The 57,153-nt window shown below is 72.2% G+C and carries 49 protein-coding genes, 1 other RNA gene and 5 pseudogenes (1 of these 55 cut by a window edge); 21 read left to right on the forward strand and 34 right to left on the reverse strand.

Annotated elements, in window-relative coordinates; translation table 11 throughout:
* The 4 genes and pseudogenes from ACFW6P_RS01095 to ACFW6P_RS01110 form a co-directional block, all read left to right on the forward strand.
* Positions 1-97: the end of a glycosyltransferase family 4 protein gene (locus tag ACFW6P_RS01095; protein ID WP_386353825.1), read on the forward strand. 1,418 nt of this gene lie to the left of the window's left edge; only the last 97 of its 1,515 coding nucleotides appear in the window; its start codon lies off the left edge, out of view; its stop codon occupies positions 95-97.
* Positions 91-840 carry a methyltransferase domain-containing protein gene (locus ACFW6P_RS01100; protein WP_386353827.1) on the forward strand — a complete coding sequence of 250 codons (750 nt, stop codon included), beginning with the start codon at positions 91-93 and terminating at the stop codon, positions 838-840. Before ACFW6P_RS01095 ends, ACFW6P_RS01100 begins: the two co-directional genes overlap by 7 nt.
* Positions 837-1,907: a prenyltransferase gene (locus ACFW6P_RS01105; protein WP_386353829.1), complete on the forward strand. Its 1,071-nt coding sequence runs from the start codon at positions 837-839 to the stop codon at positions 1,905-1,907. Before ACFW6P_RS01100 ends, ACFW6P_RS01105 begins: the two co-directional genes overlap by 4 nt.
* A gap of 31 nt (positions 1,908-1,938) precedes the next feature.
* Positions 1,939-2,258, forward strand: a pseudogene (locus ACFW6P_RS01110) (amino acid ABC transporter substrate-binding protein); the annotation flags it as partial.
* A gap of 31 nt (positions 2,259-2,289) precedes the next feature.
* On the opposite strand, the gene ACFW6P_RS01115 reads toward ACFW6P_RS01110, so the two are convergent.
* The 6 genes from ACFW6P_RS01115 to ACFW6P_RS01140 form a co-directional block, all read right to left on the reverse strand.
* Entirely contained in the window at positions 2,290-2,577 is a 288-nt protein-coding gene (locus ACFW6P_RS01115) for a hypothetical protein (RefSeq protein ID WP_386422529.1), read from the reverse strand.
* A 109-nt stretch (positions 2,578-2,686) separates the two neighbouring features.
* Positions 2,687-3,523: a hypothetical protein gene (locus tag ACFW6P_RS01120; RefSeq protein ID WP_386422531.1), complete on the reverse strand. Its 837-nt coding sequence runs from the start codon at positions 3,521-3,523 to the stop codon at positions 2,687-2,689.
* A gap of 158 nt (positions 3,524-3,681) precedes the next feature.
* Positions 3,682-4,632, reverse strand: a complete 951-nt coding sequence (locus tag ACFW6P_RS01125; RefSeq protein ID WP_386422534.1) for an N-acetylmuramoyl-L-alanine amidase — start codon at positions 4,630-4,632, stop codon at positions 3,682-3,684.
* Between the two features lie 67 nt (positions 4,633-4,699).
* Positions 4,700-4,987, reverse strand: a complete 288-nt coding sequence (locus tag ACFW6P_RS01130) for a hypothetical protein (protein ID WP_386353837.1) — start codon at positions 4,985-4,987, stop codon at positions 4,700-4,702.
* A gap of 107 nt (positions 4,988-5,094) precedes the next feature.
* A complete protein-coding gene (locus tag ACFW6P_RS01135) occupies positions 5,095-5,745 on the reverse strand; it encodes a class I SAM-dependent methyltransferase (RefSeq protein ID WP_386353839.1) in 651 nt (216 codons plus the stop codon).
* Positions 5,746-5,833: 88 nt separating this feature from the next.
* Positions 5,834-7,573, reverse strand: coding sequence for an MFS transporter (locus tag ACFW6P_RS01140; RefSeq protein ID WP_386422537.1), 1,740 nt, complete (start codon positions 7,571-7,573; stop codon positions 5,834-5,836).
* Between the two features lie 193 nt (positions 7,574-7,766).
* On the opposite strand from ACFW6P_RS01140, the gene ACFW6P_RS01145 reads away from it, so the two are divergent.
* Both ACFW6P_RS01145 and ACFW6P_RS01150 read left to right on the forward strand, forming a co-directional pair.
* Positions 7,767-9,236, forward strand: coding sequence for an MFS transporter (locus tag ACFW6P_RS01145; RefSeq protein WP_386422539.1), 1,470 nt, complete (start codon positions 7,767-7,769; stop codon positions 9,234-9,236).
* 234 nt (positions 9,237-9,470) lie between these two features.
* Positions 9,471-10,305, forward strand: a pseudogene (locus ACFW6P_RS01150) (class I SAM-dependent methyltransferase).
* Here ACFW6P_RS01150 and ACFW6P_RS01155 read toward each other — a convergent pair.
* From ACFW6P_RS01155 to ACFW6P_RS01185, 7 genes are all read right to left on the reverse strand, one after another.
* Positions 10,273-10,890 (reverse strand): response regulator, encoded by a 618-nt coding sequence (locus ACFW6P_RS01155; RefSeq protein WP_386353845.1) that lies wholly within the window; start codon positions 10,888-10,890, stop codon positions 10,273-10,275. The pseudogene ACFW6P_RS01150 and the gene ACFW6P_RS01155 overlap by 33 nt on opposite strands.
* Positions 10,887-12,101 carry a hypothetical protein gene (locus ACFW6P_RS01160; RefSeq protein ID WP_386353847.1) on the reverse strand — a complete coding sequence of 405 codons (1,215 nt, stop codon included), beginning with the start codon at positions 12,099-12,101 and terminating at the stop codon, positions 10,887-10,889. The genes ACFW6P_RS01155 and ACFW6P_RS01160 overlap by 4 nt, the downstream gene beginning before the upstream one ends.
* Before the next feature lie 31 nt (positions 12,102-12,132).
* Positions 12,133-13,434: a sensor histidine kinase gene (locus tag ACFW6P_RS01165; RefSeq protein WP_386422611.1), complete on the reverse strand. Its 1,302-nt coding sequence runs from the start codon at positions 13,432-13,434 to the stop codon at positions 12,133-12,135.
* Positions 13,435-13,463: 29 nt separating this feature from the next.
* Complete coding sequence (locus ACFW6P_RS01170) at positions 13,464-14,180, reverse strand: ABC transporter permease (protein WP_386353851.1); 717 nt, start codon at positions 14,178-14,180, stop codon at positions 13,464-13,466.
* On the reverse strand, positions 14,177-15,079 hold the full coding sequence (locus ACFW6P_RS01175; protein WP_386422542.1) for an ABC transporter ATP-binding protein: 903 nt from the start codon (positions 15,077-15,079) through the stop codon (positions 14,177-14,179). Before ACFW6P_RS01175 ends, ACFW6P_RS01170 begins: the two co-directional genes overlap by 4 nt.
* Positions 15,080-15,432: 353 nt before the next feature.
* Positions 15,433-15,600 carry a hypothetical protein gene (locus ACFW6P_RS01180; protein ID WP_386353855.1) on the reverse strand — a complete coding sequence of 56 codons (168 nt, stop codon included), beginning with the start codon at positions 15,598-15,600 and terminating at the stop codon, positions 15,433-15,435.
* Between the two features lie 49 nt (positions 15,601-15,649).
* On the reverse strand, positions 15,650-16,975 hold the full coding sequence (locus ACFW6P_RS01185) for a hypothetical protein (RefSeq protein ID WP_386353857.1): 1,326 nt from the start codon (positions 16,973-16,975) through the stop codon (positions 15,650-15,652).
* 198 nt (positions 16,976-17,173) lie between these two features.
* On the opposite strand from ACFW6P_RS01185, the gene ACFW6P_RS01190 reads away from it, so the two are divergent.
* The 3 genes from ACFW6P_RS01190 to ACFW6P_RS01200 are packed head-to-tail and all read left to right on the forward strand — an operon-like array spanning position 17,174 to position 20,348.
* The gene (locus tag ACFW6P_RS01190; RefSeq protein ID WP_386353859.1) at positions 17,174-18,028 is read left to right on the forward strand and encodes a Nif3-like dinuclear metal center hexameric protein; all 855 of its coding nucleotides are present in this window, start codon (positions 17,174-17,176) and stop codon (positions 18,026-18,028) included.
* Positions 18,025-18,768 (forward strand): zinc ribbon domain-containing protein, encoded by a 744-nt coding sequence (locus tag ACFW6P_RS01195; RefSeq protein WP_386353957.1) that lies wholly within the window; start codon positions 18,025-18,027, stop codon positions 18,766-18,768. The genes ACFW6P_RS01190 and ACFW6P_RS01195 overlap by 4 nt, the downstream gene beginning before the upstream one ends.
* 20 nt (positions 18,769-18,788) lie before the next feature.
* Positions 18,789-20,348 (forward strand): bifunctional RNase H/acid phosphatase, encoded by a 1,560-nt coding sequence (locus tag ACFW6P_RS01200; RefSeq protein ID WP_386422545.1) that lies wholly within the window; start codon positions 18,789-18,791, stop codon positions 20,346-20,348.
* Here the strand turns inward: ACFW6P_RS01200 and eda are convergent.
* Positions 20,323-20,976 carry a bifunctional 4-hydroxy-2-oxoglutarate aldolase/2-dehydro-3-deoxy-phosphogluconate aldolase gene (gene eda / locus ACFW6P_RS01205; protein ID WP_386422548.1) on the reverse strand — a complete coding sequence of 218 codons (654 nt, stop codon included), beginning with the start codon at positions 20,974-20,976 and terminating at the stop codon, positions 20,323-20,325. The genes ACFW6P_RS01200 and eda overlap by 26 nt on opposite strands.
* Positions 20,977-21,040: 64 nt before the next feature.
* Entirely contained in the window at positions 21,041-21,823 is a 783-nt protein-coding gene (gene yaaA / locus ACFW6P_RS01210) for a peroxide stress protein YaaA (protein ID WP_386353865.1), read from the reverse strand.
* A gap of 130 nt (positions 21,824-21,953) precedes the next feature.
* On the opposite strand from yaaA, the pseudogene ACFW6P_RS01215 reads away from it, so the two are divergent.
* A pseudogene (locus ACFW6P_RS01215) lies at positions 21,954-22,631 on the forward strand (DMT family transporter); the annotation flags it as partial.
* 115 nt (positions 22,632-22,746) lie between these two features.
* Positions 22,747-23,151: RNase P RNA component class A (gene rnpB / locus ACFW6P_RS01220), an RNA gene on the forward strand.
* A gap of 83 nt (positions 23,152-23,234) precedes the next feature.
* Here the strand turns inward: rnpB and ACFW6P_RS01225 are convergent.
* From ACFW6P_RS01225 to ACFW6P_RS01275, 11 genes are all read right to left on the reverse strand, one after another.
* Positions 23,235-24,635, reverse strand: a complete 1,401-nt coding sequence (locus ACFW6P_RS01225) for a DUF6177 family protein (RefSeq protein WP_386353867.1) — start codon at positions 24,633-24,635, stop codon at positions 23,235-23,237.
* Entirely contained in the window at positions 24,632-28,612 is a 3,981-nt protein-coding gene (eccCa, locus tag ACFW6P_RS01230) for a type VII secretion protein EccCa (protein ID WP_386422551.1), read from the reverse strand. The genes ACFW6P_RS01225 and eccCa overlap by 4 nt, the downstream gene beginning before the upstream one ends.
* Complete coding sequence (locus ACFW6P_RS01235) at positions 28,609-29,745, reverse strand: hypothetical protein (RefSeq protein ID WP_386353871.1); 1,137 nt, start codon at positions 29,743-29,745, stop codon at positions 28,609-28,611. Before ACFW6P_RS01235 ends, eccCa begins: the two co-directional genes overlap by 4 nt.
* 10 nt (positions 29,746-29,755) lie before the next feature.
* Positions 29,756-31,120 (reverse strand): type VII secretion integral membrane protein EccD, encoded by a 1,365-nt coding sequence (eccD, locus tag ACFW6P_RS01240; protein WP_386422554.1) that lies wholly within the window; start codon positions 31,118-31,120, stop codon positions 29,756-29,758.
* A 31-nt stretch (positions 31,121-31,151) separates the two neighbouring features.
* Positions 31,152-31,448: a hypothetical protein gene (locus tag ACFW6P_RS01245; protein WP_386353875.1), complete on the reverse strand. Its 297-nt coding sequence runs from the start codon at positions 31,446-31,448 to the stop codon at positions 31,152-31,154.
* Positions 31,449-31,491: 43 nt separating this feature from the next.
* Positions 31,492-32,358, reverse strand: coding sequence for an immunity 49 family protein (locus ACFW6P_RS01250; RefSeq protein WP_386353877.1), 867 nt, complete (start codon positions 32,356-32,358; stop codon positions 31,492-31,494).
* 14 nt (positions 32,359-32,372) lie between these two features.
* Entirely contained in the window at positions 32,373-34,898 is a 2,526-nt protein-coding gene (locus ACFW6P_RS01255) for a hypothetical protein (RefSeq protein WP_386422557.1), read from the reverse strand.
* Positions 34,895-35,287 (reverse strand): DUF6507 family protein, encoded by a 393-nt coding sequence (locus ACFW6P_RS01260; protein WP_386422559.1) that lies wholly within the window; start codon positions 35,285-35,287, stop codon positions 34,895-34,897. The genes ACFW6P_RS01255 and ACFW6P_RS01260 overlap by 4 nt, the downstream gene beginning before the upstream one ends.
* Positions 35,288-35,356: 69 nt before the next feature.
* Positions 35,357-35,668 carry a pore-forming ESAT-6 family protein gene (locus ACFW6P_RS01265; protein ID WP_386353883.1) on the reverse strand — a complete coding sequence of 104 codons (312 nt, stop codon included), beginning with the start codon at positions 35,666-35,668 and terminating at the stop codon, positions 35,357-35,359.
* 72 nt (positions 35,669-35,740) lie between these two features.
* A complete protein-coding gene (locus ACFW6P_RS01270) occupies positions 35,741-36,073 on the reverse strand; it encodes a hypothetical protein (RefSeq protein WP_356434609.1) in 333 nt (110 codons plus the stop codon).
* Positions 36,074-36,412: 339 nt separating this feature from the next.
* Positions 36,413-36,826, reverse strand: a complete 414-nt coding sequence (locus tag ACFW6P_RS01275) for a hypothetical protein (protein ID WP_386422561.1) — start codon at positions 36,824-36,826, stop codon at positions 36,413-36,415.
* 64 nt (positions 36,827-36,890) lie between these two features.
* On the opposite strand from ACFW6P_RS01275, the gene ACFW6P_RS01280 reads away from it, so the two are divergent.
* The 5 genes from ACFW6P_RS01280 to ACFW6P_RS01300 all read left to right on the forward strand — a co-directional run bounded on the left by ACFW6P_RS01280 (position 36,891) and on the right by ACFW6P_RS01300 (position 42,565).
* On the forward strand, positions 36,891-38,564 hold the full coding sequence (locus ACFW6P_RS01280; RefSeq protein ID WP_386422564.1) for a DUF262 domain-containing protein: 1,674 nt from the start codon (positions 36,891-36,893) through the stop codon (positions 38,562-38,564).
* Between the two features lie 218 nt (positions 38,565-38,782).
* Positions 38,783-41,206: an AAA family ATPase gene (locus tag ACFW6P_RS01285; protein ID WP_386422566.1), complete on the forward strand. Its 2,424-nt coding sequence runs from the start codon at positions 38,783-38,785 to the stop codon at positions 41,204-41,206.
* On the forward strand, positions 41,203-41,652 hold the full coding sequence (locus ACFW6P_RS01290) for a hypothetical protein (protein ID WP_386353891.1): 450 nt from the start codon (positions 41,203-41,205) through the stop codon (positions 41,650-41,652). Before ACFW6P_RS01285 ends, ACFW6P_RS01290 begins: the two co-directional genes overlap by 4 nt.
* A gap of 101 nt (positions 41,653-41,753) precedes the next feature.
* Positions 41,754-42,083, forward strand: coding sequence for a plasmid mobilization protein (locus tag ACFW6P_RS01295; RefSeq protein WP_385658948.1), 330 nt, complete (start codon positions 41,754-41,756; stop codon positions 42,081-42,083).
* Positions 42,080-42,565: a hypothetical protein gene (locus ACFW6P_RS01300; protein ID WP_386353893.1), complete on the forward strand. Its 486-nt coding sequence runs from the start codon at positions 42,080-42,082 to the stop codon at positions 42,563-42,565. Before ACFW6P_RS01295 ends, ACFW6P_RS01300 begins: the two co-directional genes overlap by 4 nt.
* 635 nt (positions 42,566-43,200) lie before the next feature.
* Here ACFW6P_RS01300 and ACFW6P_RS01305 read toward each other — a convergent pair.
* Positions 43,201-43,671, reverse strand: coding sequence for an ATP-binding protein (locus ACFW6P_RS01305; protein WP_386353895.1), 471 nt, complete (start codon positions 43,669-43,671; stop codon positions 43,201-43,203).
* Positions 43,672-43,837: 166 nt separating this feature from the next.
* On the opposite strand from ACFW6P_RS01305, the gene ACFW6P_RS01310 reads away from it, so the two are divergent.
* The 3 genes and pseudogenes from ACFW6P_RS01310 to ACFW6P_RS01320 all read left to right on the forward strand — a co-directional run.
* On the forward strand, positions 43,838-44,710 hold the full coding sequence (locus ACFW6P_RS01310) for a Scr1 family TA system antitoxin-like transcriptional regulator (protein ID WP_386353897.1): 873 nt from the start codon (positions 43,838-43,840) through the stop codon (positions 44,708-44,710).
* A complete protein-coding gene (locus tag ACFW6P_RS01315; protein ID WP_386353899.1) occupies positions 44,707-44,895 on the forward strand; it encodes a DUF397 domain-containing protein in 189 nt (62 codons plus the stop codon). Before ACFW6P_RS01310 ends, ACFW6P_RS01315 begins: the two co-directional genes overlap by 4 nt.
* Before the next feature lie 553 nt (positions 44,896-45,448).
* A pseudogene (locus ACFW6P_RS01320) lies at positions 45,449-46,471 on the forward strand (ISAzo13 family transposase); the annotation flags it as partial.
* Here ACFW6P_RS01320 and ACFW6P_RS01325 read toward each other — a convergent pair.
* Positions 46,471-47,083, reverse strand: a pseudogene (locus ACFW6P_RS01325) (transposase); the annotation flags it as partial. The pseudogenes ACFW6P_RS01320 and ACFW6P_RS01325 overlap by 1 nt on opposite strands.
* Before the next feature lie 80 nt (positions 47,084-47,163).
* Between ACFW6P_RS01325 and ACFW6P_RS01330 the strand changes: the two are divergent.
* Positions 47,164-48,234 carry a hypothetical protein gene (locus tag ACFW6P_RS01330; protein WP_386353904.1) on the forward strand — a complete coding sequence of 357 codons (1,071 nt, stop codon included), beginning with the start codon at positions 47,164-47,166 and terminating at the stop codon, positions 48,232-48,234.
* A gap of 180 nt (positions 48,235-48,414) precedes the next feature.
* Here the strand turns inward: ACFW6P_RS01330 and ACFW6P_RS01335 are convergent, their stop codons facing one another.
* From ACFW6P_RS01335 to ACFW6P_RS01350, 4 genes are all read right to left on the reverse strand, one after another.
* The gene (locus ACFW6P_RS01335) at positions 48,415-49,776 is read right to left on the reverse strand and encodes an AAA family ATPase (RefSeq protein WP_386353906.1); all 1,362 of its coding nucleotides are present in this window, start codon (positions 49,774-49,776) and stop codon (positions 48,415-48,417) included.
* A complete protein-coding gene (locus ACFW6P_RS01340) occupies positions 49,773-51,284 on the reverse strand; it encodes a hypothetical protein (protein ID WP_386353908.1) in 1,512 nt (503 codons plus the stop codon). Before ACFW6P_RS01340 ends, ACFW6P_RS01335 begins: the two co-directional genes overlap by 4 nt.
* Positions 51,281-52,399, reverse strand: a complete 1,119-nt coding sequence (locus ACFW6P_RS01345; RefSeq protein WP_386422569.1) for a hypothetical protein — start codon at positions 52,397-52,399, stop codon at positions 51,281-51,283. Before ACFW6P_RS01345 ends, ACFW6P_RS01340 begins: the two co-directional genes overlap by 4 nt.
* An 81-nt stretch (positions 52,400-52,480) precedes the next feature.
* The gene (locus tag ACFW6P_RS01350; RefSeq protein WP_386422572.1) at positions 52,481-53,368 is read right to left on the reverse strand and encodes a hypothetical protein; all 888 of its coding nucleotides are present in this window, start codon (positions 53,366-53,368) and stop codon (positions 52,481-52,483) included.
* A gap of 1,180 nt (positions 53,369-54,548) precedes the next feature.
* Between ACFW6P_RS01350 and ACFW6P_RS01355 the strand changes: the two genes are divergently transcribed.
* The gene (locus tag ACFW6P_RS01355; protein ID WP_386353914.1) at positions 54,549-54,875 is read left to right on the forward strand and encodes a nuclear transport factor 2 family protein; all 327 of its coding nucleotides are present in this window, start codon (positions 54,549-54,551) and stop codon (positions 54,873-54,875) included.
* A 269-nt stretch (positions 54,876-55,144) separates the two neighbouring features.
* On the opposite strand, the gene ACFW6P_RS01360 is transcribed toward ACFW6P_RS01355, so the two are convergent.
* Together ACFW6P_RS01360 and ACFW6P_RS01365 are read right to left on the reverse strand one after the other, a co-directional pair.
* Complete coding sequence (locus ACFW6P_RS01360) at positions 55,145-55,930, reverse strand: SDR family oxidoreductase (RefSeq protein WP_386422575.1); 786 nt, start codon at positions 55,928-55,930, stop codon at positions 55,145-55,147.
* Positions 55,931-56,073: 143 nt separating this feature from the next.
* Positions 56,074-57,108: a Gfo/Idh/MocA family protein gene (locus ACFW6P_RS01365; protein WP_386353918.1), complete on the reverse strand. Its 1,035-nt coding sequence runs from the start codon at positions 57,106-57,108 to the stop codon at positions 56,074-56,076.
* Between the last annotated feature and the right edge of the window lie 45 nt (positions 57,109-57,153).

Genomic DNA, 57,153 nt, shown 5'->3' on the forward strand with positions numbered 1-57,153 from the left:
CGTCCCGACGGCCGCCGCCGCTTCCGGGACCGTTGCCGGTGCCGTCGTTCCCCCAGATGCAGAAGGCGTCAACTCCGAAAGCAGGGCCACGTGCTGACCGTCGACTTCTCCCGGTTCCCGCTCGCCCCGGGCGACCGTGTCCTGGACCTCGGCTGCGGTGCCGGACGGCACGCCTTCGAGTGCTACCGGCGCGGCGCGCAGGTCGTGGCGCTGGACCGGAACGCCGAGGAGATCCGCGAGGTCGCCACGTGGTTCGCGGCGATGAAGGAGGCCGGCGAGGCGCCCCGGGGCGCCACCGCCACGGCCATGGAGGGCGACGCCCTCGCCCTGCCCTTCCCCGACGAGTCCTTCGACGTCGTCATCATCTCCGAGGTGATGGAGCACATCCCGGACGACAAGGGCGTCCTCGCCGAGATGGTGCGGGTGCTGAAGCCGGGCGGCCGGATCGCCGTCACCGTCCCGCGCTACGGCCCCGAGAAGGTCTGCTGGGCCCTGTCCGACGCCTACCACGAGGTCGAGGGCGGCCACATCCGCATCTACCGGGCCGACGAACTGCTGCGCAAGATGCGCGAGGCCGGCCTGAGACCGTACGGCACGCACCACGCCCACGCCCTGCACTCCCCGTACTGGTGGCTGAAGTGCGCGTTCGGCGTGGACAACGACAAGGCGCTGCCGGTCCGCGCCTACCACAAGCTGCTCGTCTGGGACATCATGAAGAAGCCCCTGGCCACCCGGGTCGCCGAGCAGGCGCTGAACCCGCTGATCGGAAAGAGCTTCGTGGCCTACGCGACCAAGCCGCACCTGCCGCGCCCGGCCGGCACCGGGGCGGACGCCCGGTGACGACTCCGCGGACGGAACACCTGGTCCTGCCCGGGGTCCTGACGGCCGCCCAGGCCGCCGCGACCGTCGCCGGCATCCTCGCCGTACAGCGCGAGGACGGCGCGATCCCGTGGTTCCGGGGGCACCACCTGGACCCCTGGGACCACGTCGAGGCGGCCATGGCGCTGGACGCGGCCGGTGAGCACGAGGCCGCCGAGCGGGCGTACCTGTGGCTGGCCCGGCACCAGAACGAGGACGGCTCCTGGTACGCCGCCTACGCCGACGGCGACTTCGCCGACGTCACCGACCGCGGCCGGGAGACCAACTTCGTCGCCTACACAGCCGTCGGCGTCTGGCACCACTACCTCTCCACCGGCGACGACACGTTCCTGGAGCGGATGTGGCCGGCGGTGCACGCGGCGGTGGAGTTCGTGCTCGCCCTGCAGCAGCCCGGCGGCGAGATCGGCTGGCGCCGCGACGACGACGGCACGGAGACGGCGGACGCCCTGCTGACCGGCTCCTCCTCGATCCACCACGCCCTGCGCTGCGCCCTGGCGATCGCCGAGCAGCGCGAAGAGGCGCAACCCGACTGGGAGTTGGCGGCTGGCGCGCTGCGGCACGCGATACGGCACCACCCGGAGCGGTTCCTGGACAAGAACCGCTACTCGATGGACTGGTACTACCCCGTGCTGGGCGGCGCCCTGACCGGCGCGCAGGCCAAGGCCCGCATCGAGGAGGACTGGGACCGGTTCGTCGTCCCGGGTCTCGGCGTGCGCTGCGTGGTCCCCAACCCGTGGGTGACGGGCGGCGAGTCCGCCGAACTCGCCCTCGCGCTGTGGGCGATGGGGGAGTCGGACCGCGCGCTGGAGATCCTGCAGTCGATCCGGCACCTGCGCGACCCGCGGAGCGGGCTGTACTGGACGGGCTACGTCTTCGAGGACGACGCCGTCTGGCCGCGTGAACTGACCACCTGGACGGCCGGGTCGCTGCTGCTGGCCGTCGCCGCGCTCGGCGGGCACGAGGCGACCTGCGCGGTCTTCGGCGGTCAGCAGCTGCCCCTGGGCCTGGAAACCGACTGCTGCGCGTGAGCGGCGACGGGCCGGCCGTCCGGCTGGGGGCCACCTGCCCGAGCGTCTGACCCCGCTCGGCGTCCGGGTCGGCACGGCCCTTCGCCGGCGGCTCGGCGCGGAGCCCTCCTTCGTCGCGTACGAGGGCTACGAAGCCGTCACGGTCCTCGCCGGCCTGCTGCGGGCGCACGGCACGGACCGGGCCCGTCCGGCCGCCGCCAGCCGCGCGCCGCCGTCGAGGGCACGCGCGGTGAGATCCGGCTCACCCGCCCGTCCGGCGGCCGGGTGTGGCAGTGGGCCGGGGCGCCGGTCCAGGTCGTGGACCGGGATCCGGCGTCACCCGGCCGCTTCCGGGTGCGGCACACCGCCTGAGACCGTGCGGCGGACGTCGGGCGGGGTGCCGTCAGTGCCGGGTCCGGTTCGCGATCGCGTGACCGGCGAACAGGTAGACCAACGCCGCCAGACCGTAGCCGCAGACGACCCGGGCCCACTCCTCGTCGAACGTGAACAGGTCGTGCGACCAGCCCGCCAGCCAGCGTGCCGCGTCGTGGACGAACTGGACGAACGAGTTCCCGGGGTTGGCGTCCAGCAGGTACATCAGGATCCACAGACCCAGGATGAGCGCCATGATGTCGGCCACGACCGCCACGATCCTGCCGGCGCCCGCACCGCTGCGATATCTAGTGGACATAGGCTGCGGATTGCCCTTGAACTCGGAATGAAACCAGGGGAACGGCTCGGGCGTGCACGGCGACGGCCCCCCGCCCGGAAGGGCGAGGGGCCGTGAACGGACCGTGGGCTCAGCCGCGCTGGATGCCCGAGGTGTCCTGCAGCACCCCGCGACGGCCGTCCTGCGTCTGGGCGACCAGGGCCGCACCGCGCTGCTCGACCGCGAGGTACCAGGTGCCCGGGGCGAGTTCGGCGATCGGGGTCGGCGAGCCGTCCTCCGGGAACAGCGGGCGCGGCACCGGCACCGCGAACCAGAACGGGGAGAAGTCCCCGGCCGGCGGCTGCGGAGCCTGGGCCTGCTGGGGCTGGGCCTGGGCCTGGGGCTGACCACCGTAGGGCTGCCCCGGCTGCGGCTGGCCGTAGCCACCCGGCTGCTGCGCGCCCGGGTAGCCGTAACCGCCCTGCGGCTGCGCGCCGTAGGGCTGGGCAGCGGAGGGGCGGGGGGCCGGGACGAGCGGCGCCTTGAGGGCGGGGACCAGGGGGGTGGCGAGGGCGGCGGCCGCCATCAGCAGTGTGGCGACGAGGGCGAGGATCATGCCGATGCCGGGGCTCGGCGCGCCGTTGCTCGCGTTGTCGCCGATGTTGTCGAAGCCACCGGACACGTCGAAGATGTCGCCGAGCGCGCTCCACGCGGCGAACACCGTGAACGCCACCCCGAACTGGGCGAGTTCGACACCCGCGATCTTCGGCGCCTGCGGCAGCCCGCGGCCGGTGACGACGAGCGCGGCGCCGATGATCCCGGCCAGCACGACGCTGAACACGACCGGGCCGCTGCCCCACAGCATCGGAAGGTCGAGGCTGTCGGGGAAGTCGTCGAACGAGTACAGGTTCAGGAACGACGCGACGAACAGCAATACCGCTGCTCCGATCACCACGCCGTCGCCTCGAGTGAGGGAGCGGATATTCACTTCAGGTCCTTCGTAGGTCGTCTCGTCGTCGGTTGAGGCGTCGGTGTCACCATGTCGCCGTCCGGCCCCGGTGGGAAGTGCGGGGGGTGACCCCTCATCGTAGGAGGACCCTATCGTCCGCCCGGTCGTGATGTCCGCCGGGATCCGTCCGCCGAGCGCTACCCGCGCAGGAAGCTCACGATTCCCTCGGAGATCCCCTGCGCCGCTTTCTGCCTCCAGGCGCCGCTGGTCAGCCGCGCCGCGTCCTTGCTGTCGCGCATGTTGCCGCACTCGATGAACACCTTGGGAACCGTGGACAGATTGAGACCGCCCAGGTCCCTGCGCGTGACGAGACCGCCTCCGTCGCCGACGTAGTTGGAGGGCGCGCTGCCGGTGACCGCCACGAAGCGGCCGGCCACCCGCTCGCCGAGATCGCGCGAGGGGGCGACGATCGCGCGGGTGTCCGCGGCGCCCGCGTGGACCGCGCCGGGCAGGATGACGTGGAACCCGCGGTTGCCGGTCCCCGAGCCGTCCGCGTGGAGCGAGACCACCGCGTCGGCCTTCGCCTTGTTGCCGATCCGGGCCCGCTCGTCCACGCACGGACCGTACGGCCGGTCGCCGTCCTGCGTCAGCTTCACCGTGGCGCCCTGCTCCTGAAGGAGCGTGCGCATCCGGTGCGCGACGTCCAGCGTGAACTTCGCCTCGGTGTAACCGTCGTTGGTGGACGTGCCCGTGGTGTCGCACTCCTTCGTGTTCGTCCCGATGTCCACCGTGCGGTTGATCTCGGACGCGTGCCGGAAGTTGCCCGGGTTGTGGCCGGGGTCGATGACGACGACCTTGCCCTTGAGCGGGCCGGAGGCGGCGGGCGCGGACGCCGAGGGCGTGCCGCGGGGAGCCGGGGAGGCGCTCGGCTCCTTGGCGTCGTCGGAGGGGGCGCTCGTCGCGGCGGGCGAGGAGGACCCCGCGGTCGCCCGCCCCGATTCCGCACCGCCTCCCGGGCCGCCGGCCGTCTCGTACACCAGCCAGCCGAGCAACGCCCCCGCCACCAGCGCGGCGAGCGCGACGGTCACGGGGCCGCGACGGGAGCGGCGGGGGCGGGGCGGTTCGAATGAGGGGCCTGCGTACGACACAGCCGCCACCCTAGCGGCCGGGTGCGGGGCGGCGGGCCGAGACGCTCCCCCGGCACCGCGCGGCCCCTCACGCCTCGCCCCCGTCGCCGTCCCCGTGCCGCACCGCCTCCTTCACCCGCGCCTCGACCTCCTGGCGCGGGGTGTCCTGCTGCCGCGCGTACGCCGTCACCGCCGCCTGGACGTCGCGGGCCAGGTCGCGCCAGGCGCGCCAGGCCGTCTCCCAGGTGGTGGTCTGCTGCTCGCTCCACTTGGTCTGCGTGGGCGGACCGTAGGCGTCCTGCAGCCGGTGCACGCGGGAGTACGCCTCGTCCGCCGCGCGCTGCTTCTCCACGAGCTCTTCGAAGGTGTGTGCCACGCGCCCGGATCCTTGGGCAGCGGCGGTGCGGCGCCGAAGCGCCACGCCGCCCGTGGGCCGACCGGGCGGGGGTGCGGGGGCCGCAGTTCACCCGCCCAGCCGTTCCCTCAGCCCCCGGGGCCCGTGCGGCGCAGCACCCGCAGCGAGTGCGTCGCGGAGACCTCCGTGAAGGCGCCGGAGGCCAGCGCCCGGAGGTAGACGCGGTACGGGGCCTGCCCGGTGAACTCGTCCTGCGGGTCGGGGAAGACGTCGTGGATGAGCAGCAGCCCGCCCTCGGCCACGTGCGGCGCCCAGCCCTCGTAGTCGGCGGTGGCGTGCTCGTCGGTGTGGCCGCCGTCGATGAAGACGAGGCCGAGCGGGGTGCGCCAGAACGCCGCGATCTGCGGGGACCGGCCGACCAGGGCCACGACGTGGTCCTCCAGGCCCGCCCGGTGCAGGGTGCGGCGGAAGGCGGGCAGCGTGTCCATCAGGCCGATCTCGGCGTCGACCGTCTCCGGGTCGTGGTACTCCCAGCCCGGCTGCTGCTCCTCGCTGCCGCGGTGGTGGTCGACGGTGAGCGCGCCGACCCCGGCCCCGCGGGCCGCGTCGGCGAGCAGGATCGTGGACCGGCCGCAGTACGTGCCGACCTCCAGCAGGGGCAGCCCCAGCCGCCCGGCCTCCACGGCCGCCGCGTACAGCGCCAGCCCCTCCTCGACCGGCATGAACCCCTTCGCCGCCTCGAACGCGGCCAGGATCTCGGGCTTCGGGGCCGCGGGCATGGGGCTCCTCTCGGTCGTACGACGGTCCGGGCGCCCATCGTGCCGTACCCCTGCCGTCGGCCCGACGGGGGTGGCCGCGGGGAGCGGGTCAGGCCGGGATCGTCCCGCCCGGCAGCGGCAGGTCCAGGTCGACCGGCCGGTCGTCGCCCGCGTGGGTCGCGGACGAGGCGAGCGGGCCGTGGCCGCCGGCCCGGGCGGCGACGACGTAGGAGCCGCGGGCGGGGACGGGGAGCGCGTAGCCGCCGTCCTCGGCGGAGAGCGTCGCGCCGGCCTGCCGGCCCCGGTGGTCGATCAGCGTGACCCTGGCGCGGGCGACCGGGGCGCCGGCCGCGTCCAGGACGCGGCCGCGGAAGCCGCGCAGCACCGCCTCGGCGTGCTCCAGGCGGGCGTCCTCCTCGCTGCCGGCCCGCAGCCGGGGCCGGCCCGAGGGGCGGCGGCCCGGCAGGAACAGGGCCAGGACCAGGCCGACCGCCACCGCTGCCGTCGCGATCAGGAAGGAGACGCGGAAGCCGTGCATGGTCGGGACCGCGACCCCGCCCACGTGGTCCGCGGTGTCGGCCAGCACCATGCCGATCACGGCGCTGGAGACCGAGGTGCCGATGGACCGCATCAGCGTGTTGAGGCCGTTCGCCGCGCCGGTCTCCGAGGCCGGGACCGCGCCCACGATCAGCGCGGGCAGCGAGGAGTAGGCCAGGCCGATGCCCGCGCCCAGCAGGACCGAGATGACCAGGCTCTGCCAGGCCGCGCTCATCAGGCCGAGGCCGGCGCCGTAGCCGATCGCGATGATCAGCAGGCCGAGGATCAGGGTGACCTTGGGGCCGTACCGTGCGGACAGCCGGGCGTAGACGGGCGCCGTGACCATCATCGTCAGGCCGAGCGGCGCGACCAGCAGCCCCGCGACGACCATCGACTGCCCGAGGCCGTACCCGGTCGACTCCGGCAGCTGGAGCAGCTGCGGCAGGACCAGGGAGACGACGTAGAAGGAGACGCCGACCATGATCGAGGCGAGGTTGGTGAACAGCACGGCCGGGCGGGCCGTGGTGCGCAGGTCGACCAGCGGGGCCTTCACCCGCAGCTCCAGCACCCCCCACAGCACCAGCACCACCGCCGACGCGGCGAACAGACCGAGCGTCGTGCCGGACGCCCAGCCCCAGTCGCCGCCCTTGGTGATCGGCAGCAGGAACAGCACGAGACCGGCGGACAGGCCCAGCGCTCCGGGCAGGTCGAAGGAGCCCTCGGCGCGCATCGGGGACTCCGGCACGACCAGCAGGGTCAGGGCGATGGCGAGCACCCCGAGCCCGGCGGCGCCGTAGTACAGGTTGTGCCAGTCGCTGTGCTGGGCGACCAGGGCGGCCGCAGGCAGGGCGAGACCGCCGCCGACGCCGATGGACGAGCTCATCAGCGCCATCGCCGAGCCGAGCCTCTCCCGGGGCAGCATGTCGCGCATCAGGCCGATGCCGAGCGGGATGGCGCCCATCGCGAAGCCCTGGAGCGTGCGGCCGGCGATCATCAGCAGCAGGTCGCTGGTGAGCGCGCTGACCAGCGCGCCGGCCACCATCACCGCCAGGCTCAGGATCAGCATGCGGCGCTTGCCGAAGAGGTCGCCCAGGCGCCCCATGATCGGGGTGGCCACCGCCCCCGAGAGCAGGGTCGAGGTCAGGACCCAGGTGGCGTCGGCGGGGCTGGTTTCCAGCAGGTGCGGCAGATCCTTGATCACGGGGACGAGCAGGGTCTGCATCACCGCGACGACGATGCCCGCGAAGGCCAGCACCGGGACCACGGCCCCCCTCGCTTCGCGGGCGGGGCGGTCTGTCGTCGTCTGCGTCATCGGGAGGGGCCTCCGGGCCGGGGATCTTCGGGTCACGTGACCTCTGAACCTCGTTTGTCCAGGCAACTATTCCGTTGCTTCGGCACTCTAACGAAAACTTGACCTTTCCTTGGGGCGACGGGAGTCCTAGGACCCGGGGCCGAGGACTCGCCCGGCGAAATCCCGATGCAAGGGGCGCGAGCGGGTTGAGAGCATGACACCCATGCTCGAACCCGCCGACACCACAGCCGCCCGCAGCTCCCGTGCGCCCCGCCTGCGTCCGCGCGGGGCGCCGCCGCTGTGGCTCGTGGTGGCGCTGACCTGCGCCGGGCAGTTCCTCGTCGTCCTGGACGTGTCCGTCGTCAACGTGGCGCTGCCGTCGATGCGCACCGGACTCGGACTCGGCGCGCAGGGCCTGCAGTGGGTGGTGAACGCCTACGCCATCGCCTTCGCCGGGTTCATGCTGCTCGGCGGACGGGCCGGCGACCTCTACGGCCGCAAGCGGATGTTCCTCGTCGGGCTCGGCCTGTTCACCCTCGCCTCACTGGCCGGCGGGCTGGCGCAGGCCGACTGGCAACTGCTCCTCGCCCGGGCCGTGCAGGGCCTGGGCGCGGCGGTGCTGGCGCCCTCGACGCTCACCATCCTCACGGCGTCGGTGCCCGAGGGAGCCGCGCGGGCCCGGGCGATCGGCACCTGGACGGCGGTCGGCGCCGGCGGCGGCGCCGCGGGCGGCCTGGTCGGCGGAGTGCTCGTGGAGGCGCTGTCCTGGCGGTGGGTGCTGCTCATCAACGTGCCCGTGGGGGCCGTGGTGCTGGTGGCGGCCGCCTGGGTCCTCACGGAGGGCCGGGCCGGCGACGGGCGGCGGCTCGACCTGCCCGGCGCGCTCCTGGTGACGGCCGGGCTGGGCACGCTGGCCTACGGCATCTCCCGGACGGAGGCCGAGGGCTGGACGGCACCGGCCACCCTGCTGCCGCTGCTCGCGGGACTGGTGCTGCTCGCGGCGTTCCTCGCGGTCGAGGCCCGCACGGCGAGTCCGCTGATGCCGCTCGGCCTGCTGCGCCTGCGCGCGGTCTCCGCCGCCAACGTCTCCATGTTCCTGTCGGGCTCGGCGATGTTCTGCATGTGGTTCTTCATGACCCTCTACGCGCAGAACGTCCTCGGCTACTCCCCGCTCGACGCCGGACTCGCGCTGGTGCCGAGCTCCCTGGCCGTCGTCATCGGCTCCAAGCTCGCGCCCCGGCTGATGCGGAGCGCCGAGCCGCGCACGGTGGCGCTGCTCGGCACCCTGGTCGCCGCGGCCGGCTTCGCCTGGCAGTCCACGCTCACCCCCGACGGCTCCTACGCCACGGCGATCCTCGTCCCCGGCGTCCTGATGATGCTCGGCGCGGGCCTGGCGGCGACCCCGCTCGCGTCCCTGGCGACGTCCGGCGCCGCACCGGAGGAGGCGGGCCTGGTGTCCGGCCTCGTCAACACCTCCCGCACGATGGGCGGCTCCCTGGGCCTGGCCGTCCTGTCGACCCTGGCGGCGGCCCGCACGGCAGGAGCCACGACGCCCGAGGCGCTGACGGAGGGGTACGCGCTGGCGTTCCGCGTGGCGACCGGGGTGCTGGCGGGCGGCGCGGTGCTGATGTGGATGTGGCTGCCGCGGGTGGGCGGGGAAGCGGCCTGCAAGACCAGGGCCTGAAAGAGCAGAAGCCTGAAAAGGCAGGGGTGGCGTCGCGCGGAACGGGGTCCTGAGGGGCACTGGCGGCGGTGCCCCCGCTGTTTCGGGCCGGGGACGGAGTGGTCCGTCGCGGGGGTGCCCGCGCGGCGTGCGACGGGCCGTCAGCCGCCGCTCACCCACACCCGCGAAACGGCCCTGACCTGGTCTTTCACCCCTTCCCCGCCTACCGTTGGCGGCTGCGGAGGGGGGACCCGGATGGACCGGACCATACGCACCGTCGACGACGTACTCGCCCTGCTCGACGGGCTGTTCGCACCCGAGGCCGACCGGCGGACGGGGCGGGGCGCCGACTGGTGGGACGGCTTCTACGCCGACCGCTCCCTGCCGGTGCCGTTCTTCGGGGCGAAGCCGGACGAGAGCCTGGCGGCCGCCGTGGAACGGCGGACGCCAGGCGGGGGCAGGGCGCTCGACCTGGGGTGCGGCCCGGGGCGCAACGCGCTGTACCTGGCCGCGCGGGGCTTCGAGGTCGACGCGGTCGACCTGTCCTCGCAGGCCGTGGACTGGGCCGGGGAGCGGGCCCGGGAGGCCGGCGTGACAGGCCTACGGTTCCACCGCGGTGACGCCTTCGCACTCGCCCGCACCGAACTCACCGGCCCCTACGACCTCGTGTACGACTCCGGCTGCTTCCACCATCTGCCGCCGCGTCCACCAAGGCACTCCAGGGGGCACACCCGCGCCCTGGTGACCCTGGGCACGCACCGCCGGGTCAGCCACCTGGCCCTGCTGGACACCGTCCTGGCCCCCGGGGGGCCTGTTCGGCCTCACCTGTTTCGCCGCCGGGCCCGGCGGCATGGGCTCGGAGCTGTCCGACGCCGCCTTCTGCCGCGAGGGGGCGGGACCGCGCGGCGGACTGGCCTACACGCCCGAGGCGTTGCGGCGCGTCTTCGCCGGTCTCACCGAGGTCGAGCTGCGGCGGATGCGGGACGAGCCGGAGGAGTCGGAGTACTTCGGGGAGCCGTTCCTGTGGACGGCGTGGTTCCGGCGGGAGGGGCCGGGCTCAGACCCAGCCCTGGCGGCGGGCCTCGCGTAGCGCCTCCATACGGTTCCGGGTGCCCGTCTTGCCGATCGCGGAGGAGAGGTAGTTGCGGACCGTGGACTCCGACAGGTGCAGCCGCCCGGCGATGTCGGCGACCGTCGCGCCGTCCGCCGAGGCCTTGAGCGCGTCGCTCTCCCGGGCGGTGAGCGGACTGGGCCCGGCGCTGAGCGCGGCGGCGGCGAGGGCGGGGTCGACGACCGTCTCACCGGCCAGGACACGGCGGACGGCGGCGGCGAGTTCCTCCACGGGGCCGTCCTTCACCAGGAAGCCGCGGGCGCCCGCCTCCATCGCCCGGCGCAGATAGCCCGGGCGGCCGAAGGTCGTGAGGATCAGCACCCGGCAGCCGGGCACCCGGTCGCGCAGGTCGGCCGCCGCGTCCAGGCCGCTGCGGCCCGGGAGTTCGATGTCGAGCAGGGCGACGTCCGGGTGGTGCGCGAGGGCCGCGTCCAGGACGGCGTCGCCGGTCGCCACCTGGGCGACGACCTCGATGTCGTCCTCCATCCCGAGCAGCAGCGCCAGCGCACCGCGCAGCATGCCCTGGTCCTCGGCGAGCAGCACGCGGACGGGTGTGTCGGTCACGCGCCCAGCGTAGGGCGGGGCGTGTCCAGCAGCGAGGCCAGCGTCCTGAGGAACGACGCCGCCGAGTGGTCGGCGTGGTCGCGGACGCGCGCCGCGACCGCGTCGGCGCCGCCGCCCTCCAGCAGGCGCACGACACGGTCCAGGTCGCTCGCGGAGCACTGCCGGGTGGACAGGTAGAAGTCCGCCGCGTCGTACGCCATGTGGAAGACGTGCTTCTTCACATCGCTCAGCGTCAGGTAGTCGTCGTGCGTCCTGGGCGTCGGCTCGGGCGCGCCGACGCACACCGCCGGGGTGCCCGCGCCCCAGGCGTTGACCGCCAGGTGGTAGGTGTCCGTGATGACCAGCCGGTAGCGCGGGAGCACCCCGATCAGGTCGCCGAGGGTGTGGTCGCCCGGGCGGGCCGCGATGTGGCTCACCGGCCCGGGCACCTCCCGGTCGAACCAGGGCAGCCACTCCAGCGGGGCGCCCAGACGGTCGGACAGCTCCTGGCAGGTGGCGGGCAGCCACGCGGGCACCGGCGTACGGGCCCCGAGGAACACGCCGATCGCACCGCCCTCGGGCACGGACCGGGACCACCCGGTGGTCGGCAGGTGACCGAGGTCGCCGGGGCGGGACAGCAGCGCCGCGTCCGAGCCGAAGTGGTCGGTCGTGCGGTCCCCGCGCAGATGCGCGAGCTTCGCCGCCGACAGCGGGTCGCGCACCCACATCCGGCGGCTGCGGCGCACCAGGCGCGTGAAGAGGGGCCCGTACTCCTCGTCCTCGTAGTCGGACTGCGTGTTGTGCAGGATGGTCCCGCCGTAGCTGAGGGTCCGCGCGAGGAGCTCGTCCGGCTGGTCCGCGAACAGCAGGGTCCGGTTCAGCAGGGCCCGGGCGGCGTCCCGGTCCGCGGCGATCCCGAAGTCCGTGAGGCGGTTCGTGGCGTCCTGGACCAGATAGTGCCGGGTGTGCAGGAAGTCACCCCAGAACACCACCGCGTCGTGGTCGCGCAGCGCGTCGAGGTGCTCGGCCAGGGGCAGGAAGGTGAACGGGAGCTCCGTGCCGCGCGCGCAGTCCCGCAGGGGCACGGTGTCCGGCGTGTGCAGCGTGTACCAGGTGGCGTCGAACGCGCCGCCCGCCCGCCGCCGCAGGGACTCGAACGCCAAGTCCACGGTCAGCATGCCCGTGTTGCGGTACCCGATGTTCGGCGCGGTGATGACGGCGACGCGTGGCATGTGCTCCGTTTCCCCTGGTCGTTGCGGCCTCCTAGCCGTTGCCGACACCGTCGGCGACGGGCGCGGACCCCCGGTCAACGTACACGTCCCCCCTCCCCGGCCGATCTTCCGCCCCCTGTCCCGTCGGCGCCCCCATCTCCTCCTCGTCGAGCGGGAGTTCGGCCGTCACCGCGAACCCGCCGCGAGGGCGCGGACCCGCGGTCAGCGAACCGCCCGCCGCGGCCAGGCGCTCCGTCAGCCCGATCAGGCCCGTGCCGCACCCCGGCCCCGCGGCGGCCGGCCCGGCCCCGTCGTCTGCGACCGTCAGCCGCACCCGCTCCCCGGCCCCCGACACCGAGACCTCGCACTCCCGCGCCCCGCTGTGCCGTACGACGTTGGTGACCGCCTCCCGGACCACCCAGCCCAGCAGCGCCTCCGTCTGCGGCCCGAGCGGCGGGCCGGAGCGGCTCACGACGAGCGCGATGCCCGCCGCGGTCAGCGCCGAGCGCGCCCGGTCGAGTTCCGCGGCGAGGGTGCCCTGCCGGTAGCCGGTCACGGCCTCCCGGATCTCCGTCAGGGCCTGGCGGCCCACGGACTCGATGTCGGTGATCTGCACCAGCGCCGCGTCCGGGTCGCGGCCGGACAGGCGACGGGCCGCCTCCGCCTTCACGACGATCACCGACATGGTGTGCCCGAGCAGGTCGTGCAGGTCCCGGGAGAACCGCAACCGCTCCTTCTCGACCGCCCGGCGCGCCAACTCCTCGCGGGCGGCGCGCAGTTCGCGCACCGCCTCGGACAGGCGCATGATCGCGGCCGTCACCATCGTCGAGATGAAGGTGGCGTACGCGATGCCCAGGCCGCCCCACCCGTCGTGCAGGCAGGCCGCCACGGCCGCGAGCAGCGCCAGGGCCGTCCCCGCGGGCCGCAGGAGCGGTGTCCTCAGGGCCGCGCCGGTCGCGAGCCCGAGCAGCGGGAAGAACAGCAGCCAGCCGCCCCCGTAGCCGCCGGCGAGCGCGCAGGTCACGGCCGTCATCAGGACGAGCGCGGCCCGGGTGGAGCGGGACTCGCGCCTGACGCCGTCGAACGAGCGGAACGCCACGTAGATGTACAGCGAGTTGAAGGTCAGCAGTCCCAGGGCGCCGATCCACGGGTTCGGGGTGCGGTCCTGGAAGAGGTTGGAGAAGGCGCCCATGTCCAACAGCAGCCAGGGCAGGAGGGAGAATCCGGTGGGCGGCGGACCGGCCGGCTCGGCCTCACCGGCCCGCCGGGCGGCCCTCCGCGCCTTCGTGACGCGGCGGCCCGCGACCGCCCCGAAGCGGCACCTGAGCACGTTCCCGACGCGGTTCCCGAGCATGTTCATCCCGGACATGTCCCCGCCCCCGATCAGACGTCCGCCGCGCCGCGACGGTACGACACCACAGCGTAGGAGCCGAACAGCAGCAGCCACCCGGCCAGGACGGCCAGGGTGCCCGCCGTCGGCGCGTGTCCCGTGGCGACCGAGGCGCCGAGCCGGGCGAAGCGGTTCGTCGGGGTCCAGCCGGACAGGACGCGCAGCCAGTGCGGGAACAGCGTCACCGGGAACCACAACCCGCCCAGGACCGCCAGGCCCAGGTTGCAGAGCGTGTTCACCACGCCCGTGGCCGGGCCGGTCAGCAGGTAGCCGTTGCCGAGGCCGAGCAGGGTGAAGGGGATCGATCCCAGCCACAGCAGCGCGGTGAGCGCCGCCCACTGCCACAGGGCCAGTCGTACGCCGTTGAGCAGCCCGCCGGCGGCCAGGACCGCGACGATCGCCGGCAGCACCGTGACCGTGCCGGTGAGCGTGCGGCCCACCACCACCTGGCGCGGGGTCATCGGCGTCACCCGCAGCTGCCGCAGCCAGCCGATCGCCCGGTCCTCGGCGACCCCGCCCCCGGTGTTCAGCGCCGAACCGAGCGCCCCGAACGCCGCCATGCCGACCATCGAGCCGGTCCGCCATCCGCCGTCCGTCTGCCCGAGGTTGGTGAACAGCAGGTACATCAGCACCGGCATCGCGATCCCGCCGATCACGAAGCCGGGGTCGCGCAGCGTGCGGCGCACCTCCAGCCGCAGATAGTCCCTCATGCCGCGGCCTCCGGCGAGGTCAGGGCCAGGAACGCGTCGTCCAGCGAGGCCGGGGCCACCTCCAGCGCACGGACCGCGCCCAGCCGGGCCAGGGCGAGCACGGTCGCGTCGGAGTCGTCGGTGCGCAGCCGGGCCCGGCCCTCGCGCACCTCCACCGCCCGCACGCCGGGCAGCCGGGACAGCGCCCCGGCATCCTCGTCCCCGAGGGCGAAGGAGACCAGAGAGCCGCCCGCGGCGCGCCGCAGCTCGGCCCCGGTACCGTCCGCGACGATCCGTCCCCGGTCCAGGACGACGATCCGGTCGGCGTGGGCGTCGGCCTCCTCCAGGTAGTGCGTGGAGAACAGCACGGTGTGGCCCCGGCGGGCGTAACCGCGCATCGAGCACCAGAAGGCGTGCCGCGCCTCCACGTCCAGGGCCGCGGTGGGCTCGTCCAGCACGAGCAGCGCGGGGTCACCGGCCAGCGCGAGGGCGAACCGGACGCGCTGGGTCTGCCCTCCGGACAGGCGGTCCACCCGGTGCCGGACCAGCTCGGCGATCCCGGCCAGTTCCAGGACCCGGGCGACCGGCAGGGGGGCGGGGTAGCGGCCGGCCACGAAGGCGACCAGCTCGCCGACCGTGACCCGGGGGACCGCCCGCGCCTCCTGGAGCATCGCCCCGACCCGCCCGGCGCGCACGGACCGCTCCGGCGGCGCCCCGAACAGCTCGACCGTGCCCGAGTCCGGCTCGGCCAGGCCGAGCAGCAGGGAGATCGCCGTGGACTTGCCGGCGCCGTTGCGTCCGAGGAGGGCGACGGACTCGCCCGGTGCGATCCGGAGGCCGATGCCGTCCACGGCGCGCACCCCGCCGTAGGACCTGACCGTGTCGCGGAAGGACACGGCCCAAGGAGTCTGCGTGGTCATGGCGTCGACGCTACGGACCGGCCGGGGTCCTCCGGCAGAGGCGCTTGTACGGACTCCGGCAGGACAAATGTCATCGCCGCAGGCCGCCGGACTTCGCCTGACGCCGCGTCGTCCGGCACGCGTGAGCGGCCGGGCATAGGCGCCGCGTCGTCCGGCACGCGTGAGCCGCCGGGCGTACGCACCGCGTCGTCCGGCACGCGTGAGCCGCCGGGCGTACGCACCGCGTCGTCCGGCACGCGTGAGCCGCCGGGCATAGGCACCGCGTCGTCCGGCACGCCTGAGCAGCCAGGCGTGCGAACGGCCCTCCCCGCCGGGCGGGGAGGGCCGTTCGGTGTCTGGTGACTGACGTGACGTCAGGCCGCGGTCACGGCCTGCTCCGTCTCCGCCGCCGGCTTGCGGTGGCGTCCGCTCGGAGCCGTCTCGGCGTCCTGCGTGGAGACCTCACCACGGTGCCGGCCGTGGCCGGCGGAGGTCTCCTGGAGATCGGCGGTACGCGGCTGGTTCGTGCTGGCGTCGCTCATCGGATGGAATTCACCCCGTCAACATGATCTTTTTTGCAGCCGGGTGAGTCTAACCGGCTCCCCCGGCCCCGGATCCAGGCGGCCACGCCGACCGGCACTGGTTCGTTACAAGCCGTCCCAACGGTGCCTGCTGCAGGGGCACCGGGCGCGGTGCGGCGGGTGCCGCGGGCTCTGCGCGAGGGACCGTCGAGGCCGGTCCTCCCGGCTCGGCGGGGCCCCCGGAACACGGCGGTTCCGGGGGCCCCGGTTCCGGTGGGTGCCCCGAGGGCGCCGCCCCCGTGGGGCGGACGTCCGGCTCCGCGCGCACAGGCGCCTCGCAGGGCTCCGGCGGCGCGGCCCCGGGCGGACTCACCCGCGCCACCCCGCACGGCACGGCCTCCGTCGCGTACGGCAGCCGCAGCACCCCCTCCGCCGTCCACAGCCCCGTGCCCGCCAGCCACCCCCGCGGAGCCGCGAGATGGTGCACCCGCCGCTCCGCCGGACGCCACACCGCCACCCAGCTGCCCGCCGGCCCGTCCACCCGCAGCGCCACCGCGCAGGCCTCCGGCGTCAGCATCTGCCCCGGCTGGATGGCGAACGGCGTCACGGAGCAGTCCGGCAGCCGCAGGCACTGCGGGAACCGCACCGGCAGCGTGCTGCCCAGCACGCCCCAGCCCAGACGCTCCTGCCCGGGCGAGGGCGCGTCCGAGCGGACGATCAGCAGCCCGCTGTCGTGGTCGGCGAGCAGCAACCGGTCGTCGCTGTCGGCGGCGATCTGCAGCAGCGGCGACACCTCGCCACCGCGCTCCAGGTCCACCACGACGGCCTTGGTGCGCCCGCCGGTCTCCCGGTCCAGCGCCAGCAACCGCTCCGTACGGTCCAGCCACACCCCGCCCGAGCAGCGGCCGGGCAGCTCCGCCAGCTGCTCGGGCCCCAGGGCGCCGCCCGCCACCAGCCACACCGACGTGGAGCGCGGGCCGACGGCGAGGGCGTACGCCCTCTCGCCCCCGGGCGCCGGCGGCAGCAGCCGCAGCCGCGCCGCCCCGTCCGCGCACTCCACCGCGCCCAGCGGCAGCTCGCCGGTGCCCGGCCCGGTCGGATACAGCAGGGAGAAGGCGTGCCGCCCGGCCACCCGCCGGTGGATCAGGACCCGCCCGTCCCCCATGGGCTGCACCTCGGTACCGGGCTCCTCCGGCTGGTTGCGGGGCAGGGGCACCGCGTAGGGCTCGGGGCCGTCGAGGGTCCAGCGCTCCGGGAACCAGGAGTCGCCGGCCGACGCCAGGCGTGCGGCGTAGGCGCCGTCCGCGGTGAGGGCGCAGCCCGCGGGCGCGGTCCCGTCACCGTTCTCGTGTCCGTCCTCGTGTCCCGCCGAAGGCTCGATCGCACAGGCCGTCATCGTTCGGTCACCTCCGGTGACGAACGTAGTTTTCGTACGCGCGGGCGGGGAATCCCTGGGCCCAGGCTTCACACATAAGGGTGTTCCAGGAACGATTCGCCGGAGGAGAAGGGGGCGATTGTGCTGAGCGGTGCGGAGCCCGGCGGGTGAGGGCGGTGGCGGTTCAACGCCACAGATCAGGCGGGTAGCCTTGCACCCGTGCCCCGTCTGTCTGAAGTCATCGCCGCGCTGGAGACCCTGTGGCCCGCCGAGCGGGCCGAGTCCTGGGACGCGGTCGGCACCGTCACGGGCGACCCGGACCAGGAGGTCGGCCGCGTGCTGTTCGCCGTCGACCCGGTCCAGGAGATCGTCGACGAGGCGGTGCGGCTCGGCGCCGACCTGCTGGTCACGCACCACCCGCTCTACCTGCGCGGCACCACCACCGTCGCGGCGAGCCACTTCAAGGGCCGTGTCGTCCACACCCTCATCAAGAACGACATCGCGCTGCACGTCGCCCACACCAACGCCGACAGCGCCGACCCCGGCGTCTCCGACGCCCTCGCCGGCGCCCTGGGCCTGCGGGTCACCGGGCCGCTCGTCCCGGACCCCACCGACCCCGAGGGCCGCCGCGGGCTGGGCCGCGTCTGCGCCCTGGACGTCCCGCTGACGCTCCGCGAGCTCGCCGCCCGCGCCGCCGAGCGGCTGCCCGCCACCGCGCAGGGCATCCGCGTCGCCGGCGACCCCGAGGCCCTCGTCCGCACGGTCGCCGTCAGCGGCGGCTCCGGCGACAGCCTCTTCGACCACGTGCGCGCGGCCGGTGCGGACGTCTTCCTCACCGCGGACCTGCGCCACCACCCGGCCTCCGAGGCCGTGGCCCACAGCCCCCTCGCGCTGCTCGACGCGGCGCACTGGGCCACCGAGTGGCCCTGGTGCGAGCTGGCCGCGAGCCAGCTCGACGAGATCTCCGACCGGCACGGATGGGACCTGCGCGTCCACGTCTCGAGAACGGTCACCGACCCCTGGACCGCGCACGCGGCCTCCTCACCCTCCGAACCCCTGGGAGCCCCGAACTGAACGCCGCGCCCGCCGACCAGATCCGACTCCTCGACGTCCAGGACCTCGACGTCCGCCTCCAGCAGCTCGCGCACAAGCGGAAGTCGCTGCCGGAGCACGCCGAGATCGAGTCGCTGACCAAGGACCACTCCCAGCTGCGCGACCTGCTCGTGGCCGCGCAGACCGAGGAGAGCGACTGCGCCCGCGAGCAGACCAAGGCCGAGCAGGACGTGGACCAGGTGCGTCAGCGCGCCGCCCGCGACCAGAAGCGCCTCGACTCCGGAGCCGTCTCCTCGCCGAAGGACCTGGAGAACCTCCAGCGCGAGATCGCCTCGCTCGCCCGGCGCCAGGGCGACCTGGAGGACGTGGTGCTCGAGGTGATGGAGCGCCGGGAGTCCGCACAGGAGCGGGTCGCCGAGCTGTCCGAGCGGGTCGGCTCCGTCCAGTCCAGGATCGACGACGCGACCGCGCGCCGGGACGCCGCCTGCGAGCAGATCGACGCCGAGATCGCCACGGTCACCAAGGAGCGCGAGGTCATCGCCGGGTCGATCCCCGCCGACCTGCTGAAGCTCTACGACCGGCTGCGCGAGCAGCAGGGCGGCATCGGCGCGGCGAAGCTGTACGCGCGCAGCTGCCAGGGCTGCCGGCAGGAGCTCGCCATCACCGAACTGAGCGAGATCCGCAAGGCCGCGCCCGACACGGTGGTCCGCTGCGAGAACTGCCGCCGCATCCTGGTGCGCACGTCCGATTCCGGTCTCTAGACCTGCGGGGAGCCCATCCGGTGCGGGAGTTCATCGTCGAGGCCGACGGCGGTTCGCGGGGCAACCCGGGCCCCGCGGGCTACGGCGCCGTGGTCAGCGACGCGGCGACGGGGGAGACCCTGCGGGAGACGGCCGAGTACCTCGGCGTCGCCACGAACAACGTCGCCGAGTACCGCGGCCTCGTCGCGGGCCTGCGCGCGGCCCGGGAACTCGACCCGGCCGCGGCCGTCCACGTCAGGATGGACTCCAAGCTCGTCATCGAGCAGATGTCGGGCCGCTGGAAGATCAAGCACCCCGACATGAAGCCCCTCGCGGCCGAGGCGGCCCGGGTGTTCCCGCCCGGCCGGGTGACGTACGAGTGGATCCCCCGCGACCGCAACAAGCACGCGGACCGGCTGGCCAACGAGGCGATGGACGCGGGCGCCAGGGGCGGGCAGTGGTCGGAGGCGGAGTCGACGGCGGAGCTGGAGGCAGCGGCCGGCCCGCGAACGGTGGCTGCCCCGGTTCCCGGATCCGGCGCGACGGCCGGGACGGCCGCGTCTCTCGTGACCGGCGGGACGGCCGAGGCTGCCGTGACCGGCGAGACGGCCGAGGCTGCCGTGACCGGCGAGACGGCCGAGGCTGCCGTGACCGGCGGGACCGCCGAGGCTCCCGTGACCGGCGGGACCGCCGAGGCTCCCGTGACCGGCGAGACGGCCGCGGCTCCCTCGACCGGCGAGACGGCCGCGGCTCCCTCGACCGCCGAGACGGCCGAGGCTCCCGTGACCGGCGGGACGGCCGAGGCTGCTGCGACCGCCGAGAGCCACGAGGCGGAGGGGCCGGACGCCTCGGCTGAGACCCCGACCGCCGGTACCCCCACGTCCGGGGCCCCTGCCCCCGTCCCCGAGGCGCGCGCCGAAGCCGACACCCGGGCCGCCGGAACCGTGGCCGCTCCCGGCTGGGCCCCCGCCGACATGGGCGCCCCCGCCACCTTCGTGCTGCTGCGGCACGGCGAGACCCCGCTCACCCCGCAGAAGAGGTTCTCCGGGAGCGGCGGCACCGACCCCGCCCTCTCCGCCGCCGGCCGGGAGCAGGCCGAACGGGCCGCCGCGCTGCTGGCGCGGCGGGGCACCATCGAGGCCGTCGTGTCCTCGCCCCTGGCCCGTACGAGGGAGACCGCCGGCATCGTCGCCGCGCGGCTCGGGCTCGACGTGAGCGTCGAGGACGGGCTGCGCGAGACCGACTTCGGCGCCTGGGAAGGCCTCACCTTCGCCGAGGTCCGCGAACGCCACCCCGACGACCTCGACGCCTGGCTCGCCTCCCCGGACGCCGAACCCACCGGCGGCGGCGAGAGCTTCGCCGCGACCGCCGCCCGGATCGCCGCCGCACGCGACAAGCTGCTCGCGGCGTACGCGGGACGCACGGTCCTGCTCGTCACGCACGTGACCCCGATCAAGACGCTCGTCCGGCTCGCCCTCGGCGCCCCGCCGGAGTCCCTGTTCCGCATGGAACTGTCGGCCGCGTCCCTGTCGGTGGTCGCCTACTACGCCGACGGCAACGCCAGCGTCCGCCTCCTCAACGACACGTCCCACCTGCGCTGAGCGCCGCCGCCGCACGCGCCAGGGCCTCGACCCGCCCCCAGTCGTGCCCGGCGACGGCGTCCGGCGGCAGCACCCAACTGCCGCCCGCGCAGCCGACGTTGGGCAATGCCAGAAAGTCCGGAGCGCAGTCCGGGCCGATCCCGCCCGTGGGGCAGAACCGCGCCTGGGGGAGCGGCCGGGCCAGCGACCTCAGATACGCCGCGCCGCCCCCGGCCTGCGCCGGGAAGAACTTCGTCTCCCGTACCCCGCGCTCCAGCGGCGCCACCACCTCGGACGTGGTCGACACCTCCGGCAGGAACGGCAGGCCGGACGCCCGCATCGCCTCCAGCAGCCGGTCCGTCCAGCCGGGACTGACCAGGAACCGGGCCCCCGCTTCCACGACCTCGGCCACCTGCCCCCCCGGGGGAGACCACCCTCCCGGCCCCACCACCGCCCCGGGCACCTCCCGGACGATGCGCCGGATCGCCTCCACGGCCGCCGGCGTCCGCACCGTCACCTCGATCGCGGACAGCCCTCCGGCGACCAGCGCCCGCGCCGGCGGTACGGCGTCGCCCGCGTCCTCGACGACGACGGGCACGACGGGCGCGAGGTCCAGCACGGAGGCGGGCAAGGGCGAGGGGGAGGTCATGGCCTCCTCCTGTCATCACACAAGCGTCCTGCGCAAAGGGTGTTGCAGCCCTCGCAACACACCCCTAGTGAACCTCGTCCACCAGCACGTCCAGCGCCCACGCCCGCCCCGCCTTCGCCGGCGCCTCGGCCTCCACCGCGTACCCGAGCTCCCGGAGCACCTCCACCAGCTCGGCGGGCGAGCCCGGAGCCGCCCCGGCGGTCAGCAGGCTCCGCACGATCCGCCCCTTGGTCGCCTTGTTGAAGTGGCTGACCACCTTCCGCGTCGGCGCGTGCAGCACCCGCACACTCGCCGTCCGCCCGGCGACCTCGCCCTTCGGCTTCCACGCGGCGGCGTACGCCGCGGACCGCAGGTCCAGCACCAGCCCGTCCCCGGCCGCCTCGGGCAGCACCGACGCCATCGGTGTACGCCAGTGCGCGCCCAGGGCGCCGAGGCCGGGCAGCTTCACGCCCATCGAGCACCGGTACGACGGGATCCGGTCCGCCACCCGCACGGCGCCCCACAAGCCGGAGAACACCAGCAGCGACCGCGCGGCCCGCCTCTTGGCGGCGGCGTCGAGGGTCGCCAGGCCGAGAGCGTCGTACAGCACCCCGGTGTAGATCTCCCCGGCCGGCCGGGCCCCGGCGGTCAGCAGCCCGGCGTTCTTCGCGACCTCGCCCCGCAGCCCCTCGCTCAGCCCGAGCACCTCGCGTGCCTTGTCCTCGTCGCCGGAGCACAGCTCGACCAGCTCGGCGAGCACGGCCTGCCGCGCCCCGCCCAGCCCCGGCAGCGACAGGGACTCCGGCTTCAGCGGGGCACCGCGGCCGGAAGAGGCCTTGCCCTCGGACGGCGGCAGCAGGACAAGCACGGGTACTCCTTCGATCGAACTCCGCCGCCAGGGTACGGGGGGCCCGGACACCCGCCCGCCCCGTCCCCGGCCGAAGGCGCGCTCACGAGCGCTGATGATCAAGGTGGCGGTGGACGAGTTGTCCCCGTCCATGGTGGTGTTCGCGCGCTGCGCCCTCGGCGCCGCACTCCTGCTCCCCTTCGCCCTGCGCCAGGGTGGCCTCGGCCGTACCGTCCGGGCCCACTGGAAGCCGATGCTGGCCTTCGCCGTCATCGAGATCGTCGGCCCCTGGTGGACCCTGACCGACGCCGCACGCCACCTGTCCAGCTCCACCGCCGGGCTCCTCATCGCGGGCGCGATCGTCGCCGTACTCCTGGCCCGCTTCTTCGGCGCGGAGGAACACGTGGGCCCCCGCCGCGCCGCCGGACTCGCCCCCGGCCTCGCGGGCGTCACCGTCCTCACCCTGCCGCACCTCACCGGCGGCGACGCCCGCTCCCTCGCCGAGGTGCCGGTGACGGTCGTCGGCTACGCCACCGCCCCGCTGATAGCCGCCCGGCACCTCAAGGACGTCCCGACCCTCCAGCTGATCACCCCCTGCCTCACACTGGCGGCCGTCGTCTACGCCCCCGCCGCCTTCCTGACCCGGCCCGCCGCCATGCCGTCGGGCGAGGTGCTGGCCGCCCTCGCCGGCCTGGGCGTGGTCTGCACCGCGATCGCGTTCGTGGCCTTCCTGGAGCTGATCAAGGAGGTCGGCCCGACCCGGGCCGGCGTCATCACGTACGTCAACCCGGCGGTCGCCGTCGCCGCGGGCACCGTCTTCCTGGACGAGGAACTGACCCTCGGCATCGGCGTGGCCTTCGCCCTGATCCTGGCGGGCTCGGTCCTGGCCACGGCGGCGACACCGAGGCCCACGCCGCGCCGGGTACCATGGTCGGCACGGCAGACGAGCCGGGCGGACGGCCGCGTGGAGTCCCCCTGACGGGGAGCTCCCCGAGGAACGTCCGGGCTCCACAGGGCAGGGTGGTGGCTAACGGCCACCCGGGGTGACCCGCGGGACAGTGCCACAGAAAGCAAACCGCCCAGCACCTCGGTGCTGGGTAAGGGTGAAACGGTGGTGTAAGAGACCACCAGTGCCTGGGGTGACTCAGGCAGCTAGGTAAACCCCACCCGGAGCAAGGTCAAGAGGAAGCACCCCGGTGCTTCTGCGCGGACGTCCGAGGGCTGCCCGCCCGAGTCCGCGGGTAGACCGCACGAGGCCGGCGGCGACGCCGGCCCTAGATGGATGGCCGTCACCCCGACGACCGCGAGGTCCCGGGGTACAGAACCCGGCGTACAGCCCGACTCGTCTGCCGCTGCCTGCGGCTTTGCCTGGGTGCGGGCCTCCGGGCTGCGCCGGAGGCCCGCACCGGTCTTTCCCCCGGTCGGCCGGCCGTCACGTCTGCTTCAGATGCCGGATGAGGTGCTGGAACGTGATCCAGGCCTGGGCATCGGTTCCGTCACCCAGGGTGTAGTGGAGGGCCGGCCGCACCGTGGGGCCGAGCCTCGTGGGTGTGGGGCCTTGGGGCGGGTGCTCGGCGTGGGCCCGGCCGATGCGTTCGGTCTCGTGGTGTCCGAGCGTGAAGGCGACCGGGACCGGCGGGGGTTCGAGGCGTGAGGGGACGGTGAGGTCGCGGCGGGCGGCGCGCAGTGACGTCAGCTGGGTGACGAGGCCGTGCTGGGCGTCCAGTTCGGCCGCAAGGTCCGCGAGGGTGTCCAGGGGCGGTGTCTCGTCTCGGCCGTAGCCGACGGCGAGGGTGATGTCCTCCTCGACCCCGGCCGGTGTGCGCTGCACGCGGACGGTGGCGAGGGCGGGGCGGTCGGGGTGCCCGACGGCGATGAGCCAGGTGGGCCGGGGCGCGCGGGCGCGGGCCAGGTCGGTCAGCTGGCGGGTCGACCAGGGAAGGTTGACGGGTTCGGCGGTGCTCCAGCCGGCGGGTGGTGCGCCGGTGAGGTGCTGGAAAGCGGCTTCGAGGGCGTGGCCGAGGACGAGGGTCTCTTCGGCTGGGTGGCGGGTGCGCAGGGTGACGACCAGCTGGCGGTCACCGGTGTCGGAGGTGAGGGTGAAGGCCTCGGCGACCCCGGTGGCGCCTTGCTCGTCGTGTACGGGGGTGAAGGTGCCGTTCTTCCAGTGGAGTACAGCACCGGACAGGCCGTCGTAGTAGCCGTGCTCGGGGTCCTGCACGACCCAGCGGTGGGGCAGGCCGCGCAGGGCGGTGCGGGTGGGCAGGGTGAGGCGTGCCGTCGGTGGGGTGACGATCTGGAGGGCGCGGTCGGTGGCGGTCGTGGTGCGCAGGGCGTCGGAGAGCCAGCTGGTCATGGGGACCAGGGGGCGGTCCTGGAGGACCACGGCCGTCGCGTCGGTGAGGACGTCCACGGCGGGGGTGGAGGTCGCGGGCACCGGGATCGCCGAGACGTCGCTCGTGAGGGGGACGACGTCCGTGGTGGCGGCTTCCGGGGGCCAGACCGTGCCGCCGAGGACGGTGGCCAGGCGCCCTGCGAAGGAGCCGGCGAGGCGTCCGGCCTCTGAGACGGCGGTGGAGGCGCGTGCCTCGGTCCACCACACCGGGCCTTCCTCGACGGGGTGCCCCAGCAGGCGGGTGGTCTCGCCGGGGACCTGGACGAGGATGGGGGCTTCCACGGAGACGAGGGGGCGGCCGTCGGGGGCGCAGAGCTGGACGACGGCGCCGTCGGCCGCGGTGTTCACGCCGAGGTCGGGGCCGCCGGCGTACAGGCCCGCCAGAAGGATCGGCAGGTCCGGCGTTTTCGGGGTGAGGGCGATGACGTCCTTCGTCACTCTGCGTCGGCCTCTTCCGCGGTCAGGGCAGTCTGGATCAGCTGGTGGGGGCGGCCCCGGCGCACGAGTGTGCCGCGGCCGGGCGGCTGCCGGGAGGCGTACAGGCCGGGGAAGAGCTGGCCCTCGGTGCGCTCGCCGGTCATGACGAGCGCGGCGGTGCCGGTCTCGCGCAGGGCGGTCGGCAGCGGCTCGTACAGCGCTCGGGAGGCGCCGGCGGTGCGGCGGGCGAGGACGAAGTGCAGGCCGATGTCCTGCGCGGAGGACAGGTACGGCAAGAAGGGCGTCAGGGGTTGCTGTCCTGCGGCGGTGATGATGTCGTAGTCGTCGACGAGGATGACGATCCGCGGTCCGGAGAAGGCGGGCTCGGCGGTCGGCGGCGCATCCGGGTCGGCCGTCTCCGGCAGACGTTTCTCCAGTTCCGTGGCGATGCCGGTGGACAGGGCGGCGGCGAGTTTGGCGTTGTGGGCGTAGCCGCCGCGGTACGGCTCGGGGATCGTGCCGCGCAGGCCGCGGCGCGGGTCGAAGACGCCGAAGACGAGTTCCTCGTCCCCGTGGCGCTCGACGAGCTGGGCGGCGATCAGCCTCAGCAGGTTGGTCTTGCCGCACTCGTTGTCGCCGAGGACCAGCAGGTGCTGGTCGGTACCGAACAGGTCGAGCAGGGCCGGGGCGAGGGCGTCCTGGTCGACACCGAGCGGGATCCTCGTCGGTTCGGCCGCCGGTGAGGGCAGCTTGGTGCTCGGCAGGCGGGTGGGCAGGACCCGTACGGGTGGGGCGAGTTCGCCGTGCCAGGAGGCGCGGACGGTGCGGGTCGTGCGTTCCAGGGACGGGGCCAGATCGCCCGTCGTCGGGTGGTTGTCGATGCGGGGCAGGGCCACCTGGGCGAACAGCTCGCCGTCGGTCAGGGCTCGGCCGGGAGTGCCGAGGGAGAGGGTCCCGGAGAGCTTGCGGTCGATGGAGGAGTCGGCCGGGTCGTTCAGGCGCAGCTCGATGCGGCTGCCGAACATGGACTGGGTGGCGATGCGGACGTCGTTCCAGCGCAGCATGCCCGCGACGACGTGGACGCCGTAGCCGCCGCCGCGTCTGAGGAGGTCGGTCACCGCGTCGTCGAGGTCGGCGAACTCCTCGCGCAGGGCGCCGAATCCGTCGATGAGCAGCACGACGTCGGTGGCGCCCAGCTCAGGGAGTCGGTTGTCGGCCCGGAGGTGGCGGAGGTGGTCGACGGAGTCGATGCCGTGCTCGCGGAACAGCTCCTCGCGCTGGGTGAGCATGGTGCGCACCTCGGCGACCGTGCGTGCGGCTCGCTCCCGGTCGGCGCGGCCGGCGATGCCGCCGACGTGGGGCAGGCCGGCCAGGGCCGACAGACCGCCGCCGGCCAGGTCGAGGCCGTACACGGCGATGTCGTACGGGGTGTGGGTGAGGGCCAGGGAGAGGGCGAGGGTGCGCAGCAGGGTGGTCTTGCCGGACTGAGGGCCGCCGATGACGGCCACGTGACCGCCGGCGACCGTCAGGTCCAGCAACCATGGCCTCTGCCACTGACGGGCCGGGTCGTCGAGGACGCCGAGCGGGATGCGCAGCGGGCCGTCACCGTGGGCCAGGCGCAGACCGTCCGGACCGGCCCGGAGGGGGCCCGCGGCAGCATCCAGGGTGATGGCCTCGGGCAGCGGGGGCAGCCAGATCCGGCGTACCGGCGGGGCGGAGGTGGCGAGTCGGCCGACCATGACGGACAGGACGGTCGGTCCGGTCTCCCGCTTGGTGGCGACGGCCTCCTCCGCGGCCACGGCCAGCCGCGGTGTGGTGTACGTCGGGTAGGGCCGGGCGAGCGGCGCGTCGTCGCGCTCCTTGCGCAGGTCCGGTCCGTGGTAGGCACCTGAGACGTAACCGGCCTTGAAGCGTTCGTAGGTGGAGGTGTCGACCTTGAGGTAGCCGAAGCCGGGCAGGGGCGGCAGGTGGAAGGCGTCGGTGGTGTCCAGGACGGTGCGGGACTCGTCGGCGGAGAAGGTGCGCAGGCCCAGGCGGTACGACAGGTAGGTGTCCAGGCCCCTGAGCTTGCCGCCCTCGATGCGCTGGCTGGACAGCAGCAGATGGACGCCGATGGAGCAGCCGATGCGGCCGATGGACAGGAACAGGTCGATGAAGTCCGGCTGGGCGGTGATGAGTTCGCCGAACTCGTCGATGACGACGAACAGGTGGGGGAGGGGTTCCAGGTCGGGGCGGGTGGCGGCGCGCAGGGTGGCGTAGTGGCCGATGTCGGCGATGTTCCCGGCGTCCTTGAGGACCTGCTGGCGGCGTTTGACCTCGCCGGCCAGGCTGGAGTGGACGCGTTCGACGAGGCCGGCCTGGTTCTCCATGTTGGTGATCACCCCGGCGACGTGGGGGAGTTCGGCGAACGGGGCGAAGGTGGCGCCGCCCTTGTAGTCGACCAGGACCAGGGCCAGGTCCTCCGGGGAGTGGGTGGTGGCCAGTGCGAGGACGAGCGTGCGCAGCAGTTCGCTCTTGCCGGAGCCGGTGGCGCCCACGCACAGCCCGTGCGGACCCATGCCCAGCTGGGAGGATTCCTTCAGGTCCAGCAGTACCGGCTGGTGCCGGTCCGTGAGGCCGATGGGGACGCGCAGGAAGTCCCGCTCGCCGCGCGGCGCCCACAGTCTCTCGAGGTCGAGCGCGGCCGGGTCGTCGATGCCCAGCAATGCGGGGAAATCCACCGGCCCGGACACGGGCGTGCCCTCGGCCGCCGACTCGGCCGACAGCCTCAGGGGCGCCAGCAGGCGGGCGATGCCCTCGGCACCGGGACCGGTCACCGTGTCGGTCGTGCCGTGGGCGGCCGGGATCTCGGGCGTGCGGCGGTCCTCCACTGCGATGCGGTCACCGTCGACGGTGATGCGCACACTGACCTGGTCGGGCTCGTGCACCTGCTGCTGAAGCAGGTGCAGCACGGTGACGCCCATGTCGGGCAGGCCGATCGCCGAGTCCGGGCGGGGCAGTTCGGCCGCCGTGTCGCCAAAGGTGTCGCTGACCACGAACATGCGGGAGGTCAGTCGCAGCGCGTCCCTGCCGGACAGGCCACGGCGCACCTCGGCCGCGTACGCGGCACGCCGCCGCAGGTCGGGCGCGCACAGGCGGGCCAGCTCGGCCAGGTCGGGTGCGATCCGGCGGGCGGCGACGGGACCGTCGTGGACCTGGGTGTCGAGGACGTGAGGCAGCCACTTGGCCCACGCCCAGTCGGACTCCTCGGCCGTGGCGAGGGCGAGCGCCACGTCGTCCGGGGCGTGGGTGACCGCCGTCTGGAGCAGGAGCGCGCGGGCGACGAGGAGGACACCTTCCCTGTCGCCGACGACGCTGACGTCGCCGGCCCGGTCCAATGGCACGGTGAGCGGAACGTCCGTGGTCGTGCCGAAGCGGTTCTGCAGTGCGCGGGCCTCGTTCAGCATGAACGGGTCGGGAGGGGTGAGCACTCCGCCGGCGCTGTTCTGTGCGATCTCCGGTTCTCGGGCCGGTACGTCACCGGTGCCCACCCGCACCCGCAGGAAGTCGGCGTCCTGGCGGCGGCGCTCCCACAGCCGCGCCGGGTCGCGTACGAGGTCGTACAACGCCTCCGGCGGTGGATCGAGCAGCCGGGAACGCTGCCGTCGCTCCCGCTCGGCGGTGCCCAACTCCTCGCGGAGTCCCTCCAGATACTCCAGATAACGCTCACGCTGGGTGCGCCGGGTGCGCTGTCCCTTGCCCCGCTGGGACAGGAACAGGGCCACCGCCCCAAGCAGGGCCACGACCAGCACGATCGCGCCGATCACGGCGAACCGGCTGTTGCGGACGACGGTCATCAGCACGACGGAGCTGAGAACACCGGCCATGGGCAGCAGCGCCGTGGCCGCACTGCCGATCTTGCCCTCGGGCAGATTCGGGGGCGCTTCGATCGTGCGCGGCTCTGCAGGGGCGAGTGGCCGGGTGGACCGCGCGGGCCGGTGGACGATCTGCTGGGTCACCGGACCCGCACCGCCCGCTGCATCACCTCGGCCGCCAGACGGACGGCCGCGTCGCGGGTGGCCTGGCTCAGCATGGCGGTGTGGATGGGGCCTCCTTGGGCGAGATGACGGTCGTAGGGCAGCGGGATCACCGGGACACCGGGCTCGCGCAGGTGCGCGGCGGCCGACTTCACATCGAGCGTGGTGTCGGGGGAGGCCGCGCTGAGGGCGACGACGGTGGCGTCCAGGGCGGAGTGCGGCAACCGGCCGAGCCAGTCGAGGACCTGCCGGGTGCCGTGCACGCCCTCGGCGGTCATCGGCGCGACCACCACCCGTGCGTGGGCCGTGTCCATCGCGGCGCGCGCCACCTCACCGGGCAGTGTCTCGCAGTCCACCACCGTCACCGCGAAGTAGCGCCGCAGGGCCGTCGCCACCGTCATGTAGGTACGCAGGTCCAGAGCGGCACCGACCCGGCCCTGGCCCGCCGGCAGCAGCCAGCCGCCGTCGGCCACCGGCACCAGGTAGCCGGTGACGTCGGTCAGGCGCATGGAGGGGGTGAGAATCCGGGCAAGGTCCGCACAGCACCAGCGCACCGTGTCCGCGCCCAGCCGCACCGGGAGCGTGCCGAGCGCCGCGTCGGCCTCCAGGGCGAGCACCGGGTCGTGCCGGTAGTGGTTGAAGGTACGGCCCAGCAGCGCGGACACCGTCGACTTGCCGACGCCGCCCCGGATCGAGGTCACCGCGATCACCCGGCCGGTCGTCACCGGCTGCTGCAACTCCTGGGCGAACCGTGTCTGTTCGGCGACCTCCTGCCCGGCGGAGGCGGTGAGTCTCCGGAGCGTGCGTCCGGTACGACGGGCGACCGAGTCGCCGTGCCGGGGGCGGCCGAGGGCCATGGCGAGACGGGGGTCGACGGTGGGGAGGGACTGCGGGGCCGGGGCAGGGGCCTGCGGGTCGTGGGCCTGGCGAGGCACTGGAGGAGCAGCGGGGGACGGCTCGGGATGCGCTGCGGGTCGTGTTTCCGGCTGCGCGGGGGAGCCCGGGACCGCGCGTGGCTCGGCGGGAGAGGACGGGACCGGTCCCTCCCCGGAGGAACCGCCGGCGAGCTCCCGCAACAGATCGTGCTGCCAGTCTCCTCCCCCGGTCATGCCCATCTCCGTGTCCTCACGCGAAGGTGCCGAGCAGCCGCCCGTACACCCCGAACACGCCGATGACCAGCGGAAGCATGGCAATCACGGCGGTTGACTCCAGGACGTCGCCGATGCGCCGCAGCCGAACCCGCACATGTTCGGCGGGCTCCACGCTCAGCACCACGAGGGGGACGACCGCGAGCAGGCCCAGTACGGCAATCGGGCCGGCCGCCGCGGTGTTCTCCAGCCACAGCACAACGAGCCGCACCGCGACAACGCTCGCGGCCACGAGCAGCACCACGACTTCGGCGGTCAGCGGAAACGCACGCGCCCGCAGCCCGAGCGCCACCATGACCATGACACCGAGCAGCACCGTCCACACCGACACCGAGAGCAGCACCATGACTGCGGCCACGGCCGCCGAGGCGGCCAGCACGACGGTCGCGATCGCCAGCCCGCGATGGGTGGCCGCCAGCGCCGTGGCCACCTGGTACCGGCTCACCGACGCCCCACCCGTACGCCGGTCGTCCAGCCCGGTCAGCCCCGACGCCATCAGCGCCAGCCGCGGCAGCACGCCCAGGGCGACAACGGAGAAAGCCGCCAGCAACGCGCCGGCCCGGGCCTGCCCGGCCGCGGACCCCGCACCGTCCTGAAGGGCGATGGCCACTTCCCACAGCACGAGACACCCGCCGACCGCCCCGGCCCCGAACAGCCCCCCGCGCCCCAACGGCGTGAACCATCCGGCGAGCAAGAGCGCAGTCGCCACGGACACGGCGAGCCACGCGAGTCGCTGCGGACCAGACCAGCCGTACGCGTCAGCACAGGTCCAGACGCCGAGAACGCCCAGGGCGCCGGCAGTGACGATCAAGGTGATGGCAAGACCCTGCCGCCGTACACGCCCGCACAGCACCCCGGCGAGCGCACCCGCACCCGCGGCGGCGAGCAACCCGGCGCCGACCGCCGCCCGATCGAACTCTCCGCGGGCCAGCACGCCTGCGGCCACCGCCCAGAACACGGTTGCGGCGCCGGCGACCACCCTGCGCACCGCAGGACGCCACCGCCACGCCCGTACGCCGAGATCGTCGGCGACCTCGTCGCTCACGTCGTGCACGACAGGAGCCGACGGCGCGTCCTGCACACGGACCAGCCGCAACACGGCCCCGTCCGGCACACCTGCCGACGCCAACGAATCGTCGGGCTCCAGCGCGGAGCCGTCAGCGGTGACGAGGTGCCGCGACTCGGGCCGCGCGCCCACGCGGTCGTCCAGCAACCGCATGATCTCGGGCAGGAGAACCCCGACCGGCTCCAGCGAGGGCAGCACGAGGTCGACCCGGCGCCGCTCGCCGACCAGGGTGACCCGGCTGAGCGCCGTCCGCCGGCCGGCCGCTGAACGGCTCAAAGTCCCCGTGGGTATCACGTGTTCGAACCTATCACCGGGTAGACGATGCCATTGGGGGCGAAGGCGAAGGCGATGGTGAGGTGGACGGCTGCGACGGTACTGACTCCCCGTACGGGCTCTTCCCGATGACCCGATGCGACACGAACGACCACCCCACACACCCCGCGCACACCACTGCCGCGATCACGACACCGACGAACAGCTTTCCCAACCTCTCGTCGGCGGAGCGCCGCTGGCGCTGGGTGCCGAAGAGCAGGGCGTCGCGGAGACGGCGACGGCGGACTGATACCGACTCCAGGAGCTGGCTGTCATAGTCCTGGGCCGTCACGTCGGGAACTCGCCCAGCCAGCTGTGCTCACGGAAGTCGTGTGTCACGTGTCGACCTCGCCCGCCCAGCCGAACTGCAGAAGTTCCTTGGGCAGGTACTCAGACTCGACCTCGATCAGCATGCCTGCGTCGTGTGCCATACAGGCGATGGCGAGAGGCCCCAGCGCCACCAGTCCATCACCATTCAGGGAACGGGTCTCGTCAGCGGTCCAGTATTCCTTGTGCCAGGTAAGAGCGTCGACAAGCGCCGCGTTGAGCTGCGCGGCATCCTGACGCTGGTAACGATGGAAGAGCTCAAGGGGCGGATAGAGGATCTTCAGCATCAGCTCTTGGCTCGCAATCCGCGCGGCCTCGGGAGTAGTGCCGTTCACCGCAGTGACCAGCGTGTCCCACATCTCCGTTCGCCTGAACCAGGCGTGCTGCAGGGTCTCCACCCACGCGTAGATGTATTCGTCGAACTCCACGCCGGACGCACGAAGGAATGAGACAGGCACCTGAGCCAGCCGATTGAGGCGATCGTTCTCCCGGCAGATTGCCGCCAGGTAGTAGGTGGTAAGCCAATTTCCGGCGTGCAGGTACTCCTGGGGGCCCGTGGCGGGGAGGCTCTTCACCTCTGCATCCACACCGATGCGGCAGGCGACAGGTCCTTCGGTCGCCATGCCTGCATCGAAGAGGGCGCAGCCCACCTGCATGGCGGTAACCCACGCCTCCCACGTCGCGAATGTCTCCCCGGTGGGGTCCGGCAGGCAGCGCCACTTCGCCATGGTCAGTGTGTAGTCCAAGGCGTCGAAGCGGTCGAACTCCGACGTCTCGAGTTCGTCGAGCACCTCCTCGGCGCTCTTGACGATCGGCGCCATGGCTTCGGCGACGTCTCTCGTGCGGAAGCCATGGCGTGGGATACGGGTGACCACCAGCTCTCCTCCGGCTAGATCTTGAAATAGTCGAACATGGCACCAGCGTAGGAGGAACCGTCCGGCTTCTGTGCCTTGACCAGGGCGTACTCCAGATTACCGGTCTTGAGGGCTTGGCGTAGCTCTGCCGCGATCTCGGCGTCCCGCCCACCCCGCCGCGTCATCAGGCCAAGTATGGAACGAACGTACAGCCTTGTGCCTTGCTTGACCCTCATGCCCTGGGCTCCTCCGTCGTCACCGACATGTGGGTTCGCCGGGTCTTCCGGGTCGGCGACACCTCGGCGCCAGTCCAACTCCCCTGAAGGTGCCTTCGCCTCGACGATGAGGTATTTGCCGTCACCGAGGTCGTAAACCTTGTCGAACATGTCGGCGCCGGTGGGCGTCTTCGGGAGTTTGATCTCCTTGGCCTTTGGAAACTCGTGGGGTACCACGTGGAGGTCAGCTGCCTTCTCGCCGAGTGCCTCAGAAATCTTGCTGTTGTTCGGCATATCGCCGAGTTGATCGGTATAGGCCTTCTGTGCTTCCTCGAGGGCCTCGTGTGCTGCGCGGGTGGGATTCTCCTTGTGGGCCTTTTCCGCATTGGTGAGCTCCACCGCCACCTTGCGGTTCTTTGCGGCAGTATCGAGGTCTGGGAGGTTGCCCTCGGGGACCGTGTCGGGACTAAGCGGTTTTGATCCGAATTTGGTTTCCGATGGGCCGCTCGGCATGTCGTACTTCGCGATCCACTCGCCGTTCGGGCGCTGCGTGATAATGGGCAGTTCGACGCCGTTGACCTTCGTGTTCTTGCTCAGGCGGTGACCGCGGGCGTCGTAGTACTTCTTTCGCCAGTCTGGATCGTTGGCCTTTTTGACGAGTTCATCCTGCCGGCGCTTTCGCTCCTCGGCAGTGAGCTGATCACCGGGGTTGTCATGTCCGTCCGCTCCGTGATGGTCAGAACTGACTGCCTCATTTCCGAGTCGTCCGCCGTCACCGGTTTCGCCCAAGTGGTCAGAGCCGCCGGACTGGTGTGACGTTCCAGCTCGTCCACCCCCGCTCGTGGTCTCAACGCCGATGCCAGCTCCGTTGCCACTGCCGGAAGTGGCATGGTGACTCGGCGAGGCATCCGAGGCGTGCTGTCGGGCAGTACTGCCGAAATCCACCGTTCCATTTTCGGGGCGGCTTCCTACTGAGGCGGATGCCTGCGGTGGCTGCCCTCTGCTGCCGACGCCGACAAGCTGACGCTCTCCTGCAGACGTCTGTTCCGGCGCCGCTTGCGTGGGGGTGGATCGTTCCGGCGTGGGTGCCTCGCCGACGAGGTCGCCGTGTTTGTCGTAGGCGATGAACTCACCGTTCTCGATCACGACCTTGGAGCCGTCGTCGAGTTCCAGGACGCTGTGCGGAGCGCGCAGGTCGGGGACGTTGTTCACGCCGCGCAGGTTCTCCGTGACCTGAACGATGGTGGGGATGGCATGCCCCGTTGCCTTGACCGTGGCACTGATCGGGTCGATCGCGTCGCCGACCTTGGCGACCGTGCTGGCGACCTTCGCCGCGGTGCCCGCCTTGCCCGCGGACGCGATCTTGAGCGGGCCGGCGCCCAGGGTGAGGCCGTTGAAGACGACGGTTGCCGCGGCGCGGGCCGGGTTCTCCTCCCACATGTCCCAGGCGACGAAGCCCTTGGCGAACTCCTTGGCGTACCCCTTGCTCTCCTGGGCGAAGTCGGTCGCGAAGACGCCGGTGGGCTTCTTGCCGCCGGACTCCATGAGACAGGTCTCGGCCCCGACCACCGCCCGGACCAGGCCTTCCCAGGCTTGCCCCGCACTGTCGGAGCCGTGGAACCCGGCCAGGGTCGCGACACCGTCGATGGTGCCCCAGACGTTGTCGACGATGATGCCGTCCCAGAAGAAGCTCTTGGCGTAGTAGCCGAGGTCGTCGGGGTCCCACCAGTCGTGGGACTGGGTGACCGGCGTGCCCCAGGGGAGTTCCTTCGCCTGGTCCAGTACCTCGGCGCTGTAGCCGTACATCTCGGCACCACGGGGTATGAGCTGCTTGGCCCCGGTGTTCATCACGTACTGGGTGCCGCCGACCAGCGCGGTGATCTTGTTGTTGCAGGCGATCTCGGCAGCGGCGAACTGCTCCTGTGCGACGTGCACGTCATGCATCAGAGCCTGGTGCTGTGAGACCTTGTCCGCGTCATCGGTCCAGTTCTCGTCGAAAGCCCCGTCACTCGTCTTCAGCCCGGCGACGAACGTGGTCGCCCGGCTCTGCAACTGTGCCAACCGCTGGGCTATCGGCGCGACTTCGGCCGCGTACGTGCGCAGGGCGTCGGCCACCGTGGCGACCTTGTCCCCGAACCGGTCGGCCGCGTCGCGCACGGGCGTGGTGGAGGCGAAGAGGTCCTCCGCCTCCGGCGCCTGGTAGAAGGCCGACAGGCCCTGGAACTGCCGATGGGCCTCGCCACCGGCCTGACGGATGCCGTCCGCCTCTTTCCGCAGGGCGTCCGTGTGCTGTTCCAGCTGACCGAGATCACCGGTGAACAGCGGGATGGACTCCGGCTTGATCACAGGCGGCCTGCCTTCCAGCCGTCCGGCATGTCGGGCATGATCAGCCCGGCAGCCCGCTGCTGCGCTTCCGCGGCCATCTCCAGGTCACCGTCCCGGTACGCCACCGTGGCCTCCACCGCGCCGTTGACCGACTTGCCGACACGCTCGCCGATGAACTTCAGCTCGTCCGCGGTGCCTTCCATGAACTCCGCGAGAGCGGCGGCCACCAGCCCGGTCTGTCCCTTGTGCTCACCGCCCGCCCCACCCGGAGCGAGCGTCCCCGCCGAGGTGGCCGCCCCCTGTATGTCACCCGAGTACGCCTGGACGATCTCGTCCAGGACCTTCATGACGTCGCCGACGTTCGAGACCACACTCTGAACCCCGGACGGCGAGATGTCCCATGCCGGCATGCGCCAGCCCCCGTTTCCCTCTCCCGGCCCTTCCCCGCCCCTGCCCCTGCTGCCGCTGAGCGTCCGACGTCAGCCGATGTTGTCGACGGCTGCCCGCGCCTTGGCCAGGGTCGTCTGCGCGGTCCCGTCGTTCTGCTCCATGGTCGTGCGGACCAGCCGGATGATCTCGCGGACCTCACCGGCCGCGCGGTGCCAGCGGTTCTCCTTGCCGTGGTACTCGTCGGCGACTCCGTCCGCCGTGAAGTCGGCCATGGCGGCCTTCACGGCGCGGTCGCGGTCGGCGAGTACGCGCTCCAGCTGCCCGATGACGGTGTGCAGGCTGATCTGGACCTCGCCGGAAGCGCCGGTGTCGTACGAACGGCGGTCCTGGTTCTGAGGCATGGTCAAGGTCCCCCTCGAAACGGTGACGGTGAAAGTGGCCACGGTCGACGGGCGCCTACGGCGCCTCCGTGGCTAGCGCGCGCCGAAGCGAGCCGCGTCGAAGTTGGCGGCGCCCATGTTCTGGTGGGCGTTGTCCTCCAACTCCACGTCACCGGTCCCGAACGCGGTGTCCATGCCGGACTGGCCGCCCAGGATCGCACTCAGCGAACCGTTCAGCGCAGCGGTGATCTCGTCGGCGTTCAGCTTGAACCTGTCGAACGCGGCCTTGCCCGCCCCGTTGAACTTGCCCTCCAGCGGCTCCGCCGCCTGGACCAGCCACGTGATCAGCGTGCCCAGGTCCTCACTCGACCCGACGGTGCTCTTCCCGAGCTCCGACAGGGTGGTCGACCCCATGTCGAACTTCATACCCCTACCCCCGTAAGCGTGTTGCGCAGTGGTGCCGTGCGATCACTGCAGCGTCCTCACACGGTACGTGTGACTCACAGTCCGTCGAACATCCTTCCGCGCCTTGCGTTGCAGGCGCAACGCAGATGAGCCCGAACTGGCTTGATCTAGCACGTGGATGGCCGTCGCCCGGAGCTCCGCGATGAACTGCGTGAACAGAACTCGGCCCACAGCCCGACTCGTTTGACGCTCCTTTATTTCCGCAGTTCAGAGGCTATGCTGTCTCACTGATCACACTGCCCGGGTCGAATCCGGGTCGCTTTCGGACCGGACAGGTGAGTCGGGGGTGCGATGCGACCTTCAGGGCTGGGCGGCGAGGGGCAGGAGTACGCGCTGACCTCGGATAGGGACGACAGTGATTTCTGAGGCTTCGCTCACGAGGCAGAGGGGTCGTTCACGCCCCTGCCGGGTGAGGAGGTCGCGCGCCGAGTGCACCTCGCGGGTTGCCTCCCGCAGGGTGGCCTGCTGAAGTGCGTCGACCACGTCGGCAGTCGTCAGCTCGTTGACCAACCCGCGCCCTGCGGCCCCCCACCGGCCCAGCAGCTCCTGCACGGTCAGGGATTGCGGTTTTCCGCCCTCGGCCATCTCACGGGCCCTCTTCAGTCTGGCGTGCCGCTCGCTGGGACGCACCGACGCCGGCCGCTCCTCGTCGGCCTCCACGGGACCGGCGTCCTCGGCAGCCTGATCCAGCAGCTGTTGCTTCAGTTCCGCCATTGATCTTGAGGGAAGTTGGGCAGATCCACTGTGTCAGCGATTCCTCCTCCGCCATCATCAGGGCATGCAGAAGCTAGAGGCGCACGAGATGCCCCTGCACAAGGTGTTCAGCAGCGACTTCGACTTCCAGATCCCCGACTACCAACGCCCCTACGCTTGGCATGAGGAGCAGGCGTCCCAACTGCTGATGGACCTGCAGGAGGCCTTGGACCGCGGGACGGACGAACCGTACTTCCTCGGCTCCATCGTGCTCGTCAAGGACGGCGGGGCTCCGAGGGCGGAGGTCATCGACGGCCAGCAGCGTCTCACGACTCTGACCATTCTCCTGTCCGTCCTGCGCGACCTCACCGAGGATGCGGACCTGCGCGGCGATCTCGACCGGCTGGTGATGGAGCCAGGTGCCAAGATCCGTGGACTTGCCCCCAGGCCCCGGCTCACGCTGCGGAGACGGGACGCGGACTTCTTCGAGAAGCACGTGCAGACGAAGGGTGCGGTGGACACCCTGCTCGAACTTCAGGAAGACTCCCTGCGGACCGACGCGCAGAAGGCGGTTCTCCGCAATGCGACCGCCCTGCATCGCAGCCTCACCGCGCTGCCCGAGGAACGTCGGCTGGCACTGGCTCAGATGCTCGCCGAGCGGACGTTCCTGGTCGTGGTCAGTACTCCCGACCTCGACAGCGCCCACCGGATCTTCAGTGTCATGAACTCCCGGGGGCTGGACCTGTCGCCCACCGACATCTTCAAGTCGCAGATCATCGGTGACCTCGACGAGGAGACCTCCGAGGCGTGCGCCATCACCTGGGAGGACGCCGAGGAGATGCTGGGGCGTGACGACTTCGCGGAGCTCTTCCTCCACCTTCGCATGATCTTCGCCAAGAAGCGGGCGGAGCAGGAACTGCTCAAGGAGTTCCCGGAACAGGTCCTCAGCCACTATCTCCCCGACGAGGCCGAGGCCTTCGTGCATGACGTCGTGCGGCCGTACGCCGAGGCCTATGCCCAGATCCGGGAGGCGCGTTACGAGTCGGCCTCGGGGGCGGAAGCGGTCAACGCCTGGTTCCGGCGCCTCCAGCAGATCGACAACTACGACTGGCGGCCCGCCGCTCTCTGGGCGTTGCGTCATCACGAGAACGACCCGGTCTGGCTCGACGCCTTCATACGGGCGCTGGAGCGGTTGTCGGCCAGCATGTTCATCCGCCGCGTCTACACGACCCCGCGCGTCACCCGCTACGCGGAGTTGCTCCGGCAGCTCGACGAGGGCCAAGGCCTCGATGCGCCGGCACTCGAACTGAGGGACGATGAGAAGGCGGACACCCGGTCCAGGCTTGACGGCGATCTCTACCTTGTCGGCCGGATCCGCAAGTACGTGCTGCTCCGGCTCGACGAGTTGCTGGCCCGCGGGCAGGGGGTGACGTACGACCATCCCCTCATCACCGTGGAGCACGTTCTGCCGCAGAACCCGAAGGTCGACTCGCGGTGGGTGGAGCTCTTCGACGAGGAGCAGCGCGCCGGGTGGACGCACCGCCTGGGCAACCTGGTCCTGCTGAACCGCGCGAAGAACTCGGCCGCCCAGAACTACGACTTCGCAGCCAAGAAGGCCAAGTACTTCACCGGACGCGGGGGAGTGGTCCCCTTCGCGCTGACCAGCCAGGTGCTCCAGCACGCCGAGTGGACCCCTGAGCTGCTCAAGGCCAGGCAGGAGGACTTGCTGGGCGTGCTCGCCGAGGAGTGGCGTCTGTGAGTGCGGGGCCGGGAGCGTCGCACTGCGGCCCGTACCAAAACTCTCCATGAATTTCCAATGAGTTCCATGATCGGGCTCGTGTGGGCTATGGTCACCGACAGCGCACGACCCACGGTCCCCGCGTCATTCCGCCGCACCCGTGCGCACCTCGCCGCTCAGCCGTCATCGGCCCGTCCGGCGCTTCGTCCCGCAGCCGCCGCCTCCACGGGAGTCCCGTCATGTCCGTATCCGCCGATCCCGCACCGGACCCGTCTCCCACGGGACAGTCGCCCAAGGAACCCGCCGCCGGCACCCTCGTCGATCTCATCGCCGGGCGGCTCGCCGGCTCGGACCTCGACGAGGACACCCGGGCACTCCTGCTCTCGACCTTCCAGGACGACGGCCCGGCGCGCGGCCGGATGCCGGGCGCCTACCTCCAGTCCGTCACCGTCAGCGGCTTCCGCGGTATCGGCCGCACCGCCCGCCTCCCCCTCACTCCCGGCCCGGGGCTCACCCTGGTCACCGGCCGCAACGGCTCCGGCAAGTCGAGCTTCGCCGAAGCCGTCGAGATCACGCTGACCGGCGACAACGCCCGCTGGCGCGGCCGTAGCGACATCTGGCGCAAGAGCTGGCGCAACCTCCACCACGGCCAGGAACCGCAGGTCGCCGTGGAGTTGCGCATCGACCGTGACCCCGAGCCCGCCACCGTGCTGCGCGCCTGGCACGGAGACGACGTCGCCGACTCCACCGCCGCACTCGACCGGCCCGGCCACGTCCCCGTCCCCCTCCCGGACCTCGGCTGGCAGGACGACCTGGCGACCTACCGCCCCTTCCTGTCGTACTCCGAACTCGGCCAGGTGATCGGCGGCAAACCCAGCGAGATGTACGACGCCGTCGCCTCCATCCTCGGACTGGAGCAACTCGCGGCCGCCGACAAGCGGTTGCGCGAACTGACCCGCGCACACGAGGCGTCCGCCAAGGCGGCCAAGACCGAACTGCCCGCCGTCCTCGCTCTTCTGGACAGCACCGAAGACCCCCGTGCGGCCTCCGCCCGCACCGCACTGAGCGGCCGGCGCCCGGACCTCGCGCGGGCGGCCGAACTGGCCGCCGGGACCGGCACGGCGGACGAGTCACTCCTGTTCGACCTGCGTCGCCGCTCCACCCTCACCGGCCCCGACACCGAGGCGGTCGCCACGGCCGTGGCCCGGCTCCGTGAAGCCATCGCCTCCGCCGACGACCTGCGGGGCACGTCGGCCGAGGACGCGCTGCGCCGCGCCGAACTCCTCGCCCGCGCCCTCACCCACCACCGCGCCCACCCCGCCCTCGGTACCTGCCCGGTGTGCGGTGGCACGGCCCGCCTGGACGAGGAATGGGCCCGGGACGCCGCCGAGCAGGAACATCGGCTGCGCGCCGAGGCCGAGCAGGTCCTCACCGCCCGCACGGAACTCGACGCGGCCGCGCAGGCCGTCCGCGACCTGCCCGTCCCGCCCCCCGACTGGATGCCGACCCAGATCGCCGCCGCCTGGGACGACTGGCTGCGCTGCCGCACCGTCACCGACCCGGCCGCGCTGGCGTCCGCCGCCGAGAACGCCGCACGCACCGCCGCCGACGCCGCACGGGTCACCCGCCAGGAGGCGGCGGCCCGCCTCGCCGATCAGGACGACACCTGGCGCGACACCGCGCGGGCGCTGGCGGCCTGGCTCGACAAGGCCCACGCGGCCGAGCAGGCGGCCCCCCACCTGGCCCGCGTCAAGGCCGCCCACAAGTGGCTCAAGGCCACCCACGACGAGATCCGCGCCGACCGGATGCGGCCCATCGCCGAGGACGCCCAGCGCATCTGGACCCACCTGCGCCAGCAGAGCAACGTCGTGCTCGGCCCGGTCCGCCTGAGCGGCTCCGCGAACCAGCGCAAAGTCGCCCTCGACGTGACCGTCGACGACATCGACGCCCCCGCGCTCGGTGTGATGAGCCAGGGGGAGCTGCACTCCCTCGCCCTGTCCCTCTTCCTCCCGCGCACGTTCCTCCCGGAGAACCCGTTCCGGTTCCTCGTCATCGACGACCCGGTGCAGTCCATGGACCCCGCCAAGGTGGACGGCCTCGCCCGGGTCCTCGCCCTCCTCGCCGAGCACCGCCAGGTCGTCGTCTTCACCCACGACACCCGTCTGCCGCAGGCCCTGAAGTACCTGCGGCTGCCCGCCACCGTCCTCACCGTCGACCGCCGCGAGCGCTCCGCCGTACGCGTCCGCTCCGGCGACGACCCCGTCAAGCAGGCCCTGCACGACGCCAAGGCGCTCGCCAGGACCCGCGACCTGCCCGGCGACGTCGTCACCCGGGTCCTGCCCGGCCTGTGCCGCACCGCCCTGGAGGCCGCCCTCCTCGAACCGGCCAGGCGCCGCCTCCTCGGCACGGGCCTGCCGCACGCCGAGGTCGAGCAGCGCATCGCCAAGGCCCACAAGCTCACCGAGCTGGCCTCCCTCGCCCTCCACGGGGAGACCGACCGGGTGGCCGAGACGATGACCGACCTCACCCGGGCCCACGGCCGGCAGGCCGCCGATCACATCCGCTGGTGCAACAGGGGCACCCACGAAGCCGTGCCCGTCGACGACGTGGACGAGATCATCCGCCGCACCGCGGACCTCGCGAAGGCGGTGCGATCCCTGTGACCACGATCCGTCCGGCCACACCCGTCCCCTCCGCGCTCCCGCCCAGGCAGCCCGCACCCCTCCCGCCTCCTCCACCGCCCACCTCGACCCCCGAGGAACTGCTCGCGGGCGCGGACCGGCTGCTCGGCACCGCCACCGCCTCCACCACCGGCGTCTGGCCGCGCGCCGTGGCACTGCTGCTGCGCCACGCCCTGGAAGAGGCCCTGCGCCGCTACTGGCAGACCCGCAAACCGCAGCTGGCCCACTGCCCGCCACACGCCCAGGCCCTGTGCCTGGAGTCCTACGCCGACCCCGACACGGCCCGCCGCTGGTCGGCGACCTGGGCCGGTCTCAGCCGTGCCTGCCACTACCACGGGTACGAGCTGGCTCCCACGCAGGGGGAGCTGCTGGCCTGGCGGGACGACGTCGAGCGGGTGATCGCGACTCTGTCGGCGAGGACGCGGTGATGAACGGCCACGTCCCTCTCATGTCCTCTGTACGAGAGGGACCCGAACCAACCAGTCCCGCGGCACTCGCACCGCCGTCATACGCGTATTACGATGCGTTCGTGGCAAAGACGCGGATCAGTATCAGCTTGGATCAGGACCAGGCCGAGCGCATCAGGCAGCACGCGGAACGGGCGGGCATGGACGTCTCGGCGTACCTGGTGCATGCCGCCACGCGCCAGATGGCCGAGAGCGACGCCATAGAGGAACAGTTCGCCGAGGTGGATGCCCTCATCGCCCGGGCGGAGCGGGCGGCGGACGGGCTGCCCGCCGAACCGGCCCGGGAACCGGCCGCGGAACTGACGGAGCAGGAACGCCTCGAAGTCGAGGAGGCCCTGGGGCTCGTCCGCGGCCAGGACCGGCAAGGCCGCCGTCCGGGGCATGCCGCGTGAGCGCACGGGTGCCGGTCTACGACACCGGCATGCTCATCGCGCTCGCCGACCGCAAGGCCAAGGCGGTGGCTCTCCACGAGGGACTGCGCACGGTCCCGCACCGGGCACTGGTACTCGGCCCGGTCCTCGCCCAGGTGTGGCGCCCGCAGCCGGCGCTGGTGCACGCCCTGTCCGGCGTTCTGAAGGACTGCACGGTCCCTCAGGCCCGTACGTCCGAACCGCCCATGCGCGAGACGAAGGCCGGCCGTCCGGAGTGCCTTGCCTGCGCGACGGGCCCGGACCTCGCGGACTGGCGGCGCATCGGCACCGCCCTGGGCAGGGCGGCCCTGCCGGCGAAGAAGCGACCGGACGCGGTGGACGCGTGGGTGACACTGGCAGCGGCCCGGCACGGCAGTGCGGTGATCTTCACCACCGACCCGTCGGACATCCAGGCCTACCTGACGGTCCTGGCGCCGGCGGATGTGCATGTGGTTGCCGTCTGACGTGCGGGGGTCACGCTCCCCCCAGTCCAGACGGCTGCGGAGGCGGTGAACAAGCCTTCGGCCGGAGCGGAGACGACAGCGCCTCACCCGCCGACAGCGCCAGCGCGACTCCCGTACCGACCCCGGGCGCGGCCGCGGTCCCCCCGACCGCGGCACCTGTCCCGGTCAAGGAGCTGACGCACATCCGCTCCAGGTTGCGTGTCACCTGCGCCGGCGACGCCTCAGGGTTCCGCTGACGGGCCCGGGCGATGTTCTTGCGCACCAGCGGGCTCTGGCCGCCGATCGCCTTGTCCAGGAGGTCGAGGACTCGCCGCCCACGAGCGTCTCCGTCCGGAACCGGTCCGTCGTGGGCATCCGTTGCCATGCCTTGCCCCCCTGAGTTGCTACGTCCCAAGGGAGTCTCCCATTCAGGCTGCCGGTTCCGGAGGGTTTTGCGACAGCTCCTACCTGTCCATACCCGGCGCTGTTGCGGTCGGCCGTCGCTTGCGAAGTCAGCGTCAGCGCCTCCTGGTTCGCGTCGAACCGGTAGAAGTGTGGTGGCCCATGCGGGAGTCTGGCCTCCACTCATCGGCTGGGCACAGGGCCGTGTTCGGTCGTCTGTCGCGCAGCGGGTGAACCGCGCCCAGCCGTCGTGGTCAGATCCGCTCCCTGCGCGTGTCCGTGCCGAGGGTCTGCAGACACAGTTCGGCCCAGACCGTCTTGCCGCCGGGCGGGTAGGGCTCGACGCCCCAGCGGTCGGCGAGGGCGGTCACCAGGAGGAGGCCGCGACCGGACTCGGCGTCCAGAGGCGGTTCGAGGTCCGGGGCGAACGACGGAAGGCTCTCCCCCCGGGCGTCGGTGACGGCGATGCGTAGTAGCCCGGTCGCGGTGTCGAGGGTGAGGGCGAGCCGGAAGTCGCGGTTGTGCACACGACCGTGCAGGGCGGCGTTGGCCGCGAGTTCCGCCACGATCTGCTCGGCCCGTTCGGTGACGCCGGGTGACACCTCCCAGGAGCGGAGCTGACCGGCGGCGAGCAGACGGGCGAGCCGCGCCCCACGGCGAGTGGACGACAGGAGCTGGGCGAACGTGTGAACGGTAGCCCGGTGTTGGGGCGTGATCGTGTTCATGGAGCCACCGTGACGGATGCGCGAGGCGTGTTCCAGGCGCACGGCCCGTACGCTGCGTCAGCGTACGGGGACATTCCGTGGACGGTACGACGGCTCATGCGTCACGCTGAGTGCCGTCGACTTCAGGACGGCGAACAGCGCGGGTGCGAACCGGAGGTGGCTGCGGATGGCCGACGGCGGTGTGGTGGACGGCGGGGACCTGCCGTGCGGCGAGACGGATCGGGAGCCCGGGCCCTCGGACAGTCTGCGGACCTTCGGAGCCGTCATGCAGGCGCTGCGCGAACACGCGGGTTACAGCAGAACCGAGTTCGCGAACCTGGTGAGCTTCTCGAAGCACACGGTCGAGTCGGTGGAGCTGGGGCGGCGGATGCCGGATGTGGCGCTGGTGGAGCGGTCCGAGGAGGCGTTGGGCAACACCGGTGCCCTGCGGAAGGCCTCGCAGTACGTGACACGGGGGCGTGGGGACGTGGGGCTCGCGGCGTGGTTCCGGCAGTGGGCTCGGCTGGAACGGGTGGCGGTGAGTCTGTGCACGTACGAGTGCCGGCTGGTGCCGGGGTTGTTGCAGTCGGAGGGATATGCGCGGGCGGTGTTCGAGGGGACCGTTCCGGTGGCGCCGGACAGCCTGCTGGAGGACTTCATGGCCCGGCGGATGGAGCGGCAGCGGATGCTGTTCGAGCGTCCGACGACGCCGTTCAGCTTCATCGTCGAAGAGCACGTCTTCCGGCGCCGGTTCGGGGATCCGGAACAGATGCGGGAGATGTTCGACCATGTGCTGGAGCTGAGCGCACCGCGGAACGTGACGCTTCAGATTGTGCCGTTGGAGGCTGGGTTGCATGCGTGCCTGGATGGGCCGGTGCGGCTTCTGGAGACTCCCAGGGGGCAACGACTTACGTACTCCGAGGGGCAGCAGAATGGCCGCCTGATCTCCGATGTAAAAGAGGTGAGTCTCCTCTGCCAGCGCTATGACACACTGCGCTCGCAGGCCCTGAACGCCAAGGACTCTCGGGGTCTGCTGGAGCGACTCCGAGGAGAGCTATGAGCGCGAGGCCGGAACTGGCGTGGTTCAAGTCCAGCTACAGCGGCAGTCAGGGTGACGACTGCGTGGAGGTCGCCGTCACCGAACAGGCCGTGTGTGTAAGGGACTCCAAGGACGTGTCGCGTCCTCACTTCGCCGTCGGCCGCGAGGAGTGGTCGCGGTTCGTGGGGTTCATGACGGACGTGTGAGCGGTGGCGCGGCAGCACGGCGGCCCGCAGTAGTCGGAGGGGTTCTCGGGTGCTGGCGGGCGCCGGTGCGGGAGCGTTGGTGCGGGACCGGTGACGGCGACGAGAGCGGCGGTGAGCACGCTGATCAGGGTCCCGCGCATCCGCGAGTCCCAGCAGGTGGTCTGGCCTTCGTCGAGTCCGCAGATGCCCCTTGGAGCTGACAGCCCCCTTTGGTCTTCCACCTGCAACACGCCACTTCCACGAGACCGGCCAGGGTGACAGGGCGGTGTAGCGGTGTCGGCGGATACGCAATTGGGGGCCGTCGCGGGTTTGGACCGCCCGCGTGGACGTCGAGTATGGCCCAGTCGCGGCGGTCAGCTTCCAAGCGTCGAAGGGTCGACCGGAGTCCCCTCGGTCGCACCCGGATGGGAACCGCTGCCAGTAGACCATGAACAACTCAGTTGCCTGCATGGGCGATTGGCTCGGTGAAGAGGACTCACTGGAGGACTGCGATACCTAAGGGCTTGCAGATCATCAAGGTGTTGCTTCCCGTCCCATGGCTCGTTGATGTGGTATGCGCATCCCGGACGAGATCCGTACCCAACTCGCCATGAAGTTCGCGGTGTTGTTCCCGCATCTGGATGAGCGGCAACGACGGCTGCTGATGGCCGCAGAGGCCCGCGTTCTGGGACACGGTGGTGTTCGGGCCGTCGCGCGGGCGGCCTCGGTGAGTGAGGCCACGGTCCGCAAGGGCGTGTCCGAGCTGGAAGCCGGTCCTCTGGGGCGGGTGCGGCGGCCGGGCGGAAGCCGCAAGAGGGTCGCAGATCTCGATCCGGGGCTGCGGCCGGCTCTCCTGGCGCTGGTCGAGCCGGACGAGCGTGGTGATCCGATGTCGCCGCTGCGGTGGACGGTGAAGTCGACCCGCACGCTGGCGCGGGAGCTGTCCCGGACTGGGCACAAGGTCAGTGCGGACACCGTCGCGGACCTGCTGCGGGAGGAAGGCTTCAGTCTGCAGGCCAACGCCAAGACCATCGAGGGAAGCCAACATCCCGACCGAGATGCCCAGTTCCGCTACCTCAACGAGCAGGCCCGTGATCACCGGGACGCCGGCCAGCCGGTGATCAGCGTGGACACCAAGAAGAAGGAGCTCGTCGGCGAGTTCAAGAACAACGGCCGTCAGTGGCGGCCTGCGGCTGTTCCGGTGCCGGTGAACGTCCATGACTTCGCCGACCCCCAGTTGGGCAAGGCCGTTCCCTATGGGATCTACGACGTCGCGGCGAACACCGGCTGGGTCAACGTGGGCACCGATCACGACACCGCCGCGTTCGCGGCGGAATCGATCCGCCGCTGGTGGTGCGGCCAGGGCCGGGCCGCCTACCCGCAGGCGACGCGACTGCTCATCACCGCCGACGCGGGCGGCTCGAACGGATACCGCACCCGGGCCTGGAAGCTCGAACTCGCCCGGCTCGCGGCCGAAACGGGACTGACGATCACCGTGTGCCACCTGCCGCCGGGCACGTCGAAGTGGAACAAGATCGAGCACCGGCTCTTCTCGCACATCACCATGAACTGGCGCGGCCGTCCGCTGACCAGCCATTCCTCTTTCCAGCCGGGGAGGTCGGCCTGGCCTCTCTCGCGGCGGTGCGGGATGACCAGGCCGGTGCCCCGGTAGCCGCCGTCGGCGATGACGGTGGTCTTGCCGACGGCGTCTTTGGCGCCGGACAGCTTCCACGCCTTGCAGTCGTTGCGGTTGCCCGGTACCGGCCCGCCGACGGCGACGACCAGCCGGGTGTCGGCGTCGATGACGACCTGGTGGTTGGTGGAGTACCGGTGGTTCTTCGACTGCTCGGCCACCTGGTGGTCGCGGGTGGGAACCAAGGGTGCCGTCCACGATCAGCACGGTGTCCTGGCGGAACCGCTTGCGCTGCTGGAGGGCGAGCGAGGGTGCGAAGTGGTCGATGATGCGGTCGGCCGCGGACGTGGACACCCCGAACAGCGGGGCCGGTTGGCGCAGGGTGAGGTTGGTCCGCCAGTACGCGGCGACCAGCAGCATGCGGTCTTCCAGCGGCAGGCTCCACGGCCGGCCCTTGCGCACCGGGTCCGCACCCTCGCGCCGCAGCGCGGTGACGAGTTTGCCGAACTGCCGCGGACTCAGCCCGGTGAACGGGGCTGTCCAGGAGGGTTCCGACGCCGTGATCACACCAGCCACAGCAAGATCTTCTCACGTGTGACCAGCAGTTACGGGACAGCGTTTAGTATGATTAGCCGATCTACGGTTATGATCACTACGTGTGTGCGGCTGATCTCACCCAGGACGCGGCGGGCTCCCTGTCAGACGTCGACTTCAAAGCGCGAGTGCTCGTGTGTCCGGCATACGGAAGCAAGGAGTCGCGTAAACATTGGCACGACACGCTTGAGCAGGAAGTGCCGTTTACCGATGAGGCCTTGACGAGGCATCTGTCGCCTCGACAACTTGAACGGCTCAGCCGCTTTCATCCCATGGGTGTGGCCCGCTTCTGGGGTGCCACATCGGCTCATGACAAGGCCATGTCCAGCGTTCGTACGGGCGACGTGGCTCTGTTCACCGGGGCGAAGAAGGTACTGGCTGTAGGGGAAGTCGGCGTCATCTTCGTCAACCGCGAGGTCGCCGACACGCTCTGGCCGCCATCACCCGGAGGTAAGAGTTGGCATACCGTGTACAGCCTGCGGGACTTCGTTCCTGCTGAGGTTCCCTACGAGGAACTGGCTAAACTGATCGGATATTCCAAGAACTACGGCTTCCCCGGCCAGTTGGTGCTCGAAGGTGACAAAGCCCGAGCTGTCATCGAGGGTTTGCGCATAACCACCAGGACGGTGTTGGAGCAACTCGGCATTGAGAAGCCGCCTGTTCGCGATCCGCTCTCGGTCCAGCGGGCTGAATTGGAACAGCAGCACACGCCGGTCGTCAGCTTCGGGCGCTCGGCGGCGACGACCCTCTACAGGCGTGAGGAACAGCCGTTGGTCACGGAGTTCTGCGCAACGCTCACCGTCGCTGCTGAGCGTTTCCGATCTCCAGTCGGCCTTTGTGACATCTATATACAGGGGCCTGACAGTGTGGAGGTGATCGAAGCGAAGAGCCGCACTGAGCACGCGTACGTGCGTGAAGCCCTCTCCCAGCTGTTGGACTACGCCCCGCACAGTCCGCGTCCTGCGGACCGGCTTGCCGTGCTGCTCCCTGATACGCCCGACGAGCGTGAACTTCAGTTGCTGCACCGGTATGGCGTCGATTGCATTCACCGGGTATCTCCCGGCGTGTTTCGAAGAGTTCCGGCACCCGACGACAGGCGGCATCTGATGAAAAGACTGTGGACGGAGAGGTGAGTCCATCAGCCGTACCGGTGAATCCGGCCACGAGCGCGGTGAGAGCGACACCGACTGAGACGATGCGACGAGGAGCTGAACAACCGGCAGGAATGGCGCTGTTCATCGACAGCACTCACCATGACGGAGGGCTGTCGCACATTGTCGGTAACACTTGCGGCACGACAGGGGGCGTGCCCGTCAGCCACGTGTTCTGTGCTCCCCCCGCTCCAGCCGCCCCATCACCACCTGGTGAGCCCGCCACCCATCCGGAAACTTGGGCGGCACATCCAGATACACAGGACTGCTCCGCGGATGCCGGTCCAGCAGGTCGCGGATGCCGGCGCGGGCCACCACGATGCAGGCGAAGCGGTGCCGGGACAGCAGGACGCACAGGCGGCCCGTCTCCAGGTGGAAGGCGGAGGCGTCGTGGCGGCCGGAGAGCGGGTGCCAGACGAGGGTGACGTCGAACTCGCGGCCCTGGAGGCGGTTGGCGGTGTCCACGGTGATGCCGGTCAGGCCGCGGACGGCGAGGCGTCTGCGGACCGCGTCCGCCTGCACGGTGCGTGCCGTGCCGATCGCGATGCGGTCCGTGGTCAAGGGCTCCCCGTTGACCAGCGCCCCGCGCTCCAGCAGCCGGGACGCCGTCGCCGCGAGGGCCTCCGCCACCTCCGGGTCGTGGTCGAGGGTGTGGCGGGCGGGGAGTTCCAGGTGGCCCCAGCCGGAGGCGGCGGCCCGGGCGAGGACGTCGTCCAGTGGGCCTGAGCCGTGGGGCAGGCTGGCGTACGACAGCACGCGCTCTGCTGCCGTCGTGCCGGGGACGAACCGGTAGAAGGGGTAGAAGGCCTGCTCGACCAGGGGTGCCGCCGACTCGGGGAGACGCCAGGAGACGGGCAGCTGGTGGCGGACGAGGTCGGGGTTGTGGGCGAGGGTGACGTCGACCGCGTTGCGCAGGGGGTCCCAGGTCAGGCCGTGCCAGCGGTCGGTCTCCACGGTGGCGAAGGGGTCGAGCTGGCCGGGGTCGCCGACGAAGAGGACCTGTGAGTCGTCCTGGGAGAACAGCGGGGCGGTCGCCAGGAGCCCGTCCGAGCGCATCTGATAGGCCTCGTCGACGATGGCCCACCGCCACGGCGCGCACCTGTCCGGGGTGATGAACGACCACTTCTTCGCGGTGGACACCACGACGGGCAGGTCGCGCAGGTCCGTCACCTCCCTGCTCCCGGTGACGTTGGGGTGCCGGGTGACGCGGGGCGGGAGGATGTGGCCCTTGGCGTGGAGGCGGCCGAGCGCCAGGGCGGGATACTTCTGCGCGATGCGATCCACCAGGTCGTCGACCTGCTCGTTGGTCTGCGCGACGATCATGAGCTGGTGGCCCGCGGACGTCAGGTGCCCGGTGGCCCGCACCACCAGCGTGGACTTCCCGGCCCCGGGGGGCGAGTCCACGACGACGCCCCGGCCGGGCGCGGTGTCGAGGCTGGTCAGGATCCCCGCGACCGCCCGGTCCGCGCGTTCGCCGGGGGTGAGGGCTTCGGGATCCCCGGTGTCGGGAAGGAGGGCGGTCACTCCCAGGTCTCCTCTGCGTCCTCGTCGGTGGGCTCGTACGGCTGCGGCGGACCGCCGTGGGTCCAGGGGGTGTCCTCCTCGTCGGGGAGGGCGGACGGCATGGCCGTGGGGTTGAGCGTGGTGTACGTCAGCTCCTCGCCGGTCTCGGCGAGGGTGCCGGGCGGCGCCGGGGGCCTGCGCTTCCTCGCGAAGCCGCCCTCGAGCTGGAGCACCACGGTGTGGCCGCCGTCGTCCTTCTGCCGGACCTCGAGGATCCGGGCTCCCTGGCCTGGCCGGGCAGGGGACTTCACCTCCGTGCCGACCGCGGGGACGGTACGGGCGTCGGTGCGGAGCGTGATCGTCGGGCGCCACACCTGGGAGCCGGGGCGGTCGCCGGGGACGAAGCGGTCCTCGTCCCTGGCCGTCACCGTGCCCGTGAACGCCTCGCCGGTCAGCTCGTACTCCGCCATCACCAGCGGATCGTCGTACGCGCGCTCCGCCTCGTAGCGGGTGACCGCGTCCTCCAGTCGGGCCAGGCGGCGGGCGGCCCGGACGGCCTGGTCGCGGCGGGCCTGGGGGCGGCCGTCGGCGTCCAGGTACTCGGCGTACTCGGAGAACCAGCGCCGGTCGAGGGTCCAGCGGCCGGGGACGTGGGCGCCCTCCGGCAGCTCGCGGAGCAGCTCCGCGCCGCGCCACATCAGCTGCCAGGTGGGCAGCATCTGGCCGTGCAGTTCACGGTCGACCTGGCGGCCGACCGCCTCGCGTCCGCGGTCGTCGGGCGCCTCGTCGTACCGCGTCATCAGCTCGTGCAGGGTCCGGTCGAAGACCGGGTCCGTGGACGGGCCGGCGGGCGGCCACACGCCGGGGTCCTCGGTCTCCCGCGCCGCGCTCGCCCCGTCGCTGCCTTCCGGTGGATCGATCCAGGCGAGCAGGGACGCGAGGTGGGAGTCCTCGGAAGGGCTCTGGCCCGTCGCCCAGTGCGCGGCGAGCGACCGGGTCATCGCGAGCAGCACACCGGAGTTCGGGAACTCGGCCAGGTCCGCGAACCATGTCAGCCACTTGCCGAGGGCGGGCACGGACGGGTCGACCGCGTACGGTCCCTCGGTGGCGCGGAGTCTGGTCAGCCGGCCCAGCAGGCGGACGTACGCGATGCCCTCGCCGTTCGGTACGAGGAGCTGCGGGCCCCGCTGGAAGCGCAGGCGTTCCTCCTTCTCCTTGCCACGGCCGACGGTGTAGGGCTCCGTCTCCGTCCGGCAGCCGTCGATGTACGCGAGGAGGAGATCGGCGAGGCGCTCGGCGAACCGGAAGCGTTCGGCGCGGTTGCGCGGCTGGCGGACGGTGAGGAGGACCGGGTGCTCGGGGTCCGTGCCCGCGAGCGCGGCCAGGGGTGCGCAGGCCTCACCGGCGAGGGTGAGCGGCACCAGGGCGAACGGCTTGTCGTCCAGGTGCTGGTGGCGGACGGTCGTCAGCGGCTCGGCCCGGCCGGTGCGGGACGCCGTCAGCGCCGCGACGGTGGACAGGACGCTCATGCGGCCCCCCGGCGGAGTCGGCGCAGCCGGGCGGCGGTGCGCAGCAGGTCGGCGGCTTCCGCCTCGGCCTCTCCGGGGGCGGCGACGCCGTCCAGGTAGTCGAGCGCGGTGCGGGTGGAGTCGATGCCCGGCAGGTCGTTGCGCACGCCGCTGCCGAAGCGGGCCGGTGAGGCGCAGCCGTCCGCCTCGTCGCGGCAGTAGCGCGCCATCTCGCAGAAGGACAGGCAGGAGGGCGTGTACGACGCGTCCAACGTCTCTATGGATGCCGACAGTTCGTCCGCGTCTCGGGTCGTGTCCAGGGTCGCCGTCTCGGGGAGCCGGGCTGCGAGGTCCTCGGCTCGCCGCAGCCGCGAGAGCTGGAACTGGAGGGCGTCGAGTTCCTGCCGGAGGTCGACGAGGCGGGCGTAGGGGCGGTTGGAGAAGTCCTTGGGGCAGACGAGCAGGAACGCGTGGGCGAGCTGGTCGGTGGGCAGACCGGCGGTCTCGAAAGCGCGGCGCAGGGCCAGGACATACACCGCGGCCTGCTTGGCCGTCTCGGCGACGGCGGTCGGGTTGGCCTGGCCATCGATCGCCGCGAAGGAGCGGATCAGGACGACGTGGAACTTCCCGTCGATGCGGTGGGTGAGCGCGTCCGGCTCCAAGTACGCGGTCTGACCGGCGACTTCGAGGGTGAGCACCGGGCGGTCGAGGATCAGCCGTACGTCCTGGCCGGAGGCCACGTGCGCGAGGAGGCGGCGGGTCTCCCGCTCGCGCACGTGCAGCTCCGTGTTGCCTCCCACCTCGTTGAGGTCGGTCACATGGGCTTCCGCCACGGGGACGGAGAGCTGCTCGCGCAGCAGTTGGATGAGCTCGGCGTAGCCACCCCACTTCACGAGAGCGTGGAACGCCTGTTCACGGGCGAGGGCGAAGGGCGACTGGCCGAAACGCGGCTCGTATCCGACCTGCTGGGCGAGCAGCGCCTTGTCCACCCCGGCGGCGTCGAGGACCGCGCGGCGGGCGCAGGCGGGGTTGGCGGTCAGTGCGGTGATCTTGCGGGCGGTGTACGGCTGAGGGGGCTGCGGTCCACGCAGCCGCGCGAGTCGGCCGTCGGGAGGTTCGGACTGCTGCGAGGGCATCGTCTCTGCTTCGGGTACGTCTTCAGGGGCTTACCCGCCTGCGAGGCGTCTGGCACGCCGTCGCTGTCGGGAAACGGGTCGTCAGGACAGGGTCCCACTTGCGTCGCGCAGGGCGTCGCGCATCGGGGCCGCGCCGAACAGCTGCTGTACGTCGGCCAGTTGACCACGGGCGCGCTGTGCGGCCGCTTGCCGTTGCTGGTCGTCCTCCTGCTGATGGACGGCGGCTTCGGCGTGGGCTGCGGCGATCACACGGGCGGGATCGGGCTCCTGGGCCGAGGCGTCGTAGGCGCCGGGGATGGTGAGGGCGAAGCGGCGCAGCAGCCGCCACGCCGCGTCCGGGGCGGGGTGCCCCGCGGTGGCGAGCCGCTGGATCTGCTCGGCGGTGCCCACCGCGTGGCTGAGGAAGTCGGCGCGCGGGCTGAGCGGGCCGATGATCCGCCGCTCCACGGGCCAGGTGGACAGGGCCAGCAGCCCGCGCGCGGGGACGAGGCGGTCGTGGGTCAGTGCCGCGCAGATGTAGTACGGGCGGGCATAGCCCTGTGCCGTGAAGGAACGCTCCTCGTCGCGGCGGAGTGACGCGAGTTTGGTGGCGACCAGCGGCTCGGTGAAGAACGCCTCGTACGTGGAGGAGATGAGCTTGGGGGAGGCAGGGGCCCCCAGCAGGGTGAGCGCCTGGTGAACCTGTTCGCGGATCGGGATGGAGGCGTGCGCCGGGCGCTCCTTGCCGCGTGACTCACCCGCGGTCACCGAGGTCGGCGAGGTCTGGAGCTCGGTGGGGAGCGCGCCGTCGTCCGTTGCGGACTCGGATTCGGCCTCGACTGCGAGGGCGTGCTCCCACGCGGCCTCGGCCTCGCGCAGTGCGCGGCGGATGCGCGCGGTTTCGGCCTTGTCCCGTGCGCGCACGGCACCGCGCAGCTCGGTGCGCAGCTGGGACAGGCGCTGCTCGAGATCCTCCAGTGATGCCGCCATGCGGGGCAGCTTAGCGCAGGATCCAACCTGTGCCAATAACTTCCAATGACTTCCAAGATTCCTGCTCCGGGTCGATACCGACGGCGCACCCGGCCGCCCGAAGGGTGCCGTGTGCCCGAGGTCAAGACGGGGGAGGCAATGAGCCTCGAGCACACCACGGCATGGCGCAGCCCGCACTGGGTGACGGGGGACGACAGCCTGGTCCGCGTGGGCCCCGGGACGGGTGGGAGCGAGGAACACACCTGCCCCTCGCATGCCGCGGCCAAGGCCCGGCCCGGTCTCTGGCCCACCCGGCGACTCCGGCTGCCGAAGCCGGAGCTCGAGACGTTCCCCCTCGGGCCGGTCATGGACGCCGTCGACCGCCGTGCCGCGCAGGCCCGGCGTCCTCGGACTCCCCTCGCGGGTGGCACCGCTGCGGAAGGTGTCGATCAGCGATCTGCGCTATCACGCGGCCTGCCCCGCGCAGGGATTCCTCCGCGCCCTGCACCTGCCCAAGTCCGACGAGTACGGCAGCGCGGCCAGACTCGCCCAGGCGTGCACGGCTGGGTCGAGAAGCTGCACCGTCGCCCGGGATGGCCACCGTGCGCGGCCGATGACATGCCCCCGGAGGACGAGAACTGGACAGAGGGACGCTGGCGGGTCTCCGACGAGGACGCCGCGACCGGCCGGGACATGCTGCTCCACCACGTCGACGCCTGCCCTTCCAGGACGCCGCCCTCATCCGGCGGGTGGAGCCCGAAGCCCTGCGCGTCGTCCACGACACCGCGGCACAGGCCGTCGTCATCGCCAAGCCGGACCTGCTCTACCAGGAGGACGGCCCGTGGGTGTGGAGGGAGCTCAAGAAACACGGAAGCGGCGCCGCCGGCACGAGGACCCTCTCGAGACCTCGCCCGCTCCGCGGTGAAGGCCCGCACCGCCGCCCTCGATCAGATCACCAACCTCCTCGTCACCGCACCCGAAGCCATCCGCGCCAGATACCTGCGGCTCAAAGGGACAGACCGCACGGATGCCCTGGCCCGGCAGCAGGCAGCGGCCAGCAGGCGGCACGAAGGGGGAACTTCCCTCGTCGCGTCTCCACCGTCGCACCCGCGGCACCCGGCGACACCTCGCGGACGCGCCTGGGACGCCGTTCGGGTGGCAGCGGTGGCGCGGTCCGGGGGCCGGTACGACGCTGGCCCGTATGACGATTCAGACCACGCGGCTCAGCGATCCGACGGTCCGTGCCTTCGTGGCGGCCGTGAACAACCACGACCGCGCGCGCTTCATGGAGCTCCTCGCGCCGGGGGCGACCATGGCGGACGACGGTTCCGACCGCGACCTCGCCGACTGGGTCGACCGGGAGATCTTCTCCTCCCACGGCCACATGGAGGTCGACAACGAGTCCAACGGCGGCCGTTGCCTCCTCGCCCGCTACAGCAACGACACCTGGGGCGAGATGCGCACCCGGTGGAGCTTCACCCTGGACGACGACGGCCGGATCTCCCGTTTCGAGACCGGTCAGGCCTGACCCCACGGGTCCTGGCGTCGTCGCGGCGGTCGTTCCACGCGCACCGGTGCGCATCCCGCGGTCCCGCGGGGACCACCCCCACCCGGTGCCGGGAACGACCGCCGCCTCCCCCCTGGATGTGGCCGACGGAAGCTCGCCGCTCCAACTGTGAAGCTTTCGTGCAGGAGAGTTGAGCATAAGTCCCCGACCGGCCGCAACAGGGCGGATGTTTGCATTCCGGTTGTGGGCGTTGACCAGTTGACGGCCTGCGGCCCCGTCCGGGTCCTGGCTCAACCCCGCCCGACGTACGGCATCGCCGTGGCCAGGACCGTCGCGAACTGCACGTTCGCCTCCAGCGGCAGCTCCGCCATGTGCCGCACCGTGCGGGCCACGTCCGCGACGTCCATCACCGGTTCCGGGGTCACCTCCCCGTTCGCCTGCAGCGCTCCGCTCCCCATGCGGGACGTCATGTCGGTCGCCGCGTTGCCGATGTCGATCTGGCCGACGGCGATGCCGTACGGCCGCCCGTCCAGGGAGAGGGACTTCGTCAGGCCCGTCAGCGCGTGCTTGGTCGCCGTGCAGGCCACCGAGTGCGGACGGGGCGTGTGCGCGGAGATCGAGCCGTTGTTGATGATCCGGCCGCCCCGCGGGTCCTGCTCCTTCATCAGCCGGTACGCCGCCTGCGCGCACAGGAACGCCCCGTTGAGGTTGGTGTCCACCACGTGCCGCCAGGCCTCGTAGGGCAGTTCCTCCACCGGGACGCCGCCGGGCCCGAACGTGCCCGCGTTGTCGAACAGCAGGTCCACCCGGCCCAAGCGCTCCACGGTGGCGGCGAAGAGGGCGCCGACGTCCTCCGGGCGTGAGACGTCCGTCCGTACGGTGAGAGCCGCCGCGCCCTCCGGAGCCAGGGCCGCCGTCTCCTCCAGCGTCTCGGCGCGCCGGCCCGCCAGCGCCACCGACCAGCCCGTGCGCAGCAGTTCCCCCGCGACCGCCCTGCCGATGCCGGAGCCCGCCCCCGTCACCACCGCCACCCTCGGCCGCGTGTCCCGCCGCGGGTCCGTTCCCCTGGCCTTCATGGGCTCGCAGCGTACGGGACGGTCCGCCGTCCCGGGCGGCGCGGGCCGACTTCAGGACCGTGCCGTACGTGACCCGGCGGGCGGTGCCGGTCACGACGGCCGCGTCCGCCGCGTCCTTCGTGACGGAGGTGGGGGGCCGGGGCTCAAGCCGGCGTGAGCGCGGACGTGCGGTCCTCGTCCGGGGTCTCGCCCGGGTAGCGGACGCCGACGCGGTCCCGGATCGCGTCGAGCGTCCGCATCACGGCGAGCGTGCCGTCCAGCGGGACCAGCGGGGACTCGGTCTCCCCGGCGCGCACGGCCCGCATGACCTCAAGTGCCTCGTGGCGCATGCTGTTGCGCGGCCCGTCCGCAGGGTCGGCCGTGAACTCCTCGGCGTCGCGGCCGTCCCGGTGCAGGACGAAACCCTCCGGGAAGAAGAAGCCGTGCGGGATGTCGATACGGCCCCGGGAGCCGGTGATCGAGGCCGCGGTCGCCGAGCCGCCCACGATGGAGCAGTGCACCGAAGCGAGAGCGCCGCTCTCCCACGAGAGCACCGCCGACGTCTGGAGGTCGACGCCCTCGTCCGAGAGCACCGCCCGCGCCACGACGTCCGACGGCTCCCCGAGCAGCAGCTGCGCGAACGACACCGGATACACGCCCAGATCGAGCAGCGCGCCCCCGCCGAGCCGCGGGTCGCGCAGCCGGTGTGACGGCGGGAACGGCCCGGCCAGCCCGAAGTCGGCCTGCACATGGCGTACTTCGCCGATCGCCCCGTCGTCCACCAGCGCCTTCAGCCGCCGCACCAGCGGATTGCAGTACGTCCACATCGCCTCCATCAGGAAGCGCCCGTGCTCCCGTGCCAGCGCGACGAGTTCCTCCGCCTCGCGCACGTTCAGCGTGAACGGCTTCTCGCACAGCACGTTCCGCCCGGCCGCCAGGCACAGACCGGCGGCGGCCCGGTGCGCGGTGTGCGGGGTGGCGACGTACACGACATCGATGTCCTCGTCCTGCGCGAGGGCGTTCCGGTCGCCGTACGCCCGCGGTATCCCGAAGCGCTCCGCGAACGCCTTCGCCGAGTCCTGCGACCGCGACGCCACCGCCACGACCTCCGCGTCCGGCAGGTCGATCAGGTCCGCGGTGAATGCGGCCGCGATCCCCCCGGTCGCCAGGATCCCCCACCGCACCGTCCGGTCCGTCATACCCGCCCCGCCTTCGCCTCATGATCCCGAGCAGTCCGTACGGCC

This window comes from Streptomyces sp. NPDC058741 (assembly GCF_042746715.1).
Classification (GTDB): domain Bacteria; phylum Actinomycetota; class Actinomycetes; order Streptomycetales; family Streptomycetaceae; genus Streptomyces.

Bases quoted from the DNA above. Each gene is read 5' to 3' on its own strand.
- ACFW6P_RS01365 (WP_386353918.1), bottom strand. From the start codon at position 57,108: ATGACGGACCGGACGGTGCGGTGGGGGATCCTGGCGACCGGGGGGATC.
- ACFW6P_RS01275 (WP_386422561.1), bottom strand. From the start codon at position 36,826: ATGGCGGAACTGAAGCAACAGCTGCTGGATCAGGCTGCCGAGGACGCC.
- ACFW6P_RS01280 (WP_386422564.1), top strand. From the start codon at position 36,891: ATGCAGAAGCTAGAGGCGCACGAGATGCCCCTGCACAAGGTGTTCAGC.
- ACFW6P_RS01340 (WP_386353908.1), bottom strand. From the start codon at position 51,284: ATGAGCGTCCTGTCCACCGTCGCGGCGCTGACGGCGTCCCGCACCGGC.
- ACFW6P_RS01310 (WP_386353897.1), top strand. From the start codon at position 43,838: ATGGCCGACGGCGGTGTGGTGGACGGCGGGGACCTGCCGTGCGGCGAG.
- eda (WP_386422548.1), bottom strand. From the start codon at position 20,976: ATGACCTCCCCCTCGCCCTTGCCCGCCTCCGTGCTGGACCTCGCGCCC.
- ACFW6P_RS01145 (WP_386422539.1), top strand. From the start codon at position 7,767: ATGACACCCATGCTCGAACCCGCCGACACCACAGCCGCCCGCAGCTCC.
- ACFW6P_RS01355 (WP_386353914.1), top strand. From the start codon at position 54,549: ATGACGATTCAGACCACGCGGCTCAGCGATCCGACGGTCCGTGCCTTC.
- ACFW6P_RS01185 (WP_386353857.1), bottom strand. From the start codon at position 16,975: ATGACGGCCTGTGCGATCGAGCCTTCGGCGGGACACGAGGACGGACAC.
- ACFW6P_RS01350 (WP_386422572.1), bottom strand. From the start codon at position 53,368: ATGGCGGCATCACTGGAGGATCTCGAGCAGCGCCTGTCCCAGCTGCGC.
- ACFW6P_RS01260 (WP_386422559.1), bottom strand. From the start codon at position 35,287: ATGCCGGCATGGGACATCTCGCCGTCCGGGGTTCAGAGTGTGGTCTCG.
- ACFW6P_RS01165 (WP_386422611.1), bottom strand. From the start codon at position 13,434: ATGCTCGGGAACCGCGTCGGGAACGTGCTCAGGTGCCGCTTCGGGGCG.
- ACFW6P_RS01175 (WP_386422542.1), bottom strand. From the start codon at position 15,079: ATGACCACGCAGACTCCTTGGGCCGTGTCCTTCCGCGACACGGTCAGG.
- ACFW6P_RS01235 (WP_386353871.1), bottom strand. From the start codon at position 29,745: ATGGGCATGACCGGGGGAGGAGACTGGCAGCACGATCTGTTGCGGGAG.
- ACFW6P_RS01315 (WP_386353899.1), top strand. From the start codon at position 44,707: ATGAGCGCGAGGCCGGAACTGGCGTGGTTCAAGTCCAGCTACAGCGGC.
- ACFW6P_RS01160 (WP_386353847.1), bottom strand. From the start codon at position 12,101: ATGCCACGCGTCGCCGTCATCACCGCGCCGAACATCGGGTACCGCAAC.
- ACFW6P_RS01285 (WP_386422566.1), top strand. From the start codon at position 38,783: ATGTCCGTATCCGCCGATCCCGCACCGGACCCGTCTCCCACGGGACAG.
- ACFW6P_RS01345 (WP_386422569.1), bottom strand. From the start codon at position 52,399: ATGCCCTCGCAGCAGTCCGAACCTCCCGACGGCCGACTCGCGCGGCTG.
- ACFW6P_RS01135 (WP_386353839.1), bottom strand. From the start codon at position 5,745: ATGCCCGCGGCCCCGAAGCCCGAGATCCTGGCCGCGTTCGAGGCGGCG.
- ACFW6P_RS01265 (WP_386353883.1), bottom strand. From the start codon at position 35,668: ATGCCTCAGAACCAGGACCGCCGTTCGTACGACACCGGCGCTTCCGGC.
- ACFW6P_RS01360 (WP_386422575.1), bottom strand. From the start codon at position 55,930: ATGAAGGCCAGGGGAACGGACCCGCGGCGGGACACGCGGCCGAGGGTG.
- ACFW6P_RS01115 (WP_386422529.1), bottom strand. From the start codon at position 2,577: ATGTCCACTAGATATCGCAGCGGTGCGGGCGCCGGCAGGATCGTGGCG.
- ACFW6P_RS01170 (WP_386353851.1), bottom strand. From the start codon at position 14,180: ATGAGGGACTATCTGCGGCTGGAGGTGCGCCGCACGCTGCGCGACCCC.
- ACFW6P_RS01305 (WP_386353895.1), bottom strand. From the start codon at position 43,671: ATGAACACGATCACGCCCCAACACCGGGCTACCGTTCACACGTTCGCC.
- ACFW6P_RS01180 (WP_386353855.1), bottom strand. From the start codon at position 15,600: ATGAGCGACGCCAGCACGAACCAGCCGCGTACCGCCGATCTCCAGGAG.
- ACFW6P_RS01270 (WP_356434609.1), bottom strand. From the start codon at position 36,073: ATGAAGTTCGACATGGGGTCGACCACCCTGTCGGAGCTCGGGAAGAGC.
- ACFW6P_RS01140 (WP_386422537.1), bottom strand. From the start codon at position 7,573: ATGACGCAGACGACGACAGACCGCCCCGCCCGCGAAGCGAGGGGGGCC.